Origin of the sequence: Kineococcus terrestris (assembly GCF_041020755.1) — a bacterium.
Classification (GTDB): Bacteria; Actinomycetota; Actinomycetes; order Actinomycetales; family Kineococcaceae; genus Kineococcus; species Kineococcus terrestris.
Genome location: NZ_JBEUEI010000027.1, coordinates 1 through 55,186, shown reverse-complemented (window position 1 = coordinate 55,186; position 55,186 = coordinate 1). Strand labels below are relative to the sequence as shown.

Sequence of the window (55,186 nt, the reverse complement as noted above, 5' to 3'; positions counted from 1 at the left end):
GTAATTCGTGGTCGTACTGGAGGTCGACGGCGCGGTGCGCCACCCAGTTGTTGCTATAGCGCCCGACCGCCACCCCCGGGGGCGGCGTGGGGACCGCGCGCGTTCCCGCGAGGGGTCCGAGGTTGGACATGGGCGACTTCCTCACCGGTCGGGACGTTCCCGCGGCCGCGCCGCGGGGGTGGGGCGTGCGCCCCGTGATCAGTGCAACGCCGCCGGGGCCCGGGACGTGCCCGGCCCGGTACCGCGCGCAGGACCTGCTCAGCAGGTGCGCGCGGTACCGGGCCGGCGGGTCGTGCGGGAGCGGTCCTCGGGCGGAGGCTCAGGCGGAGGCGCGGCCCTCGCCGGCGCGCTGCAGCGCCTGCTCGGTGGCCTGCACCTCGCTGGAGGCGCCGGCCGTGGCCAGGTCGCCGCCGGCGGTCTCCAGGTGGGCGCGCACGAACCAGTGGTACTGCTCCAGCTGACCGGCCTGGCCGATGAGCAGGTCCTCGGTGACCGGGTCGAGGTCGCCGGTCTCCTCGATGGCGCGGCGGTGGTCGCCGATGACGCCGGTGTAGACGAGGTCGAGGGCGCCGAGGTGCTCGATGGCCCCGGCCCGCCCGATGGAGTAGTCGTCCCAGCTGCGCGAGCGCACGAGCGCGCCGGGCGTGCCGCTGGGCGAGGAGCCGAGGGTCGCGATGCGCTCGGCGACCTGGTCGGACATCTCGCGCACGGCGTCGACCTGCGGGTCGAGCATCTCGTGCACGGCGATGAAGTGGGGGCCCACCACGTTCCAGTGGACGTGCTTGAGGGTCAGGTGCAGGTCCGTCAGCGCGAAGAGGCGGTCCTGCAGGATCGTCGCGACCCGGCCGCCGTCCTCGGTGCTCATGCCCGGGACGGTGTACTGCGGGGTGCCGGACGCGGGGGCGTTGCTCTCTCCAGCCATGGCCGCCACCGTAGGAGGGCGGGCGCCCTCCCGCCCGTCGAGCGGCCGTTAGCCTGGAGCGTGTGACCGGCACCACCCAGCGCGTCTTCGCCGCCCGCCTCGCGGGCACCTCGGTGTTCGACCCGCAGGGGGACCTGGTGGGCCGGGTGCGCGACCTGGTGGCCGTCGTGGGCGCCAAGCCGCCCGTGCGGGTCATCGGCCTGGTGGTCGAGGTCCCCGGCCGGCGGCGGGTGTTCGTGCCGATGACCCGGGTGACCAGCATCGACGTGGGGCAGGTCATCACGACGGGCCTGGTGAACATGCGCCGCTTCGAGCAGCGCGGCAGCGAGACGCTGCTGCTGGGCGAGCTGCTGGACCGCACCGTGACCCTCAAGGACGGCAGCGGGCCCGCCACCGTCGAGGACCTGGGCATGGAGGCCGTGCGCCCGCGCGACTGGCACCTGACGAAGGTGTTCCTGCGCCGCGGCCAGGCCCACCGCGGGCTGGGCGGGCGGCTGCGCCGGCGCGGGGAGACCCTCACCGTCGACGTGGACGCGGTCGCCGGGCTGGCGACCGCCGACGCCGCGCAGGGCGCCACCAACCTGCTGGCGGCCTTCGAGGAGCTGAAGGCCACCGACCTGGCGGAGGTCATCCACGAGCTGACGCCCAAGCGCCGGCACGAGGTCGCCGCGGCCCTGGACGACGAGCGGCTGGCCGACGTCCTGGAGGAGCTGCCCGAGGACGACCAGGTGGAGATCCTCTCGGGCCTGGAGGGCGACCGCGCCGCGCACGTGCTGGAGGAGATGCAGCCCGACGACGCGGCCGACCTGCTCTCGGAGCTGCCCGCCGAGCAGGCGGAGCGGCTGCTGGCGCTCATGGAGCCGGACGAGGCGGACCCGGTGCGCCGGCTGCTGGCCTACGACGAGCGCACCGCGGGCGGGCTGATGACCTCGGACCCGGTCGTGCTGGCCCCCGACGCGACGGTCGCGCAGGCGCTGGCGCACGTGCGCCGGGTGGAGCTGACCCCTCCCCTGGCCTCGGCCGTGTACGTGTGCCGGCCGCCGCTGGAGACGCCCACGGGCCGCTACCTGGGCACCGCGCACCTGCAGCGGCTGCTGCGCGAGCCGCCGTCGACGCCCCTGGGTCAGGTCGTCGACACGGACGTGGACGCCCTGGCGCCGGAGGAGACGCTGCAGGCGGTGACGCGCCGGCTGGCGGCCTACAACCTCGTCTCGCTGCCGGTCGTGGACGAGGACGGGCACCTGCTGGGCGCGGTGACGGCCGACGACGTCCTGGACCACCTGCTGCCGCAGGACTGGCGCGACCAGGACGAGGAGATCTTCGGGGTGGGACGTGGCTGAGCGCCGGCACCGCAACCCGTTCGCCCGCTCGCCGCGCCGCCAGCGGCACGAGCGGGTGAGCCTGGACGTCCCGCGCGAGAACCGCCGGCAGCTGCTGAGCCGGCCCGACGTGGACCCGGACGCCTTCGGCCGCGCCTCCGAGGGCTTCGCCCGGTTCATGGGCACGGGGCGCTTCCTCGTCTACATGACGGCGTTCGTCACGGTGTGGCTGGCGTGGAACACCTTCGCGCCCGCGTCGCTGCAGTACGACCCGCGCGCCCTGAACTACACGCTGCTGACGCTGATCCTGTCGCTGCAGGCCTCCTACGCGGCGCCGCTGATCCTGCTGGCGCAGAACCGCCAGGACGACCGCGACCGCGTCCTCAACGAGCAGGACCGCGCGCGCGACGAGCGCGCGCTGGCGGACACCGAGTACCTGACCCGCGAGGTGGCGGCGCTGCGCACCGCGCTGGGCGACGTGGCGACCCGCGACTTCGTGCGCTCGGAGCTGCGCAGCCTGCTGGAGGAGCTGGTCGCCGACGAGGAGCGCCCGGCGGCCAAGCGCAAGGGCGGCAAGAAGCGCAAGCGCGCCGAGGACGTCCCCGCCGACAGCACCGACAGCACCGACAGCACCGACACCGCCGACACCGCCGACGCGCCGGAGCCGGACGCGCTCGACGTCCCCGCGGTGCACGCCCCGCGCGGCTGAGGGGCCCGCCCGGCCGGCCCGGCTCAACCCCGCGCCCGGTGCTGCCGATGCTCTGCGGGTGACCACCCTCGACGACGTGCCCGCGACCCCGAGCACCCCGCCCGCCCAGGTGCGCCGGCGGCTGGGCGACGTCCTCGTCGAGAAGGGCCTGCTGCTGCCGGAGGACCTGGACGTCGCCCTGGCGCAGCAGCGCGAGGTGGACGGCCCGCGCCGGCGGCTGGGCCAGATCCTCGTCGAGCTCGGCATGGTCACCGAGGGCGAGCTGGCCCAGTGCCTGGCGGAGCTGCTGAACCTCGAGCACGTGGACCTCTCGCGCCTCGTGCTGGCCCCGGACGTGGTGCGCCTGCTGCCGCGGGCGGTGGCCGAGCGCTGCCGAGTGCTGGTGCTGGACAAGACGCCGGAGTACCTGCTCGTGGCCGCCGCGGACCCGACGAACGTCCTCGCGCTGGACGACGTGAAGCTCTACACGCGCACGCCCGAGCTGCACGTCGTCGTGGCCACCGACTCCCAGATCCGCGACCACCTGGCCCGCGCGTGGTCGCTGACCGAGGACACCTCGCAGGTCTCGCGGATGGTGGAGGCCGCCACCGACGACGACGAGGACGAGCCCGCCGCCCAGCTGAGCGGGTCGGTCGACGACGACGCCCCCATCGTCAAGCTCGTCAACCGGATCCTGTCCGACGCGGTGCGGCTGCGCTGCTCGGACATCCACCTGGAGTCCCAGCGCGACGGCCTGCGGGTGCGCTTCCGCGTGGACGGCCTGCTGCGCGACGTGATGAGCGCCCCCAAGCGGGTCGCGCCGTCCGTCATCAGCCGCATCAAGATCATCTCCGGGCTGGACATCTCCGAGCGGCGCGTGCCTCAGGACGGCCGCACCCGCGTCACCGTGGACGGCGCCGCCATCGACTGCCGCGTCTCGACGCTGCCGGCCCTGCACGGGGAGAAGGTCGTCATCCGCCTGCTCACGCGCGGCGACGACGTGCCGGCGCTGGAGTCGCTGGGCTTCGAGCCCGACCAGCTGGAGGTCTTCACGCGGGCGCTGAGCGTGCCGCAGGGCCTGGTCCTCATCACGGGTCCCACCGGCTCGGGCAAGACGAACACCCTGTACGCGGCCATCCACGCGACGATGTCGCCGGAGAAGAACATCATCACGCTGGAGGACCCGGTCGAGGTCCAGCTGCCCGGCATCACGCAGGTGCAGGTCAACGCCAAGGTCGGGATGACGTTCTCGGCGGGGCTGCGCTCGGTGCTGCGCCAGGACCCCGACATCGTCCTGATCGGCGAGGTCCGCGACGCCGAGACCGCCGAGCTGGCGCTCAAGGCGTCGATGACGGGTCACCTGGTGCTGACGACGCTGCACACCAACTCGGCGGTCGGCGCGCTGACCCGCCTGGTGGACATGGGCGCCGCGCCGTTCCTCGTGGCCAGCTCCCTGACGGCCGCGGTGGCCCAGCGCCTGGTCCGCCGCCCGTGCGAGTCGTGCGCGGACGGCTACATCCCGGACGAGGACACGCTGGCGCTGCTGGGCCTGAGCATCGAGGACATCCTCGACGCCACCCCGCTGCGCGGCACCGGCTGCCCGGAGTGCGGCGGCACCGGCTACCGCGGCCGCACGGCCGTGTACGAGGTCCTGGACGTCGTGCCGAGCGTGCGCAAGGTCCTCATGACCACGCCGACGGAGTCGGCGCTGGGCGAGGAGGCCGCGCGCATCGGCATGTCGACGCTGCGGCAGTCGGCGCTGGCCAAGGCGATCCGCGGCGAGACGACCTTCGAGGAGGTCGTGCGCGTCACGGCCGGCTGAGCCCCTCCCCGGCAGCGGGCGGGACCGGGCGCGGCACGTACGCTGGCGCCATGCCTGTGACGCCCGACGACGTCCGCGCCCAGCTGGCGACGGTCGAGGACCCGGAGCTGCACCGGCCCATCACCGACCTGGGGATGGTCGACCGCGTCGAGGTCGGCGCCGACGGCGTGGTGGACGTGCGCGTGCTGCTGACGACGGCGGCGTGCCCGATGCGCGAGCGCCTGAGCACCGACGTCACGGCCGCCGTGCGCCGGTCCGGGGCCGCCGGGGTGCGGCTGACGTTCGGGGAGATGGACGCCGAGCAGCGCCGGGCGCTGACGACCTCGCTGCGCGGCACCACGGGCGCCGCGCCGACGATCCCCTTCAACGACCCGGGCAACCTGACCCGCGTGTACGCGGTGGCCTCCGGCAAGGGCGGGGTCGGCAAGTCCAGCGTCACGGTCAACCTGGCCGCGGCGATGGCCGCCGACGGCCTGACCGTGGGGGTGCTGGACGCCGACGTGCACGGCTTCTCGGTCCCCAAGCTGCTCGGCGTGACCGGCCGTCCCACGCGCGTGGACGACATGATGATCCCGCCCGTCTCGCACGGGGTGCGGGTCATCTCCATCGGCATGTTCGTGCCCGGCAACCAGCCGGTGGCCTGGCGCGGGCCGATGCTGCACCGGGCGCTGCAGCAGTTCGCCAGCGAGGTGTTCTGGGGCGACCTGGACGTGCTGCTGCTGGACCTGCCCCCCGGCACGGGCGACATCGCCATCAGCGTGGGGCAGCTGCTGCCGCGCGCGGAGGTGCTGGTGGTGACCACCCCGCAGGCCGCGGCCTCCGAGGTGGCCGAGCGCGCCGGCGCGGTGGCCGTCCAGACGGAGCAGCGGGTGGCCGGCGTGGTGGAGAACATGAGTTGGCTGCCGCTGCCGGACGGCTCGCGGCTGGAGGTGTTCGGCTCCGGCGGCGGCGAGGTCGTGGCCCGCAACCTCACGCAGCGGCTGGGCCAGGACGTGCCGCTGCTGGCGCAGGTGCCGATGGACGTGGCGCTGCGCGAGGGCGGCGACGAGGGCCTGCCGGTGGTGCTGCGCGACCCGGACAGCCCGGCGGCGCTGGTGCTGCGGGACCTGGCGCGCTCGCTGGCGCGGCGCCCGCGCGGCCTGGCCGGGCGCCGGCTGGGCGTCAGCGTCGCCTGAGGGCGCGCGCCCCGGCCGGGGCGCGGCGCCCGGGGGCGGGGCTCAGGTGGCGTCCTCGTCGAAGGGGACCGAGGCGCGCTCGCCGGTGCCCTCCTTGCGCAGGGACAGCCCGGAGCCGTTCGCGGCCGCGCCGTTCGTCGCGGCGCCGTTCGTCCCGGTGCTGGCCGCGCGGGCGGCCGTGGCGCCGTTGGTCTTCTTCTTCGGCGCCGGCTCGTCCTCCCAGACGTCCGCCAGCGCGTCGCGCACGATGCGGCGGGGGTCGTACTGGCGCGGGTCCAGCTTCTGCCAGTCGATGTCGTCGAACTCGGGGCCGAGCTCCTCGCGCATCTGCGCCTGCGCGCCCTTGGCGAACCGGCGCACGGACTTCACGAGCTGCGCCAGCTGCTCGGCGTACTGGGGCAGGCGCTCCGGTCCCAGGACCAGGAGCGCCACGACGAGCAGGACGACGAGCTCGCCGCCGTTGATGCCGAACACGCCGCGAGTCTAGCTGTCCGCCTGCAGGGTCACCTCGACCTCGTCCGTGGACCCGCCCCGGCGCACGGTCAGGGTGACCGTGTCGCCGACCTGGCGGGCGCGGACGTCGACGATGAGCTCCTCGGGCGTGGTGACGGGGCGGCCCTGGACGGCGAGGATGACGTCGCCCGGCTGCAGGCCGGCCTGCTCGCCGGCACCGCCCGGCGTCACGGGCGGGGTGCCGTCGGGCGCCGGGCCGGTGGCGATCTGCACGCCCTCGCCGTCGTAGGCGTTGCTGAGGCTGATGCCGATGACCGGGTGCACGGCGCGGCCGGTGCGGATGAGCTGCTCGGCGGTGCGCCGGGCCTGCTCGGAGGGGATGGAGAAGCCCAGGCCGATGCTGCCGCCGGCGCTGGTCTGCCCCGGCAGGGCGGCGATGGCGGAGTTGACGCCGACCACCTCCCCCGCGCTGTTGAGCAGCGGGCCGCCGGAGTTGCCCGGGTTGATGGCCGCGTCGGTCTGGATGGCCTGGATGTAGGAGGGCGCCTGCGTCGGGTCGCCCGCCGAGACGGGGCGGTTGAGGGCCGAGACGATGCCCTCGGTCACCGTGCCCTGCAGCCCCAGCGGGGCGCCGACGGCGACCACGCGGTCCCCGACGACGACGGCGGAGGAGTCCCCCAGCGGCAGGGGCCGCAGGCCCTCGCGCTCGACGCGGACGACGGCCAGGTCGTAGGAGGCGTCGGCGCCGACGACCTCGCCGGGCGCCTGCACGCCGTCCTCGAAGGCGATGGTCACCCCACCGGGCACCGCGCCGGCCACGACGTGGTTGTTGGTGAGGATGAACGCGGCGTCGCCCTCGGAGGCGTCCAGGACGAAGCCGGACCCCGTGCCGGAGCCCTGCTGGGTCTGCACCTGCAGCGCCACCACGCTGGGCAGGGCGGCGGCCGCGATGGCCGCCGTGGTGCCCGCGGGACGCTCCGTGGTGCCCGGGGAGGGCTGCGGGATGTCGACCGCGGGGTAGACGGCCGCGGGCGCGGCGGTGTCCAGGCGGTCCCACAGCGCACCGCCGGCGAGGCCGCCGACGAGGCCGAGGGCCAGGACCCCGGTGGCCACGGCGAGCTGCTGGGCGCCGCGGCTGCGGCGGCGGCGGTCCGGCCCGCCCCACTGCTGCTGCTGCCACTGCTGCTCCCAGTAGTCGCGGCCCGCGGGCACGGGCTGCGACCAGGGCGAGCCGTGGGCGGGCGGCGGGCCGTCGGGCCCCCCCGGCCCGGCGTCCGGGCCGCGCTCGGCGCCGTGCTCGGGACCGGTGCGCCAGGGGTCGCCGGCGGGCCAGCGGTCGTCCCGGTCCGGCCCCTCGGGCGCGCTCACGGCGCGGCGGGGGCCGCGGGCGGCGCCGTGGTTGACCCGGGCGTGGCCGCCGGCGGCACGGGCTGCGGGGACACCGACGGGCGGGTGCGCAGCTCGGCCACCGGGGAGGGCGCGTCGCCGCCCACGCCGAGGACGACGGCGCCCACGAGCCCCGCGCCGAGCAGGGAGAACGTGCCCACCAGGGCCGCGGCCAGGGGCCGGCGGCGCAGCCCGCGCCGGCGCGCCGGGGGGCTGGAGGACCCGGCGCCGCGGCCGGGCCGGACGGCGTCGGCGCGCGAGGGCGGCGCCACGCCCACGACGGGGCGCGCCGGCTGGGCGATGGCGCCGTCGCGCGGCGGCAGCGGGCCGGCCGGCCCGCCGATGTCGAGCAGGCGGGTCAGGAGGTCCTGGGACAGCGGCGGGGCGGGCAGGGAGGCGAGCCGGTCGCGCACGAGGCGCTCGGCGTCCACCGCCTCCGCGCACTCGCAGCAGCCGCGCAGGTGCTCCTGCGCGCGGGCGTGCGCGTCGGGGGCGAGCCGCCCGTCGACGAGGGTGCTCACCCGGGCGCCGAGGTGCGGTCCGCTCACGCGCCCTCCCCGCCGAGGGCGGTCGTGGGGGCGGTGCCCGGGACGCCCGGGACGCGCGGCGCGGCCGGCGGGCGCGGCGCGCGGTGGGACAGCGCCTCGCGCAACTGGGCGCGACCGCGGTGGATGCGGCTGCGCACGGTGCCCAGCTTCACCCCCAGCGTGGCCGCGATCTCCTCGTAGCTGAGGCCCTCGATGTCGCACAGGACGACCACGGCGCGGAAGTCCGGCGGCAGGGCGTCCAGGGCGGTCTGCACGTCGTCGTCGAGGTTGCGGTGCTCGAAGGCGCGCTCGGGGCCGACGTCGGTGCTGGGCAGGCGGTCCCCGGCGTCCTCGGCGAGGGCGTCGAAGCGGATGCGCTGCTTGCGGCGCACCTGGTCGAGGAACAGGTTCGTGGTGATGCGGTGCAGCCAGCCCTCGAAGGTGCCCGGCTGGTAGTTGGACAGCGAGCGGAAGACCCGCACGAAGACCTCCTGCGTGAGGTCCTCGGCGTCGTGGCGGTTGCCGGTGAGGCGGTAGGCCAGCCGGTACACGCGCGCGGAGTGGTCGCGCACCACCTCGTCCCACGTCGGCGGCACCCAGGCGGACGACGGCAGCGCCGCCGTCACGGGGGCGGCGTCGGGCCGGGTCGGGGCGGGGTCACCGGACGGGCCGGTGGTGTCACGCACGCTGGTCCTCCTGGAACGGGCCGGGACCGGTGCCGTCCACGGCACCGCTGCAGCTCCCATGCTCCCCCACTCCTCCTCGCTCAGCCAGCCGCGGGGCCCCGGACGGGCCCGTGGTCGGCGTGGGTTCCAACGCAGGTCGGAGGAGGGCGGTTCCCGGGTCCCCCGACCGGAGGACCCGGGGGACCCCGCGCCCGCGGGCCCGTCGCGCAGCGCGGCGGGACCGTCGCGCTGCGTCCCGCACCGCCCGGGCGGGGACGGGCCGCCGCGCTAGGCTCCCGGGCGTGTCGCCGACCCCCGCCAAGCAGCCGGCCAGCTGGGCCTACGCCGAGCAGTTCGTCCCCGAGGACGAGGTGCTGCAGGCCGCCCGCGCCCGCGCGGCCGACCTCGACGCGGACCCGGTGACGCCCGGGGTGGCGGCGGCGCTGACGGTGCTGGCCGCCGCGGTGCGCGCCCGCACGGCCGTCGAGGTCGGCACCGGCGCCGGGGTCTCGACGCTGGCGCTGCTGCGCGGCATGCCCGAGGACGGGGTCCTCACGAGCATCGACACCGACGGCGAGCGCCAGCGCGCGGCCCGCGAGGCGCTGGCCGACGAGGGCGTGCGCAGCAACCGCGCGCGGCTGATCCCCGGCCGCGCGCTGGAGGTGCTCCCCCGCCTGTCCGACGCCGCCTACGACCTGGTGCTCCTGGACGGCGACGAGCGCGAGTACTCCGCCTACCTGGAGCAGGCGCTGCGGCTGCTGCGCCCCGGCGGCCTGCTCGCCGTCGACGACGCCCTGTGGAACGGCCGGGTGGCCGACCCGGCGGCCCGCGACGCCGCCACGGCCGCGATGCGCGGGGTGGGCGACGCCGTGCGCGAGGACGAGCGCTGGACGCCGGCGCTGCTGCCGTGCGGCGACGGCCTGCTGCTGGCGGTCAAGCGCCCCTGAGCCTGAGGCGGGCCCCCGGCGGGTCCGCCGCGGGTCCGCCGCGGGCCCTCAGCGCCCCGCCAGCTGCTCCAGCCACGTCAGCAGCAGGCGCGCGCCGAAGCCGGTCGCCCCGCGGGGGACCTCGTGCTCGGGCCCGTCGGCGCGCGCGGGCCCGGCGATGTCCAGGTGCGCCCAGCGGCGCCCGCCCGCGAAGGGCCGCAGGAACAGGGCGGCGACGATCGCGCCCGCCCCCGCGCCGGGCACGCCGGCGACCTGCCGGGCGTCGGCGACGTGGGACTCCACCAGCTCGGCGTACTCCTCCACCAGGGGCATGCGCCACAGCCGCTCCCCCGAGGCCTCGCCGGCGGCCAGCAGACCGGCGGCCAGCTCCTCGTCGCCGGTGAACAGGGCCCCGTGCCGCTTGCCCAGGCCCTGGGTGGCCGCGCCGGTGAGGGTCGCGACGTCCACCACGAGGTCCGGCGCCAGCCGGGCGTCGGCGTAGGCGAGGGCGTCGGCCAGGACCAGGCGGCCCTCGGCGTCGGTGTTGGCCACCTCGGTGGTGCGCCCGCCGTAGTGGGTGACGACGTCCCCGGGGCGGTACGAGGAGGCGCCGAGGGCGTTCTCGGCCAGCGGCAGCAGCCCCGTCACGCGCACCGGCAGGTCGCGGCGGGCGGCGCCGGCGACGGCGGCCAGGACCGCGGCGGCCCCGCTCATGTCGGTCTTCATCGACACCATCGACTCGCGCGGCTTCAGCGACAGCCCGCCGGTGTCGAACGTGATGCCCTTGCCGACGAGGACGACGTGCGGGGCGCTGCGGGCACCGCGCCCGCGCGGGACGTGGGTGACCTCGACGAGGACCGGCGGGGAGGCGGAGGCCCCGCCGACGGCGACGAGCCCGCCGAACCCCTCGCGCTCCAGCCGCGCCGCGTCGCGCACGTCGACGCGCAGCCGCCCGGCGGCGGCGACCTCGCGGGCGCGCTGCGCCGTCCACGCGGGGTCCTTGAGGTTGGAGGGGGTGGCGGCCAGGTCGCGGGCCAGGACGGTCGCGGCGGCGGCGGCCAGCCCGGCCTCCACGTCGGCGGCGGCCACGTCGCCCACGAGCAGCAGGCGGCGCGCGCCGTCCCCGCGGGTGGTCCCGCCCGTGCTCTCCCCGGCGGGCTCCCCGGCGGGCTCGTCGCCGCGGGTGCGGTGACCGGCCGCCGGCGGTGTCCACGAGGCCAGCAGGAAGCCCTCGACGACGGCGCGCGTCCCGGCCGGGCCGGTGCCGTCGGCCAGGGTCGTCACGACGTCCTCGCGGGGGCCGGCGGCGCGGGCCAGCGCGGCGCCCGCGCGGCGCAGGTCGGCCGGGGTGGACTCCCCGGCGCCGAGGACGTGCAGGGCGCGCGGCCAGCCGGCGGGGGCGCGCACGGGCAGGCGCACGGCCGTGCCGGCGCGGCCGCTGACGCGCTCGGCGGCGCACTCCGCGGCCAGGTCCAGGTCGTAGCGCACGGCCGCGTCGGCGGCTCCGGGGCGCGGCAGGACCGCGGGCGGCGCGTCGCCAGCGCCCCCGTCGCCGGGAGTCGCGCCCGGGGCCACGGGCACCGCGAGGACGCCGTAGCCGGCGAGGTCGTCGGCGGACAGGGCGGCCAGCGGGCCGGCGGCGGTCAGGACGCGCGGGGCGCGCCAGGGGCGCAGCTCGGGGGCGGGGGCCTTCGCGGGGGGCTCAACGGGCACAGCGGCGTCCTGTCCTGCCCGGGGCGGGCGTGTCGGCGGGTGCGGTCGGGCCGGGGGCGGGGACGCCGCGGGGCGGGCACCCGGGAGTGTCCGCCCCGCGACGACGACCTCAGCCCACGACCGAGGTGATGGCCTCCCCGAGGGCGCTCGCCTCGTCCGGCGTCATCTCGACGACGAGACGACCACCGCCTTCCAGCGGCATGCGCAGGACGATGCCGCGCCCCTCCTTGGTGACCTCCAGCGGACCGTCCCCGGTCCTCGGCTTCATGGCCGCCATCGGTGTGCGTCCTCTCTCGTCGTCGCGTCCGCGCGCCCACCCGCAGCCGGGTGCCGCGGTCGGCGTGGGTGACCATCATCCCCCACCGGGCGGGCCGCCGTGGTGCGGGGCGCACCGGGAGCACCCGGGCGGGTGGTCCCGGCGCGCGCCGGGGTGCGTGTCACGGCGGCCAGTCCGCCGGCGGGGAGAAGCGCCACAGCCACGCCACCCAGACCACGTGCAGCGCCAGCGAGGCCGCCACCAGCGCCCACAGGGTGCCGCGGCGGCCGGGCCGCAGGGCCACGAGGCCGCCGAGCGGGAAGAGCAGCACGAGGTAGCGGAACAGGCTGGTGAACGGGTCGAGCACCAGCAGCAGGTAGCCGGGGTAGGCCAGGCACCACGCGCGCAGCTCCGGGCCCAGCACCGCGGCGCGGCGCGAGAGCAGCAGCGCGGCGTACCCGGCCACCAGCGCCACCAGCGCCAGCGGCCCGGCGACGTCGCCCAGCAGGTACTGCGACACGTCCCACCACGGCCGCAGCCACTCCACCCGGCCGTCCGCGCGCCAGGCGCCCATCGTCGCGGTGTACGCGTCGCGCTCGCCCGTCAGCCACCACGCCGTCAGCGGCCACAACCCGGCCGCGGCGGCCGAGGAGGCCAGCAGGACCCCCGCGCGCAGCAGGTCCCGGCCCGCCGGGCGCGCGGGGGCGCCTCCCGGGGCCGCGCGCCGGGCGGCGCGCACCCGCACCAGCAGGTGCACGACGACGACCGCGGACAGCGGGACGGCCACCGGCCGCGTCAGCCCCAGCAGCAGCGCCAGCGCGGAGGCGGTCAGCCAGCGGCCGTCCAGCAGCGCCAGCAGGAAGCCCGTCAGCAGCGCCAGCGCCAGGCCCTCGGTGTACGGCACCTGGTAGACGAGGGAGGGCGGGGACACGCACAGCAGCACGGCGCCGCTCCACGCGGCCCGCCGGGCGACGGCCGCGCCCGCGCCCGCCGCCCGGGCGGCCCGCTCCAGGACGAGGTGGGCGCCCACGGCCGCCGCCGCGCCCGCCAGCAGGGCGACGGCCGCGCCCGCGGTCTCGAAGGGGACGCCCGCGGCGCCGAGGGCCCGCACGAGCAGCGGGAGGACCGGGTAGAACGCCAGCTCGGACTGCTGCGCGGCGCCGGCGCCGTCGCGGGGGACGGCGCCGGGGTAGCCGTCCTCGGCGATGCGCCGGTACCAGGTGGCGTCCCACAGGCCGAGCATGTCGCGGTAGCCGGCGCCCTCCGGCGTCCAGTCGCTCGGCTCCTGGAAGCGGGCGACGGCGGCCAGCACGGCGGCCGAGACCAGGCGGGCGGCGGCGTAGACGAGCAGGACCCGCACGAGCACGGGCGTGCGCGCCCACCGCAGCAGCAGCCCGAGCACGAGCGGCGCGCCGGGCCCGTCCGCGGGCACCGCGCGGGCCGGGCGTCCCCCGGCGGGCGGCGGACCGGCGGTCATCAGGCGCGGGGCGGGACCGCGCCGCCTCCGCCGCCCACGACGTCCCCGGCGTCCCCGGCGTCCCCGGCGTCCCCGGCGTCCTCGGCGTCCTCGACGTCGGCGCGCGCGGCCCGCAGGACCAGCTCGAAGCCCCAGCGCCCGGCGAGCGCGCCGAGCGGCCCGGCGGCCGCCGCCGCCCACGCCAGGAGCGCGGGCCGGGGCACGACGTGCTCGGTCCAGTCGACCTGCGTCCAGCCGTCGCCGACGTCGCGGACCCCGATCGAGACGCTGCCGCCCAGGAGGCGGCCCGTCTTGACGATCTCCACGCGCCCGGCGCGCCCCGCAGCGGGCGCTCGCCGGCCGGTGACGAGCATGTCGTCGTCGAAGGCCAGCGGCCCGAGGCCCGTGCGGCCGACGAACCGCTCGCCGGGGGCGGCCACCGGGCCGGGCAGCCGGTGCACGACGGTGGCGGGCACCCAGCCGCTCTGGCGCGGCCAGTCGGTGAGGACGTCGAAGACGCGCGCGGCGGGCGCCCGGTACAGGGCGGTGGCGGTGAAGCGGACGACGGTCACCGGGCCACCTCGCCGGTCGCGGGTCGCCCGCTCACAGGTCGTCCGCGCTGCGCCAGGCGGCCAGCTCCTCGTCGCGCTCGCGGATCTCCTCGCGCAGGCGGTCCAGGACGGCGTCCACCTCGTCCATGCGGTAGCCGCGCAGGCCCAGGGAGAAGCGCACGGCGTCCACGTCGGCGGCCGCGACGGGCCCCTCGGGCAGGCCCCGGTGGGGGCGGCTGGACGTGACCGGGCCCAGCCCGCCGGTGACGCGGCCGGCGGCGACGGCAGCCACGAGGCCGGCCACGACGACGACGAGGGCCACCAGCACGACGGTCACGGCTGCGGCTCCCCCCGCCCGCCGGGCAGCTCCTCGCCGGGGAAGTCGACGAAGGTGCCGACGATCTCCGAGGACGGCAGGCTCACGCGCTCGCGGGAGGCGCTCTCGAGGTGGTCCAGCGCGTCGACGGGGTCGTCGGTCCAGTGCACGACGTCCAGCACGAGGGGCCGGGCGAAGCCCCGGTCCACCAGCGAGGTCAGCCACGTGCGCAGCCCCGCGTAGTGGCCGCCGGAGTCCAGGACGGCCAGCGGCTTGGTGTGCAGGCCGATGGTGCGCGCCACCCAGATCTCGAACAGCTCCTCCAGGGTGCCCAGGCCGCCGGGCAGCACCACGAAGGCGTCGGCGCGCGCCTCCATCTCGGCCTTGCGCTCGCGCATGTCGCCGGTGACGACCAGCTCGTGCAGCTCGCCCGGCGGCAGCTCCAGCTCCACGAGCGCCTTGGGGATGACCCCGGTCGTGCGGGCGCCGGCGGCGCGCGCGGCGGCCTCGGCGGCGCCCATCACGGACGTCCCGCCGCCGCCGTAGACGAGGTCGTGCCCGCGCTCGGCGATCAGCCGGCCCACGCGGGCGGCGAGCTCGACGTGGGCGGGGTCGATGCCGCCGCTGGCGCTGCCGTACAGGCAGATCGTGCTCACGCGGCGCCCCCCTCGGGCAGCAACCACGACCGCAGGGCGGCCAGGCAGCGGTGCAGGTCGGCCACGGGGCAGCGCTCGTCGTCGGCGTGGGCGGTGGAGGGGTCGCCCGGGCCGAAGTTGACGGCGGGCACGCCGAGGGCGGAGAAGCGCGCCACGTCGGTCCAGCCGTACTTGGGGCGCGCGTCCCGCCCCGTGCGGGCGACGAACGCGGCGGCGGCGGGCAGGTCCAGGCCGGGCCGCGCCCCCTCGGCGGCGTCGGTGACGCGCACGTCGTGGCCGGCGAACACCTCGCGCACGTGCTGCTCGGCCTCGGCGGCGCTCCACGCGGGCGCGAAGCGGTAGTTGACCGTGACGGTGCAGCGGTCGGGCACGACGTTGCCGGCGATCCCGCCGGTGACGGCGACCGCGTTGAGCCCCTCGCGGTAGGCCAGGCCGTCGACGTCGACGGTGCGCGGCTCGTACCGCGCGAGCCGGGCCAGCACGTCGGCGGCGGCGTGGATCGCGTTGACGCCCCGCCAGGAGCGGGCCGAGTGCGCGGCGACACCGGTGGTCGTCACCTCCGCGCGCAGGGTGCCGTTGCAGCCGCCCTCCACCGCGGCGGAGGTCGGCTCCAGCAGGACGGCGAAGTCCGCGGTCAGCAGGTCCGGCGCGGTGCGCGCCAGGCGGCCCAGGCCGTTGCGGTCGGCCTCGACCTCCTCGTGGTCGTAGAACACGAACGTCAGGTCGCGGGTCAGCGCCTCCGGGTCGGCCGCGACCGCGGCGGCGGCCTCGCGGGCCAGCGCGAGCTGCACGGCGACACCGCCCTTCATGTCGCACGTGCCGCGGCCGACGAGGACGTCGCCGTCGGCGGGGTGCTCCTCGCGGCGCACGGGCAGGTTCGGCGGGTCGGTCAGCGGCACGGTGTCCAGGTGCCCGGCCAGCAGGACCCGCTCGGCGCGGCCGAGCGCGGTGCGGGCCACGACGGCGTCGCCGTCGCGGACGACCTCCAGCGCTCCGCCCGGCCCGCTCCAGGCGCGCAGCGCGGCCTCCACGGCGTCCGCGAGGGCCCGCTCGTCGCCGCTGACGGAGGGCACGTCGCACAGGCGGCGGGTCAGCTCCACGACGTCGGGCGCGCCCGCGGTGAGGTCGGCCGGGGCGCGCGGCGGGGTCGGGGAGGTCGCGACGGGGCTCACGCCCAGCACAGTAACGAGAGCGGCGGGCCGGCGAGCGGCGGCGAGCAGGAGGGCCGGACGGCCGCGGGCGACGGGGTGCCCGCCCCGTAGGGTGAGCGCCGTGAGCACGGCGGCGGGAGAGCAGCGGGTGGACGAGCGGCGCGCGTGGGGCCACGGCCTGGCGACGACCACGATGGACGGCACGGTGCTGGACGTCTGGTACCCCTTCCCCGCCCTGGGGCGCTCCCCCGGCACCGGCTCGTACTCCGTCCCGGCCGAGCTGGCCGCGCTGGAGGACACCGACACCCACCGCCGGGTGCGCAAGCACGTGGTCACCACGGAGGTCGACCTGGACGCGCCGCCGGCCGACGCCGCGGACGCCTACCTGCGCCTGCACCTGCTCTCGCACCGCCTGGTGCGCCCGCACGGGGTGGACGTGTCGGGCATCTTCGGCGTGCTGGCCAACGTGGTGTGGACCAACCACGGCCCCTGCGCCGTCGCCGACTTCGAGCGCACCCGCCTGGCGCTGCGCGCCAACGTCGGCCCCGTCACCGTGTTCGGCATCGACAAGTTCCCGCGGATGACCGACTACGTGGCGCCGGCGGGCGTGCGGATCGCCGACGCCGACCGCGTGCGCCTGGGCGCCCACCTGGCCCCGGGCACCACGGTGATGCACGAGGGCTTCGTCAACTACAACGCCGGGACGCTGGGAACCTCGATGGTGGAGGGTCGCATCTCGGCCGGTGTCGTCGTGGGCGACGGCTCCGACGTGGGCGGCGGCGCGTCGATCATGGGGACGCTCTCGGGCGGCGGCAAGGAGGTCGTCTCCATCGGCGAGCGCACCCTGCTGGGCGCGAACTCCGGGACGGGCATCTCGCTGGGCGACGACTGCGTCGTGGAGGCCGGCACCTACGTCACGGCGGGCACGAAGGTCGGCGTCCTGGACGAGGCGGGGGCCGTGCGGGCCACCGTCGCGGCGCGGGAGCTGTCCGGCTCCGACGGGCTGCTGTTCCGCCGCAACTCCGTCAGCGGCGCCGTGGAGGCCCTGCCGCGCAGGGGCGTGCGCGTGGAGCTCAACGCCGCGCTGCACGCCAACTGAGCGCGCGGCCGCCGCACCCGCCCGTCGCGGGTGCGGCCAACCGGCGCGCCCGGCGGCTGCGCCCCCTCGTGGTGGGCCTGGGCGCCGCGACGGCGACCGTCGTGGCGCTGGCCGCGGCGGGCGTGTGGCTGACCCGCGACGACGACGCGCCCGTGCTGCGCGAGCGCTGCCGGGCCACCGTCGCCGGGGAGTCGACGTCGATGTCGCCGGAGCAGGCGGGCAACGCCGCCACCGTCGTGGGGATCTCGGTGCTGCGCGGGCTGCCGGCGCGCGCGGCGACGATCGGGATCGCGACCGTGGTGCAGGAGTCCGGCCTGCGCAACCTCGACCACGGCGACCGCGACTCCCTCGGGCTGTTCCAGCAGCGGCCCTCGCAGGACTGGGGGACGCCCGAGCAGGTGCAGGACCCGGTGTACGCGACGAACGCCTTCTACGACGCGCTGGTCGAGGTCGACGGCTACCGGGACCTGGAGGTCACCGTGGCCGCCCAGCGCGTGCAGCGCAGCGCCTTCCCCGAGGCGTACGGCGACCACGAGGCCGAGGCGCGGCTGGTGGCCTCGGCGCTGACGGGCTGGACGCCGGCGGGCTTCACGTGCCGGCTGCGCGAACCGGAGGCGCTGGGCGCGCTGGGTGACGACGCGACCCCCTCGCTGCGGGCGCAGCGCGTGCGCGAGGCCGTGGCGCAGCAGGTCAGCGCCGTGGAGCCGCAGCTGGTCGCCGGCGAGAACGGCCTGGTGCTGGAGTACGCGCTGGGCGACGGCGAGGAGGCGGTGCGCCTGGCGTGGGCGCTGGGCGGCTGGGCGGTCGCCTCGGCCGAGGGGTACGGGGTGACCGAGGTGGTCGTCGGCTCCTCGGCGTGGGTGCGCGCCGACGGCGGCGCCTGGGCCGACGCGGTCGAGCCGCTGCCCGCGGGCACCGTGCGGGTGCGCGTCTCGGCCTGAGGACCCGCCCGCCGGTGCGGCGGGCGGGCGGGGCGCCGGTCAGCGCTGGGCGACGTCCACGTACTCGCGCTCGGTCGCGCCCACGTACACCTGGCGGGGACGGCCGATCTTCGTGGCCGGGTCGTTGATCATCTCGCGCCACTGGGCGATCCAGCCGGGCAGGCGGCCCAGGGCGAACAGGACGGTGAACATCCGCGTGGGGAAGCCCATCGCCTTGTAGATGATGCCGGTGTAGAAGTCGACGTTCGGGTACAGCTTGCGCTCGACGAAGTAGTCGTCGTTGAGGGCGATCTCCTCCAGGCGCATCGCGATGTCCAGCAGCTCGTCGCGCTTGCCCAGCTTCGACAGGACCTCGTCGGCGGTCTTCTTCACGATGGCCGCGCGCGGGTCGTAGTTCTTGTACACCCGGTGGCCGAAGCCCATCAGGCGCACGCCCTTCTCCTTGTTCTTGACCCGCGCCATGAACGTGTCGACGTCGTCGTCGGAGGTGCGGATGTGGTCGAGCATGTCCAGGACGGCGGAGTTCGCGCCGCCGTGCAGCGGCCCGGACAGCGCGTGGATGCCCGCGGAGATGGACGCGAAGAGGTTCGCCTGCCCGGAGCCGACCAGCCGCACGGTGGAGGTGGAGCAGTTCTGCTCGTGGTCGGCGTGCAGGACCAGCAGCTGGTCGAGGGCCTTGACCATCACCGGGTCCAGCTCGTAGTCCTCGGCCGGGTTGCCGAACGACATGCGGGCGAAGTTCTCGACCAGGCCCAGCCGGTTGTCCGGGTACAGCAGCGGCTGGCCCTGGCTCTTGCGGAACGCGTACGCCGCGATGGTCGGCAGCTTGGCCAGCAGGCGGACGGTGGACAGCTCCACCTGCTCGTCGTCGAACGGGTCGAGGCTGTTGGGGTAGAAGGTCGACAGGGCGCTGACGGCGCTGGAGAGCACGGGCATCGGGTGCGCGTCGCGGGGGAAGCCGTCGAAGAAGCGCTTGAGGTCCTCGTGCAGCAGCGTGTGCCGCTGGACGCGGGCGGTGAAGGCCTCCAGCTGCTCGGTGCTGGGCAGCTCGCCGTGGATCAGGAGGTAGGAGGTCTCCAGGAAGCTGGAGCGCTCGGCCAGCTGCTCGATCGGGTACCCGCGGTAGCGCAGGACCCCCGCGTCGCCGTCGATGTAGGTGATCGCGGACGTGCAGGACGCCGTGTTGGTGAAGCCGGCGTCGAGGGTGACGAGGCCGGTCTCCTTCATGAGGGAGCTGATGGCGAAGCCGGAGGTGCCCTCCGTCGCAGGCGTCACGGGGAGGTCGAGCTCGCCACCTGCGTGCTTCAGCGTCACGGAGTCCACCATGCGGCCGACCGTACCCGCCGGGCGGGCACGGGTGCGACACAGGTCCCTCACGCTCCGCTCGCGCCGGGCCCCGCGCGAGCGGCGGGGCCCGCGCTCAGGCGGACGGGGCGGCGAGGTCCGCGAGCCGCTCCGGCACCTGCCCGACGCGCTCGTCGGTGGCCGTCAGGGCCACCCGCACGTGCCGCGCGCCGGCCGGGCCGTAGAAGTCGCCCGGCGCCACGAGCACGCCGCGTCCGGCCAGGGCGTCGACGGTGGCGCGGCAGTCCTCGTCGCGGGTGCTCCACAGGTACAGCCCCGCGCCCGAGGCGTCGACGCGGAACCCGCTGCGGCGCAACGCGGGCAGCAGCACGTCGCGGCGGGCGCGGTAGCGCTCGCGCTGGGCCTCCACGTGGGCGTCGTCGGCCAGCGCGGCCGCCAGCGCCACCTGCACCGGCCAGGGGACGATCATCCCGGCGTGCTTGCGCACGGCCAGCAGGTCGCGCACCAGCGCCGGGTCCCCGGCCACGAACGCCGCCCGGTAGCCGGCGAGGTTGGACTGCTTCGAGGTCGAGTACACCGACAGCAGCCCGGTGTGATCACCGCCACAGACGCGGGGGTCGAGCACCGAGGGCACGAGCCCGCCGCGCGTCGTGTCGTGCGCGGCGTCCCACCCCAGCTCGGCGTAGCACTCGTCGCTGGCCACGACGACGCCGCGCTCGCGGGCCCAGCGCACCAGCGCGGCCAGCTCGGGCACGTCCAGCACGGCGCCGGTGGGGTTGGACGGGGAGTTCAGCCACAGCAGTCCCAGCCGCTCCCCCGAGGCCGTCAGGCCGGCGGCGAGCTCGTCGAGCTCGGCGACCGTGCCCGCCGCGGCCGGGCGGGCGCGCGCCAGCCGGGCCCCCACGTCGTAGGTGGGGTAGGCCACCGGCGGGTGCGCGACGACGTCGCCGGGCCCCAGGCCCAGCAGGGTCGGCAGCCACGCGACGAGCTCCTTGGAGCCGACCGTGGGCAGCACCCCGTCCGGGTCGACGCCCTCCACCCCGCGCCGGCGGGCGTACCAGGCGCTGACGGTCTCCCGCAGCGCCGGCGTGCCCCACGTCTGCGGGTAGCCGGGGGCGTCGGCCGCCGAGCGCAGCGCGTCGGCGACCACGGCGGGCGTGGCGTCCACCGGCGTGCCGACCGACAGGTCGACGATACCGCCCGGGTGGGCGCGGGCGCGCGCGGCGGCCCCGGCCAGCGAGTCCCAGGGGAAGTCCGGCAGCGCCGCCGCTCGCGCGCTCAGCTCTCCCCGCCCTGCGGCGGCAAGGACTTCACGAGCGAGTGGTCGGCGTCGATCTCCCCGAGCTTGGCGGCCCCGCCCGGGGAGCCGATCGCGTCGAAGAACTCGACGTTGGCGGCGGTGAACGCCGACCACTGCTCGGGCACGTCGTCCTCGTAGTAGATGGCCTCGACGGGGCACACGGGCTCGCAGGCCCCGCAGTCCACGCACTCGTCGGGGTGGATGTACAGCGACCGCTTGCCCTCGTAGATGCAGTCGACGGGGCACTCCTCGATGCACGCCTTGTCCTTGACGTCCACGCACGGCTGGGCGATGACGTAGGTCACGAGCGTCCCTCCTCCTCCGGCCCTGAAGACCGGGCACGACCGCCGCCTAGTATCCCCGACGGCCGCGCGGGCGGCAGGTGGAGGGGGTCGCACGGGTGAGCGGCGGGGTCGGCGGGGCGGGCGGCGAGCCGGGCGGCGGGCTGCGGGCGCGGCACGTCCTGCGCCCGCACGAGCTGGTGCCGGGCGCGCGGGTGGTGCTGCGCCACCGCACCGGCGACGGCTCGGCCGCCGACGCGCTGGGCGAGCTGCTGGCCGCCGACGCCGAGCGCCTGGTGGTGCGCACCCGCCGCGGCGAGGTCGTCGTCCGGCGCGCGGACCTGCTGGCCGGCAAGGCCGTGCCCCCGCCGCCGGCGCCGCGCGCCCCCCGCCGGCGCCGGCCGCCGCACGCGGCCGTCGGCGTGGAGGAGCTGGAGCTCGTGGCGGCCGCGCACTGGCGCCCGCACGAGGTCGAGCGCCTCGGCGGCTGGCGGCTGCGGGCCGCCGGCGGTTTCACCGGGCGGGCGAACTCGGCGCTGGCGCTCGGCTCGCCCGGCGTCCCGCTGCCCGCGGCGGTCGCCGCGGTGGAGGACTTCTACGCCCGGCGCGGCCTGCCGGCCCGGGTGGCCGTCCCGCACGCCGCGGGCACGGCGCCGGACGGGCCGGACGCCCCGGAGGTGGCGCGGGAGCTGGCCGCGCGCGGGTGGGCGGTGGACACCCCGACGCTGGTGCTGACCGCCGCCGTGGACGACCTGCCCGGCCCGGGCGAGGTGCCGCTGCCGGCCGGCTGCGCGGTCGTGTCCACCGGCGAGCCGGACGCGGCCTGGCTGGCCGGGTACCACTACCGCGGCGGACCGGCGGTGCCGCCGGCGGGGCTGCGGGTGCTCGTGTCCGCCGACGCGCAGGTGTTCGCGCGGGTCGTCGAGGACGGCGCCGTCGTGGCCGTGGCGCGCGGGTCCCTCGGCGCGGGCTGGCTGGGCGTGTCGGCCGTGGAGGTGGCGCCGTCCCACCGGCGGCGCGGGCTGGCCCGCCGGCTGCTGGCCGAGGTGGCCGGCGTCGGGCGCGCCCACGGCGCCGTCTCCGCGTTCCTGCAGGTGGCCGCCGCGAACGGCGGCGCCCGCGCCCTGTACGAGGGGGCCGGGTTCGGGGTGCACCACGCGTACCACTACCGGGTGCGCCCGCAGCGCTGAGACCGCGGCGGCGCGCCGCGGGAACACCGGGCCGCCGCGGCGCCTTGCACGAGCCGTGAGCGAGATCGGGATCATCGGCAGCGGCAACATCGGCAGCACCGTCGCGCGACTGGCGGTCGACGCCGGCCACGACGTCGTCGTGGCGAACTCGCGCGGCCCGGCGTCGCTGGCGGACCTCGTCGGGCGGCTGGGCCCGCGGGCGCGCGCCGGCACCGTCGAGGAGGCCGCGGCGGCGCGCGACCTGGTGGTGCTGACCATCCCCCTGGGCCGCGTGCGGGACCTGCCGCCGGACCTGCTGGCCGGCAAGGTCGTCGTCGACACCTGCAACTACTACCCGGAGCGCGACGGCGACACCGCCGAGCTGGACAGCCACGAGCTGACGACCAGCGAGCTCGTGCAGCGCCACTTCCCCGGCGCCCGCGTCGTCAAGGCCTTCAACAACATCTTCGCCGCCAACCTCGGCGTCCTGCAGCGCCCGGCGGGCTCGCCGGAGCGCACGACGCTGCTGACCGCCGGGGACGACGAGGACGCCGAGCGGGTCGTCGCCGCCTTCCTGGACTCCCTGGGCTACGACGTGCTCGACACCGGTTCCCTGGCCGACAGCTGGCGCTTCCAGCGCGACCAGCCCGCCTACGCCGGCGCGTACACGGAGGACGGCGACCCCGAGCGGCCGCGCCGCACCACCGGCGAGGACCTGCTGGCGCTGCTGGAGCGCGCCGACCGCTCGGTGCGCTGACCCCGGTCACCCGCACGACGAGCAGCGCCCCCGCCGCTCCCGCGGTGGGGGCGCCGCTCGTCGCGGCCCGGCCTCAGCCGCGGGAGGCGCCCCCGGCGGCCCGCACGGCCGCCGCGTCCACGGAGGCGTGCGTGCCGACGTCCCAGACGAACGGCGGCTCGGTGCCGTTGACCGACCAGTCGCCCACGATGCGCTGCTTGTAGATGACCGGGTTGTGCGAGGCGACGGTGCGGGCGTTGCGCCAGTGCCGGTCCAGGGCCCGCGCCCGGCTGGTCGCGGAGGCGCCCAGCGTGTTGAACAGCAGGGTCGCGGCGCGCGGCACGCTCTCGGACAGGACGACCTGCGCCTGCGCCGTGCGCACCTCGGCCTCCACGTTGGCGGCGCGGTCGGCGGCCGAGCCGCGCTCGTGGGCGGTGTCGGCGGCCGCCTGCACGGCCTCGGCGGCCGAGCGCACGAGGGCGCGCGCGGTGAAGGCCGTGGCCGAGACCTCCCCGGCGACGGCGAGGACCTGCGCGTCGTGGCGCACCAGCGGCGCCAGGCCGTGCGTGTAGCTGCGGGTGCGCGAGCGCACCTGCGCGCCGGTGTCGCGCTCGACGGCCTCGGCGACGCCGGCCAGGACGGCGAGCAGCACCAGCTGGTACAGCGCCGTCTGGTAGCGGAAGCGGTCGGTGAAGGGGGCGACGTCCTCGTCCTCGACGACCGCGCCGGTCAGCACGAGGGTGCCGGTGCCGGTCAGCTGCTGGCCGAAGCCGTCCCAGTCGTCGCTGACCCGCACGCCCGGCTGGTCGGTGCGCACGAGGACGGTGACGACCTCCTCGCTCCCGTCCGCGTCGACGCGTCGCGCGGTCGCGTCCGTCCAGTCGGCGAAGATCGTGCCGGTCGTGTAGTACTTGCGGCCGTCGACGACCCAGCGCCCCTCGCGCCGGGTCACCACCGTCTGCTGCTTCCCGGTCGTGGCGTCGCCCGTCTCGCTCCAGGCGTTGCCGACCAGCTCGCCGGCCACGACGCGCCCGATCCAGCGGGTGCGGTACTCCCCCGCCGGCAGGGACAGCAGGTGCTCGACCCAAGCCAGGTGCCCGCGGAAGACCTGCGGCAGGTTCGGGTCGGCGGCGGCCACGTCGACCAGCACCTCGGCCAGCCCGCGCACGTCCAGGCCCTCCCCGCCCTCCTCGACGGGCACCCGCAGGCGGCCGAAGCCGGCCGCCAGCAGCTCGCGCACCTGCTCGCGCGGCAGGACGTGCCCCCGCTCGCGCTGCACGGTGCCCTCGGCGATCCGCTCCAGCAGGGGCCGCAGCCGCTCCCGCACGGCGGTGAGCCGCTGCGCGGGGCTCGTCCCGGCGCTCGCGCGCTCAACGGTCTGGTCGTCGGTGGCGGTGCTCACCCGTCGCTCCTCACGGTCGTGGACGCTGAGGTGCGTCGGCCCGGGAGGCGCACGTGCGAACGCTCGTCCTTACCCGTGCGTCAGCACCAGGTCAGGTCATCACCCGGGGCACCCCACGACGTGGAGGGTTGCCGGCCAGCGAGCCGGGGCTTGACGCTGGCGCTCATGACCTGCGCGGAGCGTGCCACGAGCGCACCGGCGCTGTCGAGCGCCGGTGCGCCTGCGGCGGCGGGTCAGGCCGGCGGGCGCGGGCCGCTGGGCAGGACCGCCCCGTCACGCAGGTCCAGGACCCGGTCGGGCTCACCCGGCCCGCCGGCCCCGTGCTCGCGCGCGGCGGCCGCCAGCACGTCGGTGATCTCGTGGCCGATGAGCTCGTGGCGCTCCAGCAGCGCGTCGCGCAGGGCGGCCACCAGGTGGCGGTGGCGGCCCAGCAGCTCGCGCACGGCCTCCTTCTGCTCGGCCAGCAGGCCCTCGACCAGGCGCCGGCCCTCGGCGTCGCCCAGGACCCGGGAGACGAGGTTGCCGTCGGCGAAGGCGCCGTTCTGCACCGCGGCGAAGGAGACCAGCGTGCCGGCCATCCCGGCGGCGCCGACCATCTGCGCGGCCGTCGTCGTGGCGGCCTGCAGGTCGCCGGAGGGGCCGGTGGACACGTCGCCGAAGAACAGCTCCTCGGCCACCTGCCCGCCGAAGGCGATGCGGATCAGCCCGGCCAGCTCCGAGCGCGAGCGGGTGTAGACGTCCTCGACGTCGCCGTGGGCGAGCAGGCCGAGGGCGCTGGCGCGCTTGACGATCGTCAGCACGTCCAGGCGCCGGTGCGGGGCCACGAGGTGCGCGACGACGGCGTGCCCGGCCTCGTGGGTGGCGATGAGCCGCGCCTCGTGCGCGGTGTACCCGACGGGCTGGCCCAGGCCCACCTCGGTGACCAGGCGCGCGTGCTCCAGGTCCGCCCAGGACATGCCGTCGCCGCCGCGGCGCACGGCGTTGACGAGGGCCTCGTCGAGCAGGTTCTCGATCATCACGGGGCTGTAGCCGGAGGTGACACCGGCCAGCGCGTCGCGGCGCTCGGACTCGTCCAGGGCCGGCTCGTGGGCCTTGCGGGCCAGGAAGTGGTCCACCAGCTCGCGCCGGGCCGCCTTGTCGGGCAGGCCGAACACCAGGCGGCGGTCGAAGCGGCCGGGACGCAGCAGCGCGGGGTCGAGGGCGTCGGCGCGGTTGGTCGCGGCCACGACGAGGACCTCGGCGGGCTCGGTGCGCGGGCGGCGCAGCCGGCGCCCCTCGGGCAGGAAGCGGTTGGCCAGGTCGACCAGCGCGCCGCGCACCCGCTCCCCGGCCGTCGGCTCGTCGAAGGACTGCATCTGCACGAGCAGCTCGTTGACGACGCCGCTGGCGCCCTCGCTGCTGGCCAGGCGCTCCACGCGCACCGGCGCGGGCGCGCCCCCCGCGCCGGCCACCAGGCGCTCCAGCCCGCTCAGGCCGCCGCAGGAGAGCACCCCGGCGCTCGCGGGAGCGGTCTGGAGGGGGGTCGCGGACGACATGCCGCCGCGCGCGCCGGCGATGGCGTCGATCTCCTCGATGAAGGCGACGGCGGCGCCCTCGGCGCGGGCCGCGCGGCGCACGGCCTTGAAGTAGGAGCGGACCTTGCGGGCCGTCGCGCCGTACCACATGGACTGGAAGCTGGTCGCGGAGACGAAGAGGAACGGCACGCCCGCCTCGCGGGCCATCGCCTTGGCCATGTGCGTCTTGCCGGTGCCGGGCGGGCCCTCGAACAGCAGGCCGCGGCGGGGGCGGCCGCCCATGTCGCGGCGGAAGCTGCGCGCGCCGAGGAACAGGTCGAGGCTGCGCTCGACGTCCTCCTTGACCGGGCCCAGGCCCTTGACGTCGTCCAGGGTCACGTCGATCTGCTCGGGCCGGTACAGCACGTGCGGGGAGCGCCCGGCGACGAGCGTCTGTCCCAGCAGCAGCACGATGAGCAGGGCGAAGAAGAGCCCCGCCATGACGTAGAGCGGGTCCACGGCCGGCAGCGCCGGGACGAGCGGCAGGCCCAGCGCCAGGCGCACGTCGACGACGAGGACGAGCGCGAGGACGCCCAGCAGCGCCAGCGTGGTGCGGCGGCGGCGGTGGGCCTCGCGCACCCGCCCGACGTCGCCGGCGTCGCGCCCGCGCCGCGCACCCCCGTCCCGTCCCCCCGGTCCGGGCGGTCCACCGCGTGCGGGTCCGGTCTTCGGCGCCACCGGCTGCTCCTCTCCTCCGCCCGGTCGGAGCACCGGGCCGCGCAGCCAGCCAACCCGCCGCGCTGCGGGTCGGCCACCGTCCGTGACCGGTTCGGAGGACCGGGTTCACCCGTCCGGAGCAGTCGGGCCCGTCCGCGCCACCGGGCGGGCACCGGGCGGGCAGCGGCGGGCACGGGGCGGGCACCGCACGCACCGGGTCAGCGGCTCAGACGGCGACACCCGCGAACAGGTCGGTCTCGCGGCCGGCGTCGTCGAACGGGCCGCCCGCCACGCCGTGCACGAGCCGGAAGTGCTCCACGGGCAGGACCGGCTGCGGCACCCGGTTGGACAGGCGCATCACCGGCTCGCGGCCCTCCAGCTCGACCGTCACCTGCGAGGCGTGCGCGCGCAGCGCAGCCAGCTTGGCGGCCACGTGCTCGGCGCCCTCCACGGCCGTGGTCACCTCCTCGTCGGGCACGACCACCGACGGCAGCGGGCCGTCCGGGTCGGGCACGTCGGCCAGCCCGGCCGCGGCCAGGGCGCGCAGGGCCGCGCGGGTCAGCGACTCCGGCTGGACCGTCTCGTACACCTTGGCCACCTGCCAGGGCACGGACCCGTCGTGGCGGTCGCCGGCGGCCAGGACGAGGGCCCGGCGGACCGCCTCGGCCACGCGCACGTGGTCGGGGTGGCCGTACCCGCCGCCCGGCTCGTACGTGACGACGACCTGCGGGCGCACCTCGCGCACCACCTCGGCGACGCGCTCGGCGACCTCCTCCAGGTCGGCGACGGCCAGGGCGCGCGGGTCGGCGTCCTCGGCGGCGCCCGCGACGCCCGGGGCCAGCCAGACCATCCCGGAGTCGCGGTAGCCGGAGCCGTCGGGGCGGGTGAGGAAGCGGTGGTCGTCCACGCCGAGGGCCTCGGCGGCGGCGGCCAGCTCGTGCGTGCGGTGCTCGGCCAGCTCGTCGGGGCCCAGCCCGGCCAGCTCCGCGGGGATGATCTCCCCGCGCTCGCCGCGCGTGGCGGTCAGCAGGGTCACCCCGGCGCCGGCGGCGGCGTAGCGGGCGATCGTCAGGCCGTTGCCGATGCTCTCGTCGTCGGGGTGGGCGTGCACGAACAGCACGCGCCGCGGCTGGTCGAGGCGCTCCATGGCGGCCAGCTCCTCCGGCTGCAGCGCGCCGGCGGCGTCGTCGACCGCGTCGGCGGCGACCTCCAGCGGGTCGCGCCCGAGGGTCCCGGCTCCCGCCGCGCCCTCGGGCGTGCGGTCCGGCTCCCCGGGCGGCTGCGGCGGCTGAGGCGTCGTCGTCATGCCCCCATCCTCCCGCGGACGCCGATCACCGCAGCCCGGGAGCCCGGGCCGCGGCGACCCGGCTCAGGCGCGGCGGGCGCGGGAGGCGGACTTGGCGCGCTGGGAGGCGTCGAGCTCCACCTTGCGGATGCGCACGGCCTCCGGGGTGACCTCGACGCACTCGTCCTCGCGGCAGAACTCCAGGCACTGCTCCAGCGACAGGTGGCGCGGCGGCACCAGGCGCTCGAACTCGTCCGAGGTGGACGAGCGCATGTTGGTGAGCTTCTTCTCCTTGGTGATGTTGACGTCCATGTCGTCGGCGCGGGAGTTCTCCCCGACGATCATGCCCTCGTACACCTCGGCGGTGGGCTCGACGAACAGCTGCCCGCGCTCCTGCAGGTTGGTCATCGCGAAGGCGGTGGCCGCGCCGGCGCGGTCGGCGACCAGCGAACCCGACTGGCGGGTGCGGATGTCACCGGCCCAGTGGTCGTACTTGGCGAACAGCGCGTGCGCGATGCCGGTGCCGCGGGTGTCGGTGAGGAACTCGGTGCGGAAGCCGATGAGGCCGCGGGAGGGGACGTAGAACTCCATGCGCACCCAGCCGGTGCCGTGGTTGGTCATCGTCTCCATGCGGCCCTTGCGGGCGGCGAGCAGCTGGGTGATCGGGCCGAGGTACTCCTCGGGGCAGTCGATCGTCAGGTTCTCGAACGGCTCGAGGACCTTGCCGTCCTCGTCCCGGCGCAGGACGACCTGCGGCTTGCCCACGGTCAGCTCGTAGCCCTCGCGGCGCATCTGCTCCACGAGGATCGCCAGCGCCAGCTCGCCGCGGCCCTGCACCTCCCACGCGTCGGGGCGCTCGGTCGGCAGGACGCGGATGGAGACGTTGCCGACGAGCTCCTTCTCCAGGCGGTCCTTGACCAGGCGCGCGGTGACCTTGGCGCCCTTGACGCGCCCGGCCATGGGCGAGGTGTTGATGCCGATGACCATCGAGATGGCGGGCTCGTCGACCGTGATGAGCGGCAGCGGGCGCGGGTCGTCGGCGTCGGCGAGGGTCTCGCCGATGGTGATGCCCTCGATGCCGGCGACGGCCACGATGTCGCCCGGGCCGGCCTTCTCCCCGGGCACGCGGGTGACGGCCTCGGTGACCAGCAGCTCGGTGACCTTGACCCGCTCGATGGTGCCGTCGTGCTTGCACCAGGCGACCTGCTGACCCTTGACGAGCTCGCCGGAGTGCACGCGCAGCAGCGCCAGGCGGCCCAGGAACGGGGAGGCGTCGAGGTTGGTGACGTGCGCCTGCAGCGGCGTCTCGGGGTCGTAGGTCGGCGCCGGGACCGTCTCGAGGATGGTCTGGAACAGCGGGACGAGGTCCTCGGAGTCCGGCAGCCCGCCGTCGGCCGGCTGGTTCAGCGAGGCGCGCCCGTTCTTCGCCGAGGCGTAGACGACGGGGACCTCGAGCAGCTTGTCGGCGTCGACGCCCTCGGCGTCGGCGGCGAGGTCCAGCAGCAGGTCGTAGCTCTCCTCCACGACGGCGGCGATGCGCGCGTCGGGGCGGTCGACCTTGTTGACGACGATGACGACGGGCATGCCGGCCGCCAGCGCCTTGCGCAGCACGAAGCGCGTCTGCGGCAGGGGGCCCTCGGAAGCGTCCACGAGCAGGACGACGCCGTCGACCATCGACAGGCCGCGCTCGACCTCGCCGCCGAAGTCGGCGTGGCCGGGGGTGTCGATGATGTTGATGGTCATGCCGCCCTCGGGGGCACCGGGGCCCGCGTAGCGGACCGAGGTGTTCTTCGCGAGGATCGTGATGCCCTTCTCGCGCTCGAGGTCGCCGGAGTCCATGACCCGGTCGGCGACGTCGGAGCCCACGCGGAAGGCACCGGACTGCCACAGCATCGCGTCGACGAGCGTCGTCTTGCCGTGGTCGACGTGGGCGACGATCGCGACGTTGCGCAGGTCGTGGCGGGTGCTCAGGGGCATGGGGGGACTCTCGCTCGCTGCAGAGGGGTGAGGACGCCCCAGTCTAGCGGCGCCCGGCGCGGGCCCCGACCCGCTCAGTCACGCACAGGCTCCTGACCTGCACGGACGGTGCCGAAGCGGTGCGCGGCGGCCCGTCGGCGTGGAGGCGCCGCGCCGATCCCGTGCCACTCTTGACCACATGTCAGCACCACCGGAGCACCGTGACCAGACCCCTCACGCACCCTCGGAGCAGACCCCGGCGACCCCCTCCCGCCACCCGCTGGACCGGGTCGTCTTCGGCGTCAGCGCGGCCGCCGTGGCCGTGTTCCTCGCCGTCGCCCTGCTGTTCACCGAGCGCTTCGCCGACGTCACCGGCGGCGTCCTCAGCTGGCTGACCACCAACTTCGGCTGGGCGTTCGTCCTGGGCGCCACCGGCTTCGTCGGCTTCTCCTTCTGGCTCATGCTCTCGCGCCACGGCAAGATCCGCCTCGGCCGCGACGACGAGCGCCCGGAGTTCTCGACCGTCTCCTGGTTCGCGATGATGTTCAGCGCCGGCATGGGCATCGGCCTGCTCTTCTACGGCGTCAGCGAGCCGATCTCCCACCTGGCGACCGTGCCGGAGGCCGGCATCGAGCCGCTCACCCAGGAGGCCGAGCGGTACTCGATGGTCTACAGCCTGTTCCACTGGGCCCTGCACCCGTGGTCCATCTACGCCGTCGTCGGCCTCGCGCTGGCCTACGCCTGGTACCGCAAGGGCCGCACGGGCGGCTTCTCCGCCCCCTTCGCGCCGCTGCTGCGCGGTCGCACGGGCCCGGCGAAGGTCATCGACGTCCTGGCGATCTTCGCCACCCTGTTCGGCACCGCCACCTCGCTCGGGCTCGGTGCGGCGCAGATCAACGGCGGCCTGGACGCCGTCTTCGGCGTCCCGATCAGCGCCACGACGCAGGTCCTCCTCGTCGTCGTCCTGACCGCCTGCTTCACGCTGTCGGCCTTCAGCGGCATCCAGCGCGGCATCAAGTGGCTGTCCAACACCAACATGGTGCTGTCGATCGTCCTGCTGTTCTTCCTTTTCGTGGTCGGCCCGACGGTCTTCATCCTCAACCTCGCGCCCACCGCCACCGGCAACTACCTCACGCAGCTGCCGCGGATCTCCTTCCGCACCGGCGCCTACGGCGGCACCGAGTGGCTGACCGGCTGGACGATCTTCTACTGGGCGTGGTGGATGTCGTGGGCGCCCTTCGTCGGCACCTTCCTGGCGCGCATCTCCCGCGGCCGCACCATCCGCCAGTTCGTCCTGGGCGTCGTCGCGGCCCCCAGCGTCATCGCGGTCCTGTGGTTCTCCGTGCTCGGCGGCACGGCCCTGCACGCGCAGATGGTCGACGGACTGGACCTGGCGGGGATCACCGCCCAGGAGAGCCAGTTCTTCGCCCTGCTGGACTCGCTGCCGCTGTCGTCGGTCAGCTCGCTGCTCGTCATGGCCATGATCGTCATCTACTTCGTGACCAGCGCCGACTCCGCCAGCCTCGTCATGAGCTCGCTCAGCTCCCAGGGCGCCGACGAGCCGAACCGCCTCGTCACGGTCGTGTGGGCGCTGCTGATCGGCGCGACCGCGGCCATCCTGCTGTGGGTCGGCGGTGCGACGGGCGACGACTCGTCCATCACCGCCCTGCAGAACATCGCGATCATCGTGGCGGCGCCGTTCCTGGTGGTCATGGTGGCGCTGTGCGTGGCGCTGGCCAAGGACCTGCGCAGCGACCCCGCCTCGCCGCCCGCGGGCTTCCTGCGCGACACCACCCCGACGGGCGGGGGCGCCACCGCGGCGACCGCCGCGACCAGCGCGGCCGCGGCCCCGCGCGACGGCGGCACGCCCGCGGCGCGGGACTGACCGGTCCCCGACCCGCCGTGCGCAGCAGCGTCGCTGCGCACGGCGTCAGCGGGCCGAGACGGCCAGCTCCTGCATCGCCGCCACGAGCGGCACGTCCCCGGGCAGCCAGTCCACCCCGCCCCAGGAGCCCAGCTCCAGGCGCAGCAGCCGGTCGTGGTCGGCCAGGCACGCCGGCTCCCCCTCGGTGACGAGCGCCCACCACACGCGCATCACCAGGTCCCCGCCCAGCGGCCAGCCGCCCGGCTGCGGCGCGAGGACCTCCTCCCCCAGCCGCACCGCGACCCCCAGCTCCTCGCGCAGCTCGCGGTGCAGGGCCGCGCGCGGCTCCTCCCCCGGCTCGACCTTCCCGCCGGGCAGCTCCCAGCGCCCGGCGAGGGCCGGCGGTGCGCTGCGGCGGGCCGCGAGCAGGACGCGCGGGCGCTCCAGGTCGTCCACGAGCGCCGCCCCCACCACCAGGCGCGTCACCCGGCAGCCCCCACGGCGGGGTCGGCCACGGGGTCGGGCAGCGGCTGCGCGCCGCGCTCGGCCAGGTAGCGCTCCAGCAGCTGCGACTCCCCGGCCTGGCTGGTGGCGATGGCACCGGCCAGGCGGCGCACCTGCTCCGTCGTCGCGCGCTCGGCGCCCACCTGCGCCATCTCCAGCCCTCCCCGGTGGTGGCGCAGCACCAGCTGCAGGAACCGCACCTCGTACTCCGCGCCCTCCAGCTCCCCCAGCTGCGCCAGCTCGGCCGCCGTGGCCATGCCCGGCATGGTGCGGCCCTCCTCCAGCTGCTCCAGGTGGCGGGCGTGGGTGTCGGTGCCCGCCATCCACGCCATGACGGGCGCGCCGGAGGTCAGCGGCTGGTCCCACACCAACAGCAGCTGCTGCATCCGCCCCACCTGGTTGGTCTGGGTCGAGGCGATGTCGACCGCGAGCTGGCGCACCTCCGCGCTCGGCGCGCGCTGCACCGCGTCGAGCGCCATGCCCACGGCCTGCTGGTGGTGGGTGGACATGTCGTGGGCGAAGCCGACGTCGACCGACTGCCCGCCGGGCGCGGTGGGCAGCGCCCGCCCCAGCAGGACGCCGGCGAGCAGCGCGGTCAGCAGGCCGACGACGGCCACGAGGACGGTGCGGGCATTCACGAGGGGTGCGTCAGGCCGCCGGGGTACCCACGCCGTTGGTGCACAGCGCGCCCGGCTCGGGGGTCTGCGCGCCCTGCACGAAGCGGGCCAGGAAGGCGTTGAGGCGCGGATCGTCCGCGCTGTCCAGCGTCAGCTGGTTGTTCCAGGCCGACAGCACGACCGGCGAGGGCAGGTCCTCGCGCGGCGAGAGCAGCGTGTACGGGCGGCCGGAGACGGCCTCGCGCAGCTGCTCGACCTGCTCGGCGGGCAGGTCCGGGCGGTAGGTGATCCACACGGCGCCGTGCTCCAGGCTGTGCACCGCGTGCTCGTCCGGCACCGGCTCCTCGTACACGCCGCAGTTCTGCCAGACGGGGTGGTGCGGCCCGCCGACCGGCGGGCTCTCGGCGTAGTCCTGCGGCTCCTCGGTGTGCTGCTCGGCGTTGCTGTAGGTGAACGTGCTCACCGCCTCCAGGGACGGCGGGTCCGGCTGGCGCACGATCACCGCGGTGACCGCGGCCGCGATCCCGAGGACCAGCACGGTGGGCACGGCCACGACGAGCAGGGTGCGCCGGCGCGCTCGCGCGCGCTCCTCGCGCTGCATGGCCGCCACGCGCGCCGCGCGCGCCTCGCGGCCGCCCCCGGTGCCCGCCGACCCGGTCCCCGCGGTCCGCCCGGTGCGCTCGTCCTGCCTGTCGGCCATCGTCTCCCTCTCGCACGGCCGCCGGAGGTGGCGGCTCCCCAGTCTGCAACGACGGGAGCGGCCGCGGCGTTCACCGGCGCGGTGTGGCGAGGGCCACCCCCGGCGGGCCGGGAGCGGGTGCGCCCGTCAGGGGCGGCGGCGGCGCAGCTGCTCCTCGCGGCGCGCCCACTCCCGCTGGGCCGGGCGCGGGTGCGCGAGCGCCGCGTCCACCCGGTGGCGGGGGCTGGTGCGCCACGCCACGACGACGATGCCGACCACGACCGCGGCGGCGACGGTGCCGAGGACCACGAGCATCCCGACACCATAGGCGCTCGGGCCCCGCGCGGTCTCGCCGGGCGGGGTGCGCGCCCCGCCCGGCGCAGCGCCCCGGCGGCCCGCGACCTCAGCGGCCCAGCTCGATCCTCCCGCCGGGGATGGCGTCCAGCAGCGCCCGCGTGTACGCCTGCTCGGGGGCGGCGAACACCCGCTCGGTGCTGGCCGCCTCCACCAGGCGCCCCTTCTCCATGACGACGACGTCGTCGGCGATCTGCCGGACGACGGCCAGGTCGTGGGTGATGAACAGGTACGTCAGCCCCAGCTCGGCCTGCAGGTCGTTGAGCAGGGTGAGGATCTGCCCCTGCACGAGGACGTCCAGGGCGCTGACGGCCTCGTCGCAGACGACGACCTCCGGCTGCAGGGCCAGCGCGCGGGCGATGGCCACGCGCTGGCGCTGCCCGCCGGACAGCTCGTTGGGGTAGCGCCGGATCGTCGCCGCCGGCAGCGCCACCTTGTCGAGCAGGTCGCGCACGCGCGCCTCGCGCGAGGCGGCGTCGCCGATGCCGTGCACGCGCAGCGGCTCCTCGACCGTGCGGTAGATGCTGAAGGAGGGGTCCAGCGAGCCGTACGGGTTCTGGAAGATCGGCTGCACGCGGCGGCGGAAGTCGAACTGCTGGCGCCGGTCCAGCGTGGTGATGTCCACGCCGTCGAAGCGGACGGTGCCGGAGGTGGCGGGCAGCAGGTTGAGGACCATCTGCGCCACCGTCGACTTGCCCGAGCCCGACTCCCCCACGACGGCCGTCGTGGTCCCGCGCCGCACGGCGAAGCTGACGTCGTCGACGGCCGTGAGCTTCTCCCCGCGCGGGCCGGCGCCGCGCAGCGTGAAGACCTTCGTGAGGTTCTCGACCTCGATGACGTCCGGGGTCTCCTCGACGCCCACGGAGCTGCCGGCCACGGCCGCCTCGTGCGCCCGGTGGGCGTGCTCGGCGACCTGCGCGCGCGGCGCCGAGGACTCCAGGCGGCGCGAGGCCAGCGAGGGGGCGGCGCTGACCAGGCGCTGCGTGTACGGGTGCTGCGGGTCCTGCAGGATCTGCAGCGCCGGGCCGGACTCGACGACCTGCCCCTTGTACATGACGACCAGGTGCTCGGCGCGCTCGGCGGCCAGCCCCAGGTCGTGGGTGATGAGCAGGACGGCCGTGCCCAGCTTCTCGGTCAGCCCGTCGAGGTGGTCGAGGATCTGCCGCTGCACGGTGACGTCGAGCGCCGAGGTGGGCTCGTCGGCGATGAGCAGCCGCGGCCGCGAGGCCAGGCCGATGGCGATGAGGGCGCGCTGGCGCATGCCGCCGGAGAACTCGTGCGGGTACTGCTTCAGGCGGCGGTCGGCGTCCGACAGGCCCGCCTCGGCCAGCAGCTCCGCGGCGCGCTGCTTGGCGGCGCGGCCCGTGGCGAGCCCGTTGGCGGCCAGCGCCTCGCGCACCTGGAACCCGATGGTCCACACCGGGTTGAGGTTGGACATCGGGTCCTGCGGCACGAGGCCGATGTGCTTGCCGCGCAGTCCGACGAACTCGCGCTTGGAGGCGTGCGCGATGTCCTTGCCGTCGAAGAGGACCTCGCCGCGCACGACCTTCCCGTTGCCGGGCAGCAGGCCGATGACGGCCTGCGCGGTGGTCGACTTGCCGGAGCCGGACTCGCCGACGATCGCGACGGTCTGCCCGGGGTAGACGGTCAGGTCCGCCCCGCGCACGGCGTGCACGGACCGGCCGCCGGAGGAGAAGTCGACGTGCAGGTCGCGCACCTGCAGCAGGGGCGCGGTCGCGCCGCCGGTGGTGGGCGCGCTCATCAGCGGGTCCGCCCCTTCGGGTCGAGGGCGTCGCGCAGGGCGTCGCCGAGCATGAGGAAGCTGAGGACGGTCAGCGACAGCCCCGCCGCCGGCCACAGCAGCACCCAGGGGTCGGTGCGCAGCGTGGCCTGGGCGCGGCTGATGTCCCCGCCCCAGGAGACGATGTTCGGCGGCAGGCCGATGCTGAGGAACGACAGCGTCGCCTCGGCCGCGATGAACGTGCCCAGCGAGATCGTCGCGACGACGATGACGGGCCCGAGCGCGTTGGGCACCACGTGCCGCACGAGGGTCTTGGCGCGCGAGAGGCCCAGGGACTTCGCGGCCGTGACGTACTCCTGCGTCTTCACCTGCAGCACCGAGCCGCGCATGATGCGCGCCACCTGCGGCCAGCCGAAGACGGACAGCGTGAGCGCCACCGTGAGGCTGTTCCGGGTGTCGAGCATCTGCATGAGGATGATGCCGCCGAGCAGCAGCGGGATGGCGAAGAAGACGTCCGCCAGGCGCGAGAGCACCGCGTCCAGCCAGCCGCCGAAGAACCCTGCCAGGGCGCCGATCGTGCCGCCCACGACGAGGACCAGCAGCGTGGCGACGATCCCCACGCTCACCGAGGCGCGCGCGCCGTGGACCAGGCGCGCGTACACGTCGGTGCCCTGCTGGGTGAACCCGAGGGGGTGCCCGTCGGCCGGGCCCTCCAGCGAGCGGGACAGGTCGGCGAAGCGGGGGTCCACCGAGGTGAACCAGGAGGGGAACAGCGAGACCACCACGAGCAGCAGGATGATCAGGCTGGAGACGATGAACAGCGGCCGGCGGCGCAGCTGGCGCCAGGCGTCGGCCCACTGGCTGGTGGGCGGGGCCTGCTCGTCGACCGCGTCGACCGCGGCCAGCGGCGTCTCCTCCAGCGGGGCGACGAAGCGCTCCTGCCCCGGGCGCACGGCGGTGGGGCGGCGGTCAGACATAGCGGATCCTCGGGTCCAGGACGGCGTAGAGCAGGTCCACGACGAGGTTGGCGAGCAGGTAGACCATGACGAGGATCGTGACGACCGACACGACGGTCGGGCCCTCGCCGCGGATGACCGACTGGTAGACGAGGTTGCCCACGCCCGGCACGTTGAAGATGCCCTCGGTGACGATCGCGCCGCCCATGAGGGCGCCCAGGTCCGCGCCGAGGAACGTCACGACGGGGATGAGGGAGTTGCGCAGCACGTGCACCGTGACCACCCGCGGGCGCGACAGGCCCTTGGCCGTGGCCGTGCGCACGTGGTCGGCGGACAGCCCCTCGGCCACGGAGTTGCGCGTCAGCCGCAGCACGTACGCGAAGCTCAGCGCTCCCAGCACGAAGCCCGGCAGCAGCAGGTCGGTGAGACCCGGGTCACCACCCACGGTGGGGCTGACGATCCCCCACTTGACCCCGAAGAGGAACTGGGCGACGAACCCGAGGACGAACACGGGGACGCCGATGACGACGAGGCTGACGAACAGGACCGTGGAGTCGAACCAGCCGCCGCGGCGCAGGCCGGCCAGCAGGCCGAACGCGATGCCGAACACGGCCTCCACCGCGAGCGCGACCAGCGCCAGCTTCACCGTCACCGGGAAGGCGTCGGCGATGAGGTCGATGACGGGGCGGCCGGTGAACGACTGCCCGAAGTCCAGGGTCAGCACGCCCTTGATGAAGAGCAGGTACTGCACGAGGAAGGGCTGGTCGAGGTTGTACTGCTCGCGCAGGCGCGCGGCCGTGGCCTCGTTGACGCCGCGGTCGCCGAACAGGGCGGCGATCGGGTCGCCGGGGAGCAGGAAGACCAGCGCGTAGATGAGCAGCGTCGCGCCGAAGAAGACGGGCACCATCTGCAGCAGACGGCGCCCCACGTACCAAGCCATGGCGGGGGCCTCCTCGGGGCGGTGCGCTCAGGGCTGGGCGCCGTCCCGGTCGAGCGGTCGGGTGGCCCGGCCGCCGGACGCCGGCCGGGGGGTCCGGGAGCCGCGACGCTGCGGCTCCCGGACCGGGTGCGTCGTCAGGCCTTGGTGACCTCGTAGTACAGCGGCTGGCTGTCCCACCCGAACTCGACGTTCTCCACGGTGTCGGCCGAACCGGCGCTGACGTTCTGGTACCACAGCGCGATCGCCGGCAGGTCCTGGAAGAGGATCGTCTGGGCCTGGTTCCAGGTCGCGGCGGCCTCGTCGACGTCGGTGGTCGACCCGCCCTGCACGAGCAGCGCGTCGAACTCCGGGTTGCTGTAGTCGCCGTCGTTGGAGCTGCCGCCGGTGCCGTAGTTCGGCCCGAGGAAGTTGTACAGCGACGGGTAGTCCGCCTGCCAGCCCGAGCGGAACGCGGTCTGGATGCTGCGGGCGTTGACCTCCGAGCGCAGCTGGGCGAACGTCGCGTACGGGCGGCCCTCGGACTGGATGCCCAGCGTCTGGCGCAGGCCCGCGGTCACCGCGTCGACCCAGCCCTGGTGGGGGCCGTCGGCGTTGTAGGCGATGTCGAAGCTGCCCGTGTAGGGCTCGATGGCCTCGGCCTGCTGCCACAGCTGGGCGGCCTGGTCGGGGTCGTAGTCCAGGACCTCGTTGCCCTCGATGGCGTCGCTGTAGCCGTTGATGACCGGGGAGGTGTACTCGCGGGCCGGGGTGCGGGTGCCGGAGAACAGCTGCTCGCAGATCGTCTCGCGGTCGATGGCCAGGGAGATGGCGCGGCGGCGCAGCTGGCCGGCCTCGCCGGTCATGCCCGGCATGTACTGCGGGATGGTGAAGGCCTGGAAGATGGCGGCCGGCTGGTTCACGGCGCGGTCGCCCAGGTCGGACTCGAAGACCGTCAGCGCCGAGTCGGGCATCTGGTCGAGGATGTCCAGGTTGCCGGAGTTCAGGTCCGCGTAGGCGGCGTCCTGGCTCTCGTAGAAGACGAACGCCAGGCCGCTGTTCTGCGCGGCGCGCGGGCCGTCGTAGGTGTCGTTGGGCACCAGGTCGATGCGCACGTTGTGCTGCCAGGCGCCCTCCTGGGCCAGCTTGTACGGGCCGTTGCCGACGGGATTCTCCCCGAAGGCGGCCATGTCGTCGTACGCCGACGGGGGCAGCGGGTAGTAGGCCGAGTAGCCCAGCCGCAGCGGGAAGTCGCCCTCGGGCTCGCTCAGCGCGACGGTGAAGGTGGTCTCGTCCACGACGGCCAGGCCGGACATCGTCTCGGCCGTCGGCGGGTCCGCCTGGACCTCGTCGTAGCCCTGGATGGGCGAGAAGAAGTAGGCCTGCAGCTGGTCGTTGGTCAGCAGCGCGGTGTAGTTCCAGGCGTCGACGAAGTCCTGCGCCGTGACCGGCGTGCCGTCGGACCAGGTCTGGCCGGAGCGGATGCGGATCGTGTAGTTCTGCGCGTCCGTGGTCTCGATGGACTCGGCGAGGTCGTTCTGCACCGAGCCGTCGGCCTCGTAGTAGCACAGGCCCGCGTAGACGTTCTGGATGATCCGGCCGCCGCCGACCTCGTTGGTGTTCGAGGGGAGCAGCGGGTTCTCCGGCTCGGTGCCGTTCGCGGTGATCGCCTCGCCGGCCGCGCCGCCGCCGTTCTCGCCGCCCTCGCCGGTGCCGCCGTCGTCGTCGGAGCCGCAGGCCGCGAGCGCCGCGACGGAGGCGACGCCCAGGCCGCCGAGCAGGCCCTGGCGGCGGGAGAAGACGGGTCCGCCGGCGACGATCCCGATGCGGGTGGGCTTGTCGTCCTGGTCGTTGCTGCTCACGGTGCAGCTCCTCCTCGTCGGCACGTCACGTGGGCAGGTTGCCCAGGGGGTAGCCCTCCCGACGGTCACGTTGCCCACCAGGAGGTGAGCAGAACGCTAACACCCCGGTTCGCGGCCCCTGCGCACCACGCGGCTGCCGGCCGGGCGCCCTCGCCCGCTCGGGCACCAGGGTGCCCCGCCCGCACCCCGCGCGGCAAATCCGCGGCGGCCCCGCGGCGGATCCGCCTCCGGGCCCGCGTCCGGCTGCGGTGCAGCGCTTCCGCGGCGGCCGGGCGCACCGGCGCCGGCCTGGCGCCGGCCCGGTCCTGGACACCGGCTGGGAGCCGGCGGGGAACGCGTCAGACGTTGAAGCGGAACTCCACGACGTCGCCGTCGGCCATGACGTACTCCTTGCCCTCCACGCGCACCCTGCCCTGCGCCTTGGCCTCGGCCGTCGACCCCGCGGCCACGAGGTCGTCGAAGGCGACGACCTCGGCCTTGATGAAGCCGCGCTGGAAGTCGGTGTGGATGACGCCGGCGGCCTCCGGCGCGGTGGCCCCGCGGCGGATCGTCCAGGCGCGCGCCTCCTTGGGCCCGGCGGTCAGGTACGTCTGCAGCCCCAGCGTCGCGAAGCCCACGCGCGCCAGCTGGTCCAGGCCCGACTCGGTCTGCCCGACGCTGGCCAGCAGCTCGGCGGCCTCCTCGGCGTCCAGCTCGGCCAGCTCGCTCTCCAGCTTGGCGTCCAGGAAGACGGCCTCGGCGGGGGCGACGACGGCGCGCAGCTCGTCCTTGCGGGCCTCGTCGGCCAGGACGGTCTCGTCGACGTTGAAGACGTACAGGAAGGGCTTGGTGGTCAGCAGCCCCAGCTCGCGCAGCAGCGGCAGGTCCACGTCGTCGGCGGCCGTGGCCGAGTGCAGGGTGCGCCCGGAGTCCAGGACGGCCTGGGCGCGCTGGGCCGCGGCCAGGACGGCCGGGTCGGTCTTCTTGCCCTTGACCTCCTTGTCCAGGCGCGGCAGGGCCCGCTCGAGGGTCTGCAGGTCGGCCAGCACGAGCTCGGTGTGCACCGTCTCGATGTCGTCGGCGGGGTCGACCCGGCCGGCGACGTGCACGACGTCGGGGTCGGCGAAGGCGCGCGTGACCTGGCAGATCGCGTCCGCCTCGCGGATGTTGGCCAGGAACTTGTTGCCCAGGCCCTCGCCCTCGCTGGCGCCCTTGACGATGCCGGCGATGTCGACGAACGACACGGTGGCGGGCACGACGCGCTGGCTGGAGAAGAGCCCGGCGAGCACGCCGAGGCGCGGGTCGGGCAGCGGCACGACGCCGACGTTCGGCTCGATCGTGGCGAAGGGGTAGTTGGCGGCGAGCGCGTCGTTCTTCGTCAGCGCGTTGAACAGCGTCGACTTGCCGACGTTGGGGAGACCGACGATGCCGATGGTGAGAGCCACGGGGACGGGAGTCTACCGGCGCGGGCGCGCCCGCCGGGCGGGCGGTCGGACGGGGCTGTCGGGTCCGGCTGGCACAGTGCGCCCATGAGCACCGGCACCACGGGCACCGCCCTCCTGCTGCTCGCGGCCCTGCTGCTCGGCGCGCTCGCCGGCGCGCTGGTGACGCGGTGGGCGCTGCGCGCGGCGCAGGCGGCCGCCTCGGCGGCCCTGGTCGCCGAGCGGGACCTGCTGCGCGAGCGGGTCGCCGAGCTGCGGACGCGCGCCGACGGCGACCGGGAGGTCACCGCGGCGCTGTCCCCCGTGGCCGACACGCTGGAGCGGGTCGAGCGGCAGGTCGCCGTCCTCGAGCGCGACCGCGTCGACCAGTTCGCCCGGCTGGCCGAGCAGCTGGCCGCGGTGCAGGCCGGCGCGGAGGCGCTGCGCGGCGAGACGGCCTCGCTGGCCGGGGCGCTGCGCGCCTCCAGCTCGCGCGGGTCCTGGGGCGAGGTGCAGCTGCGCCGCGTCGTCGAGCACGCCGGGATGCTCGAGCGCGTCGACTTCGCCGAGCAGTCCTCCCTGACCACCCGCGAGGGCCGCGCCGTGCGCCCCGACCTCGTGGTGCACCTGCCGGGCGGCAAGCACGTCGTCGTGGACGCCAAGGCGCCGCTGGCGGCGTTCCTGCGCGCCGGGGAGGCCGACGGCGAGGACGAGCGGCGGGAGCGGATGCGCGCGCACGCGCGGGCGCTGCGCGGCCACGTGGACGCCCTGGCCGCCAAGGAGTACCCGAGCGCCGTGGAGGACTCCCCCGACGTGGTGGTCTGCTTCATCCCCGGCGAGGCGTTCCTGGCGGCGGCCTGCCGGGCGGACCCGGAGCTGCTGGAGCACGCCATGGCCCGCCGCGTGGTGCTGGCGACCCCGACGAGCCTGCTGGCGCTGCTGCGCACCGTGGCGCTGACCTGGCAGCAGGACGCCGTGGCCGGCGGGGCGCGCGAGCTGTACGAGGCGGGGCGGCAGCTGTACGAGCGGCTGGGCACCCTGGGCGGGCACACGGCCTCCCTGGGCCGCACGCTGCACCGGGCGGTGGAGGACTACAACCGCCTCGTGGGCACGCTCGAGCGGCGCGTGCTGGTCTCCGCCCGCCGGCTGCGCGAGCTGGACTTGGCCGACGAGGACCTGCCGCGCGCCGAGCCGCTGGAGGACGCGGTGCGCCCGCTGACCGCGCCCGAGCTGCTCGACGACGCGGCCGGCGCGGCTCCCGGCGCGGAGGCCGGGACGCCCCTCAGACGGGCGTGACGGGCAGCTGGCGGCGCTTGAGGTCGCGGCGCAGGTCGGTGGGCAGCGAGAAGACGAGGTCCTCCTGCGCGGTGGTGACCTCCTCCACCTGCGCGTAGCCGCGCTCGGCCAGGTGCGCCAGCACGTCGCGGACCAGGACCTCGGGCACGGAGGCGCCCGAGGTGACCCCGACCGTGGTGACGCCCTCGAACCAGGCCTCCTGCACCTCGTGGGCGCCGTCGACGCGGTGGGCGGCGCGGGCACCGCCGTCGAGGGCCACCTCGACCAGGCGCACCGAGTTGGAGGAGTTCGCCGAGCCGACGACGACGACGAGGTCGGCCTCGGGGGCGATCTTCTTCACCGCCACCTGCCGGTTCTGGGTGGCGTAGCAGATGTCGTCGCTGGGCGGGTCCTGCAGGTGCGGGAAGCGCTCGCGCAGCCGGCGCACCGTCTCCATCGTCTCGTCGACGCTCAGCGTCGTCTGCGACAGCCACACCAGCTTCTCGGGGTCGCGCACCTGCACGGCGTCCGCGGCCTCGGGGCCGTCGACGAGGGTGATGTGGTCGGGCGCCTCGCCCGCGGTGCCCTCGACCTCCTCGTGGCCCTCGTGGCCGATGAGGAGGATCTCGTAGTCCTGCTTGGCGAAGCGGGTGGCCTCGCGGTGCACCTTGGTCACCAGCGGGCAGGTGGCGTCGATGGCCTTCAGCGAGCGGGCGTCGGCCTCCGCGCGCACCGCGGGGCTGACCCCGTGGGCGCTGAAGACGACCGTCTCGCCCTCGGGCACCTGGTCGGTCTCGGCCACGAAGACGGCGCCGCGGGCCTCCAGCGTCCGCACGACGTGCTTGTTGTGGACGATCTCCTTGCGCACGTACACGGGCGCGCCGTACAGGTCCAGCGCCTTCTCCACGGCCTCGACGGCCCGGTCCACGCCGGCGCAGTAGCCGCGCGGGGCGGCCAGCAGGACGCGCTTGCCGCCGTCCCACGCCGCGCGCTCGCGCGCGGCGGCCAGGGTCGCGGTGTCGCCGCAGTCGTCGGCCGGCGGGACGGCCGCACCGGGGATCGCGTCGGGGGTCGCGTCGAGGGTCGTCGGCTGGGTCACCTCCCCATGGTAGGTCGCGGGCGCGGCGCGGCGGGTCGCGAGCGGGTGGGCCAGGATGGTGCGCCGTGCCCGCCAGCGACCCCGCACCGCCGCCGCGCCGCCGGCCCGCGACCGCGGCCGAGACGACCGCGGAGGACCCGTGGCCCGTGCGGCTGCTCGCCGCGAAGATGGACGCCTACATCGCGAAGATGCCCTGGACGTGGGTGGAGGGGCAGGTCGTGCAGGTCAGCGACCGGCCCGGCTCCTCCGTGGTCTTCCTCACGCTGCGCGACGCCGACACCGACATGTCGCTGCCCGTCACGCTGGCCCGCCGGGTCGTGGCGCGGCTGCGGGCGGCGATGCCCGACGGCCTGGCGCACGGCACCCGGGTCGTCGTGCACGCCAAGCCCGAGTTCTTCACCCGCCGCGGCACGCTGAGCCTGGCCGCCGACGACGTGCGCCCCGTCGGCGTCGGGGAGCTGCTGGCCCGCCTGGAGCACCTCAAGCGCGTCCTGACCGCCGAGGGCGTCTTCGACGCCGACCGCAAGCGGCCGCTGCCGTTCCTGCCGCGCACCGTCGGCCTGGTCTGCGGCCGGGCCAGCGCCGCCGAGCGCGACGTGGTGGAGAACGCCCGCGCGCGCTGGCCCGCGGTGCGCTTCGAGGTGCGCGAGGTGGCCGTGCAGGGCCCGTCGGCGGTGAGCGAGGTGGTCGCCGCCGTGCGCGAGCTGGACGCGCTGGCCGCGGTCGACGTCATCGTCGTGGCCCGCGGCGGCGGCAGCGTGGAGGACCTGCTGCCCTTCAGCAACGAGACGCTCGTGCGGGCCGTGGCCGCGGTGCGCACGCCCGTCGTCTCGGCCATCGGGCACGAGGTGGACTCCCCCCTGCTCGACCTGGTCGCCGACGTGCGCGCCTCCACGCCCACCGACGCCGCCCGCCGCGTCGTGCCCGACGTCGTCGGCGAGCTGGACGGCCTGCGGCTGCTGCGCGCCCGCGCCCGCCGTGGCGTCGAGCAGCGGATCGCCCGCGAGGAGGCCGGGCTGGCGGCGCTGCGCAGCCGCCCGGTGCTGGCCCGGCCGGTGACGCTCGTGGAGGTCCGCGAGGCGGAGGTGGCGGCCGTGCGCGCCCGGGCCCGCTCGGCGCTGGCGGCGCGGCTGGACCGGGCCGGGGTGGAGGTGCGCCACCTGCGCGCCACGGTCACCGCGCTGTCGCCGGCGTCCACGCTGGCCCGCGGCTACGCCGTCGCCCAGCGCCGCGACGGCGCGCTCGTGCGCGAGCCCGCCGACGCCCCGGCGGGCACGCCGCTGCGGCTGCGGGTGGCCGGCGGCGAGCTGGCGGTGACCGTCGACGGCGCCCCGGGGCCCGCGGGCGCGGGCGGTTAGGGTCGCGGCGTGCCGGACCAGCAGCAGCCCCCCGCCAGCCCGGGCAGCCCCGCCACCGCGGGCGTGGAGGACCTCGGGTACGAGCAGGCCCGCGACGAGCTCGTCGACGTCGTGCGCCGGCTGGAGGCCGGCGGCACGGGGCTGGAGGAGGCGCTGGCCCTGTGGGAGCGCGGGGAGGCGCTGGCCGACCGGTGCACCCGCTGGCTGGAGGGCGCCCGCGCCCGCCTGGACGCCGGGACCGCGGCCGCGGGCGGGAGCGACGAGGACGACGAGCCGGAGGACGACGCGCGGGGCTGAGCGTCCCGGGCGGGCCGGGATCAGCCGGCGGGCTCGCCCCACTCGACGCCGGCGGCGGCCCAGCCGTCCAGGGTCGCGGTCACCAGCTCGGCCAGCTCGTCGAAGTCCGCGTCCCCGGTGACGAGGACCGTCAGGCCGTCCTGCTCGCGCACGAGGCTGTAGCGGCTGCGGTCGTCCTGCCGGAAGCGCTGCCACTGCAGGCCGCCGACCTCCTGCGTGCCGTCGTCGACGCCGTTGGAGGTGTAGGCGCCCTGCCAGCGCGGGGTGGCGTCGCGCGCCACCTCCAGCGCCAGCGGGCTGCCCTGCGCGCTGCGGTAGCCCACGTGCCAGGTCGTCACGTCGTCCGTGGAGCGGGTGACCTCCGCGGACGTGGCCGTCCAGTCGTCCAGGCCCTGCGGCACCGGCGGCGCGAACGACAGCCGCGGGGCCGCGCCCTCGGCGGCGTTGGCGACGTCGGCGGCCGGCTGCTCGATCGCGTTGGGCCGCGGGACGACCCACACGACGGCCACGACGATGCCGAGGATGACGGCCATCGAGATCACCATCGAGCGGATGTCGCCGCCGCCGCGGCGGCGCGGCACGCCCTGCCGGGGGTCGGTGGCTCCCGCGGGGGTCCCGGTCGTGCTCACCGCCCCATGGTCGCACCCGCGGCGCGGGCCGGCCGCCCGCGGGGGCCGCGCGGGGGCTCGAGGGCCCGGAGGGGCCGCGGGGCCCGCCGCTACAGTGCGGGACCAGTCGAGCCCGGAGGTCAGCGATGTCCCAGTCCCCCACTCTGCCCGCGGCGCTCGCCGTCGGCCAGGAGGCCCCCGACCGCAACCTGGCGATGGAGCTGGTGCGGGTCACCGAGGCCGCCGCCATGGCCGCCGGCCGCTGGGTCGGCCGCGGTGACAAGAACAAGGCCGACGGCGCGGCCGTCAACGCCATGCGGGTGCTCATCAGCACGGTGAGCATGGACGGGACCGTGGTCATCGGCGAGGGCGAGAAGGACGACGCGCCCATGCTCTTCAACGGTGAGCGCGTCGGGGACGGCACGGGCGCCGAGTGCGACGTCGCGGTGGACCCCATCGACGGCACGACGCTGACGGCGCGCGGCATGCCGAACGCGGTGGCGGTCCTCGCCGTCGCCGAGCGCGGCACGATGTACGACCCGAGCGCCGTCTTCTACATGGACAAGCTCGTCGCCGGCCCGGAGGCCGCCGACGTCGTCGACATCCGCCTGCCGGTGCGCGAGAACGTGCGCCGCCTGGCCAAGGCCAAGGGCCGCGGCGTGGAGGACGTCACCGTCTGCATCCTGGACCGCCCGCGGCACGAGCGGCTGGCGCAGGAGGTGCGCGACGCGGGTGCGCGCATCAAGTTCATCTCCGACGGCGACGTGGCCGGCGCGGTGATGGCCGCGCGCGAGGGCACCGGCGTGGACCTGCTGCTGGGCATCGGCGGCACCCCGGAGGGGATCATCACCGCCTGCGCCATGCACTGCCTGGGCGGCACCATCCAGGGCCGGCTGGCCCCGCGCGACGACGCGGAGAAGCAGAAGGCGCTGGACGCCGGGCACGACCTGGACGCGGTCCTGGACACGGGACAGCTCGTGGCCTCCGGCAACGTCTACTTCGTCGTCACGGGCATCACCGACGGCGAGCTGGTCGACGGGGTGCGCTACCGCGGCGACACGATCACCACCTCCAGCATCGTCATGCGCAGCAAGTCCGGGACGATCCGCCGGGTCGAGAGCGAGCACCGGCTGTCGAAGCTGCGCGCGTACGCCTCGGTCGACTTCACGGGCGCCAGGTGACGGGCGGGGTGACGGGCGGCGCGACGGGCGGCGCGGCGGGCGGCGCGCGCGCCCGCGCCGTCGTCGTCGGCGAGGCGCTCGTCGACGTCGTGCGCACGGCCGACGGGCGCACGGGCGAGCACCCGGGCGGCAGCCCGCTGAACGTCGCGTACGGCCTGGGCCGCCTCGAGCACGAGGTGCACCTGCTGACCCGGCTGGGCGACGACGAGCGCGGCGCGCTGCTGCGCGCGCACCTGGAGGCGGCGTCGGTGCGGCTGCTGCCGGGCGCGGTCGACGCCCGGCCCACGTCCGTGGCGCGCGCCGAGGTGGACGAGCAGGGGCGGGCCTCCTACGAGTTCGAGCTGGAGTGGTCGGTGCCGGAGCCGCGGCTGCCGGCCGACGTGGACCTGCTGCACACCGGCTCGATCGGCGCGGCCGTCGCGCCGGGCGCCGACGCGGTCCTGGACCTGGTCTCCGGCCTGGCGGGCACGGTGACCACCAGCTACGACCCGAACGTGCGGCCCGCGTTCTTCGCCTCGCCGGAGGACGCGCGGCGGCGGGTGGAGCGCTTCGTGGAGGCCGCCGACGTCGTCAAGGCCTCCGACGAGGACCTGGCGTGGCTGTTCCCGGGCGTGGACCCGCTGCGGATCGCCGGGCAGTGGCAGCGGCGCGGTCCGGCCCTGGTCGTGGTCACCCGCGGCGGCGAGGGCGCGGTGGCGGTGGCCGACGCCGGCACGGTGGACGTGCCCGCCCCGCGCATCGAGGTCGTGGACACCGTCGGCGCCGGGGACGCGTTCATGTCGGGGCTGCTGGACGCGCTGGCGGCGCACGGCCTGCTGGGGGGCGCGGCGCTGCCGGCGCTGCGCGCGGTGGACGAGCCGGTCCTGCGGGCGCTGGTCGCCACGGCGGTGCGCTCGGCGGCGCTGACCTGCCGGCGGGCCGGCGCGGCCCCGCCCACGCGCGCCGAGCTGGACGCCGGGGAGCTGGACGCCCCGGCGGCGCAGCCCGCCGGCTGACGGCGGACCCGGGTCCGCCGGCCGCCGCTACCCGCGGCGCAGGGCCCGGCGCAGCGGTGCCAGCGCGCGGGCGCCGTCCCGGGCGCGCCCGCGGGCGGCGCCGGTGCCGCCGGTGCCGCCGGCGCGGCGCGCGGTGGCGCGCAGGAGGTCGCGGGCGCGGGCGGCGGCGCTCGCGGCCGCGTCCCGGGCGCTGCCCGCGGCGTCGGCGGCGGCCGCGAGGCGCTCGTGGCGGCGCAGCTCGTCGCGGTAGGTGCGCCGCAGCACCGCCGCGCGGTCGACGAGGCCGGGCACGAGGCCGCGGCTGAGGGGCACGGCCACCACGCGGACGGTGCGCCGGGTGGTGCGCTCCATGCGGCGCTTGTAGGCCTCCTCCCCGCGCAGGAGGTCCAGCTCGCGGTAGCCGGACAGGACGGCCCGGCGCCGGACCCGCAGCAGCAGCAGCGTGCCGGGGCCGTAGGGCGCCCAGCGGGCCCGGTAGGACTGCAGGTAGCCGTGCAGGGCGCGCGGGCCGGCGAAGCACAGCGTGTAGGCCGCCAGCTCGCCGTCCACGCGCAGCCCCGACAGCTGCACGACGGGGCGGGGCGCCTCGCGCAGCACGTCGGCCAGGGTCCGCCCCGACGCCCCGCGCCACGGGCGCCGCCGGGCGGCCGCCCGCGGGTGGGCGGCGTCGACGGCGGCCAGCTCCTCGACCAGGGCGGCCACGGCCGCCGCCTCGGCGGCCGGCTCCCCCGCGGCGGGGGCCAGCGCCCGGGCCAGGAGGTCGTCGACGACCTCCAGCCGGCCGGCGGCGGCCAGGCGGCGCCACTGCCGGCGCTCCTCGTGGCGCACGCGGCGGCCGAGGGCGGCGTCGTGCTCGGCGACGGTCGCGGGCAGCGGCACGGCGTGCACGACGGCCTGCGGGACCAGGCGCACGCTGTGGTCGCGGGCCCGCGCCCACAGCGCCAGCGGCTCCAGCAGGGGGTCGTCGGCGGGGACCTGCTCCAGGTCGAGCACCGCCCCGGGCACGGCGCCGGCCACGGCGTCCAGGACGGCGGCCACGAGCCGGGCGGCGGGGACCTCGGCGTCGGGGTCGGCCAGGACGGTGGTGTAGTCGCTGACCCCCGCGCCCAGCGAGGTGACGACCGGCCGCGAGGCGCCGGTCGCGGGCAGGACGGCGAAGGCGCCGAAGGCGAGCAGGCGGCCCTGGCGCCGGACGGAGACCAGCAGGGGGTCGCCGGAGCCCAGGTGGGTGTGCACGGCGCGCAGCCAGTCGGGGCCGCAGAACGGCGGGGCGCCGGCGGCCGCCGCCAGCGCGCGCCACTCGGGCACGGGCGCGGAGGACAGCTCGCGCCGCACGGTGACCCGCAGGCCCTCGGCGGGGTCGGTGACCAGCGCCAGACCGGTCGTCCCGGTCGTCCCGGTCGTCCCGGTCGTGGTGCCGGTCGCCGCCGCGGCCGGGCGCGGGACGGGCAGGGCGCCCGCGGAGCGGGCGTCGCGCTCGCGCGCCAGGACCGGCTGCGGCGAGCAGGGGTCCGCCAGCGCGTCCGTCACCCGTCCACCCCTCACCGCGGTGGCCCGGCACGTCCCCGGACCCGTGCGCCGCACCCTAGCCCCGCGCCGGCCCGCTCCCGGTGAGGACGGCGCCGCGCCTCGCGACTATCGACGCGCGGTCACCGCTCCTCACCGAGGGTCGCGAGAGGGCGTCGTGGTCAGGCGGGCACCCGGTCGTTCTTCTGCGCCTGCGCGCGCTCCAGGGAGCGCTTGCGCAGCTTCTCCGACAGCTCGCCGATCTGGCGCGCCTTCTCCTCGTCGCGGGTGAGGTTCTGCCCCGAGGAGGGGTCGAAGACGTGCATGCGCCGCGGGTCGAACCACAGCCGGGCCGTGTCGCCGTCGCGCACGCTGCTCATGGCGTCCAGCGTCACCACCAGCTGGCTGCGCATCGACTCCCCGTCCAGCTCGCGGTCCAGCTCGGCCAGCTGCGCCTTCGTCTCCTCGGCGGCCTCGAAGGGCACGTAGGCGTACAGCTCGTTGCCCAGCCACTCGGTGACGTCGACCTGGGCGTCGAACGTGACCGCGCCCTCCGGGGCGTCGGTGACCTCGACGTCGTCGAAGTGCTCCGGGCGCACCCCGACGATGAGCAGCTCGCCGTCGTGGCCGCCGTCGCGGACCGCGGCCGGCGCCGGGACCTCGCAGAAGGGCAGCTGCAGCCGGTCGCCGGCGACCCGGGCGGGCAGGAAGTTCATCGGCGGGGACCCGATGAACCCGGCGACGAAGAGGTTGACCGGCTGCTCGTACAGCTCGCGCGGGCTGGCCACCTGCTGCAGGACGCCCTTGCGCAGGACGGCGACGCGGTCGCCCAGCGTCATCGCCTCGGTCTGGTCGTGCGTGACGTACAGGGTCGTCGTGGCCAGCGAGCGCTGCATGCGGGCGATCTCGGTGCGCATCTGCCCGCGCAGCTTGGCGTCGAGGTTGGACAGCGGCTCGTCGAACAGGAACGCCTTCGCGTCGCGCACGATGGCGCGGCCCATCGCCACGCGCTGGCGCTGGCCGCCGGACAGGTTCGCCGGCTTGCGGTCCAGGTGCTCGTCCAGCTCGAGCATCGAGGAGGCCCGCGCCACGCGCTCGCGCACCTCCTGCTCGGGCACCTTGCTGTGCCCCAGCCGCAGCGGGAAGGCGATGTTCTCCCCCACCGTCAGGTGCGGGTAGAGGGCGTAGTTCTGGAACACCATGGCCAGGTCGCGGTCGCGCGGGGCCAGGTCGTTGACGCGCTTGCCGTCGATGATGAGGTCGCCGGAGGTGATGTCCTCCAGGCCGACGACCATCCGCAGCAGCGTGGACTTCCCGCAGCCGGACGGGCCGACGAGGATGATGAACTCCCCGTCGGCGATGTCCAGGCTGACGTCGTTCACGGCGGGGAAGCCGTCCCCGTACTTCTTGACGATGTTCTTCAGCTCGATGCGGGACACGTGGTCCTCCTCAACCCTTGACGGCGCCGTTGGTGAGACCCGCGACGATCCGCCGCTGGAACACCAGCGCCAGGAGCACGACGGGGATGGTGACGACGACCGCCGCCGCGCTGATGGCGCCGGTCGGCTGGACGAAGTAGCTGGACCCGGTGAAGGACGACAGCGCGGCGGGCACCGGCTGCGCCCGCGACGTCGACGTCAGCGAGATGCCGAAGACGAAGTCGTTCCAGGCGATGAAGAACGCGATGATCGCGGTGGTGAACACGCCCGGCGCGGCCAGCGGCACGATGACCTTGCGGAACGCCTGCCAGCTGGTGGCCCCGTCGACCTGGGCGGCCTGCTCCATGTCCCACGGGATCTGCCGGAAGAACGCCGACATGGTCCAGATGGAGATCGGCAGGGTCAGCGCCAGGTAGGGGATGATGAGGCCGGGGATGGTGTCGTACAGGCCGATCCGCCGCCACAGGTTGAACAGCGGCGTCACCATCGTGATGACGGGGAACACGGCCACGGCCAGCGCGCTGGTGAGGACGACCCGCTTGCCCGGGAAGTCCAGCCGCGCGATGGCGTAGGCGGCGAACATGGCCAGCACCACGGCGATGAGCGTCGCCAGCAGGCACGTGATGATGGAGTTGCGCAGGGCCGGCAGGAACAGGTCCGAGCCGTTGCCCGCGAAGATCTCCCGGTAGTTGTCGCCGCTGAAGGCCGTCGGCAGGAAGCTGCGGTTGGCCAGGTCGGTCTCGCTCTTGAAGCTGAGCGAGACGATCCACGCGACGGGGACCAGCGCGTACAGGACGATGAGCAGGGCGCCGACGTACCACAGCACCCGTTCCCTGGTGGACAGCGCGCCCACGTCAGCCCTCCCCCCTCGCCCGCGCCAGGTCGACGCGGAAGCCCTTGATGGCGATGAAGCAGATGAGCAGCACGCAGAGGAAGAGCATCACGGACACGGCCGAGCCGAGCCCGATCTCCAGCCTGCTGATCGTCTGGTTGTAGGCGAGCGAGGACACCACCTCGGTGCCTGCCGCGCCGCCGGTCATGATGTAGACGTTGTCGAAGATCCTGAAGGCGTCCAGGGCGCGGAACAGCAGGGCGACCATGATGGACGCCTTCATGTTCGGCAGCGTCACGCGCCACAGGCGCTCCCACGCCGTGGCCCCGTCGACCTTGGCGGCCTCGTGCATGTCCTCCGGCACCTGCGCCAGGCCCGCCAGCAGCAGCAGCGAGATGAACGGCGTGGTCTTCCAGATCTCCGACAGGCAGATGACCAGCAGCGCCGTCCACTTGTTCGCGAACCAGTCGTAGTCGTCGCCCACCCACCACACGACGGAGTTCATGAACCCCGTCGTCAGGTCGAACGCGTACTGCCACGCGTAGGCGGAGACGACGGTGATGATGGCGTACGGGATGAGGATGGCGGTGCGCACGATGGGCCGCAGCCAGCCCAGCACCTTGTGCATCACCATCGCCAGCGCGAACCCGATCACGAGCTCGACGGCCACCGTCACCACGGTGATGAGGACGGTGTTGCCGAGCGAGGACCACCACAGCGGGTCGGTGAGGATGACGCCGTAGTTGCGCAGGCCGACGAACTCGCGGTCGTCGGGCGCCGTGAGGCGGTAGCTCCACAGCGAGTCGTACAGCGCCTGCAGGATCGGGTACCCCGTGACGAGCACGAGGATGACGAAGGCCGGTCCCGCCAGGTACCAGCCCAGCCGCGCCTCCTGGCGCGAGCGGTCGGTGCCGCGGCGGGCGGCGCGCTTGCGGCCGGCGGGGTCCTGGGCGACCCCGGCGGCCTGCGGTGTGGTCGTCGCGCTCACAGCAGCCTCTCCCCGCTCAGCACCTGGCCGATGAACTCGGCCGACAGCGCCGGCGTCTGCTCGGTGACCGCGGAGACGGGCTGCCAGCGGTCCTGGATGCCCTGGCTGACCTCGTTGTAGTACGCGGTCTGCGGGCGCGGCGCGGCCTCCTGCAGGGAGGTGCGGATGACGTCGTACATCGGGTAGGCCTCCTGCACCTCGGGCCGGTCGTAGACGGACTCGGCCGCGGCCGGGTTGCCGTCGGAGATCATGTACGAGGCCTGGTTGTCCTCCGAGACGATGCAGCGCACCGCCTCGTAGGCCAGGTCGGGGTTCTCGCTGAAGGCGCTGACGCCGATGTCGATGCCGCCCAGCGGCGGGGCGCTGGGCTCGTCCGGCGTCATCCGCGGGAACTGCGCCCAGCCGTAGTCCTCGAAGATCGCCGGGTCCATGCTGCCGCCCTCGGCGGCGCCCTGGGCCTGCGCGTAGACGAACGGCCAGTTCACCATGAACGCGGCCCCGTCCTGCTGGAACAGGTTGGCGGTGCCCGCCTCGTCGCGGTTGTCGATGCCGGGCCCGGCGACCCCGGCCTCGGTGATGCGCTGCATGACGGCGGCCGCGGCGCGGCCGGCGTCGGAGTCCAGCCCGAGCCGGATGTCGGGGCCGCGGGCCTCGGGGTTCTCGATGATCTGCCCGCCGGCGGACTCGACCATGGCGTTGACCCACACCGTCATGGACTCCCCGCGCTGGCCCTGCACCCCGATGGCGGTGCCCTGCTGCTCGGCCGCGTCGACGACCTGGTCCCACGTGACCGGCTGGCTCATGTCCAGCCCGGCGGCCTCGGCGACCGACTGCCGGTACCACAGCAGCTGGGTGTTGGCCCAGAACGGGGCGGCGACCAGCTCGTCGTTCCAGGTGGCGCCCTGCACGGCGCCCTGCACGACGCCCTCGGACAGCTCGGCCTGCAGCTCGGCCGGCATCGGCGCCAGGAAACCGGCCTCGGCCGTCTCCGGCACGAACACCGGGTCCAGGCTCATGAGGTCGATGGAGCTGTCGTTGCCGGCCAGGCGGCGCATCAGCTGCTCGCGCTGCTGCGCCGCGTCGCTCGGCAGGATGAGGGCCTCGATGCGGTACGCGCCGCCGGACTGCTCGCTGCAGCTCTGCGCGATCGCCTGCTGACCCCCGTTGTCCGGGTTGATGTACCAGTTCAGGGTCGTCGTCCCGGTCCCCGACGACCCGTCCCCGCACGCCGCGAGGGTGCTCGCCAGCAGGACGCCGGCGCTCACCACCCCCGTGCGGGTGAGCCACCTGCTCGCCACCGCGCCCTCCCTCGGACGTCCGCGCCTGCGTGCCACGGCTCGGCTCGCCGTGGTCGGCCCGCCATGCCTACTCCTGACGCCGCCGCAGCGCGAGCGGAGATCGCGCCCGCCGCGCGGATCGTGGCGGGACCGTGATTCAGCGCCCCCCGGCCGGGGGCCGCCGCCGCGGGCGCGCCGGGCTTGGCAGGATGACGCCATGGCCACCGACGACCAGCGCAGCGAGCGGACCGCCGAGCAGGACGGCTACCGCGTCGAGCACGACACCATGGGCGAGGTCCGCGTCCCCGCCGCCGCCAAGTACCGCGCCCAGACCCAGCGGGCGGTGGAGAACTTCCCGCTGTCCGGCACCCCCCTGGAGCGCGCCCACATCGAGGCGCTGGCGCGCGTGAAGAAGGCCGCCGCCCTGGCCAACGCCGAGCTGGGCGTCCTGGAGCAGGACGTGGCCCGCGCCGTGGCCGAGGCCGCCGAGGAGGTCGCCACGGGCCGCTGGGACGCGGAGTTCCCCGTCGACGTCTTCCAGACCGGCTCGGGCACCTCCTCGAACATGAACGCCAACGAGGTCATCGCGACCCTGGCCGCCGAGCGGCTGGGCCGCCCGGTGCACCCCAACGACGTCGTCAACGCCTCGCAGTCCTCCAACGACGTCTTCCCCACCTCGGTGCACGTGGCGGCCACCTCGGCCGTGGTCAACGACCTCGTCCCGGCGCTGGAGCACCTGGAGGCCTCGCTGCGGCGCAAGGCGGAGGAGTTCGCCGGCGTCGTCAAGAGCGGGCGCACCCACCTCATGGACGCCACGCCCGTCACGCTGGGCCAGGAGTTCGCCGGCTACGCGGCGCAGGTGCGCCGCGGGGTGCAGCGCGTGCGGGCCACCGTCGAGCGGGTCGCGGAGGTGCCCCTGGGCGGGACGGCCGTGGGCACGGGGATCAACACCCCGCCCGGCTTCCCCCAGCGCGTCATCGAGCTGCTCGCCGCCGACACGGGCCTGCCGCTGACGGAGGCGGAGGACCACTTCGAGGCGCAGGGCGCCCGCGACGCCCTCGTGGAGCTGTCCGGGGCGCTGCGCACGGTGGCCGTCAGCCTCACCAAGGTGTGCAACGACCTGCGCTGGATGGGCTCGGGGCCGCGCACCGGGCTGGCGGAGCTGCGCCTGCCGGACCTGCAGCCCGGTTCCTCGATCATGCCGGGCAAGGTCAACCCGGTGGTGCCCGAGGCCGTGCTCATGGTCTGCGCGCAGGTCGTCGGCAACGACGCGACGGTGGCGTGGGCCGGAGCCAGCGGCTCCTTCGAGCTGAACGTGCAGATCCCCGTGATGGCCCGCGGCGTGCTGGAGTCCACCCGCCTGCTGGGCAACGCCTCCCGGCTGCTGGCCGACCGCACGGTCGACGGCCTGGAGGCCGACGTCGAGCGCTGCCGCCGCTACGCGGAGAGCTCGCCCTCGATCGTCACCCCGCTCAACCGGGTCATCGGCTACGAGGCGGCCGCGAAGGTCGCCAAGCACGCCGTCGCGCAGGGCTGCACGGTGCGCGAGGCCGTCGTGGCCCTTGGCTTCGTCGAGCGCGGCGAGGTGAGCGAGGAGCAGCTGGACGCCGCGCTGGACGTCATGAGCATGACCTCGCCCCGCACCTCCTGAGAGCGGCCGGGACCGGCTGGCGCCGGCCCGGACGCGGGGGGGGGGGGGGGGGGGGGGGGGGGGGGCGGGGCGCGGGGGCCCGGCGCGCGGGCGGGGGGGGGCGGGGGGGGGGTGGGGGGTC

51 protein-coding genes and 1 riboswitch are annotated in these 55,186 nt (G+C 75.9%); of the genes, 16 read left to right on the top strand and 35 right to left on the bottom strand.

Translation table 11 applies throughout. The features are described from left to right. Positions 1-319 precede the first annotated feature (319 nt). Positions 320-922 carry a Dps family protein gene (locus tag AB8M62_RS15420; protein WP_369056579.1) on the bottom strand — a complete coding sequence of 201 codons (603 nt, stop codon included), beginning with the start codon at positions 920-922 and terminating at the stop codon, positions 320-322. Between the two features lie 62 nt (positions 923-984). On the opposite strand from AB8M62_RS15420, the gene AB8M62_RS15415 reads away from it, so the two are divergent. The 4 genes from AB8M62_RS15415 to AB8M62_RS15400 are packed head-to-tail and all read left to right on the top strand — an operon-like array spanning position 985 to position 5,926. Continuing rightward, positions 985-2,262: a magnesium transporter MgtE N-terminal domain-containing protein gene (locus AB8M62_RS15415; protein WP_369056580.1), complete on the top strand. Its 1,278-nt coding sequence runs from the start codon at positions 985-987 to the stop codon at positions 2,260-2,262. Beyond that, positions 2,255-2,950, top strand: a complete 696-nt coding sequence (locus AB8M62_RS15410) for a DUF1003 domain-containing protein (RefSeq protein WP_373694965.1) — start codon at positions 2,255-2,257, stop codon at positions 2,948-2,950. Before AB8M62_RS15415 ends, AB8M62_RS15410 begins: the two co-directional genes overlap by 8 nt. A gap of 58 nt (positions 2,951-3,008) precedes the next feature. Next, a complete protein-coding gene (locus tag AB8M62_RS15405; RefSeq protein WP_369056581.1) occupies positions 3,009-4,751 on the top strand; it encodes a GspE/PulE family protein in 1,743 nt (580 codons plus the stop codon). Between the two features lie 50 nt (positions 4,752-4,801). Further along, positions 4,802-5,926 carry an Mrp/NBP35 family ATP-binding protein gene (locus AB8M62_RS15400; protein ID WP_369070117.1) on the top strand — a complete coding sequence of 375 codons (1,125 nt, stop codon included), beginning with the start codon at positions 4,802-4,804 and terminating at the stop codon, positions 5,924-5,926. A gap of 42 nt (positions 5,927-5,968) precedes the next feature. On the opposite strand, the gene AB8M62_RS15395 is transcribed toward AB8M62_RS15400, so the two are convergent. From AB8M62_RS15395 to sigE, 4 genes are read right to left on the bottom strand one after another with little or no spacing between them, the layout of a single operon-like run. After that, the gene (locus AB8M62_RS15395; RefSeq protein WP_369056583.1) at positions 5,969-6,400 is read right to left on the bottom strand and encodes a twin-arginine translocase TatA/TatE family subunit; all 432 of its coding nucleotides are present in this window, start codon (positions 6,398-6,400) and stop codon (positions 5,969-5,971) included. Between the two features lie 9 nt (positions 6,401-6,409). Next, positions 6,410-7,747 carry a S1C family serine protease gene (locus tag AB8M62_RS15390; RefSeq protein WP_369056584.1) on the bottom strand — a complete coding sequence of 446 codons (1,338 nt, stop codon included), beginning with the start codon at positions 7,745-7,747 and terminating at the stop codon, positions 6,410-6,412. After that, complete coding sequence (locus tag AB8M62_RS15385) at positions 7,744-8,313, bottom strand: anti-sigma factor family protein (RefSeq protein ID WP_369056585.1); 570 nt, start codon at positions 8,311-8,313, stop codon at positions 7,744-7,746. The genes AB8M62_RS15390 and AB8M62_RS15385 overlap by 4 nt, the downstream gene beginning before the upstream one ends. Then, a complete protein-coding gene (sigE, locus tag AB8M62_RS15380) occupies positions 8,310-9,038 on the bottom strand; it encodes an RNA polymerase sigma factor SigE (protein ID WP_369056586.1) in 729 nt (242 codons plus the stop codon). The genes AB8M62_RS15385 and sigE overlap by 4 nt, the downstream gene beginning before the upstream one ends. Before the next feature lie 221 nt (positions 9,039-9,259). On the opposite strand from sigE, the gene AB8M62_RS15375 reads away from it, so the two are divergent. Further along, complete coding sequence (locus AB8M62_RS15375) at positions 9,260-9,904, top strand: O-methyltransferase (protein ID WP_369070116.1); 645 nt, start codon at positions 9,260-9,262, stop codon at positions 9,902-9,904. A gap of 48 nt (positions 9,905-9,952) precedes the next feature. Here the strand turns inward: AB8M62_RS15375 and AB8M62_RS15370 are convergent, their stop codons facing one another. The 7 genes from AB8M62_RS15370 to dapE all read right to left on the bottom strand — a co-directional run bounded on the left by AB8M62_RS15370 (position 9,953) and on the right by dapE (position 16,012). After that, positions 9,953-11,596: a leucyl aminopeptidase family protein gene (locus AB8M62_RS15370; RefSeq protein ID WP_369070115.1), complete on the bottom strand. Its 1,644-nt coding sequence runs from the start codon at positions 11,594-11,596 to the stop codon at positions 9,953-9,955. 109 nt (positions 11,597-11,705) lie between these two features. Continuing rightward, positions 11,706-11,873, bottom strand: coding sequence for a DUF3117 domain-containing protein (locus AB8M62_RS15365; RefSeq protein WP_166617328.1), 168 nt, complete (start codon positions 11,871-11,873; stop codon positions 11,706-11,708). 160 nt (positions 11,874-12,033) lie between these two features. Next, entirely contained in the window at positions 12,034-13,329 is a 1,296-nt protein-coding gene (locus tag AB8M62_RS15360) for a hypothetical protein (protein ID WP_369070114.1), read from the bottom strand. After that, positions 13,329-13,880 (bottom strand): SRPBCC family protein, encoded by a 552-nt coding sequence (locus AB8M62_RS15355; RefSeq protein ID WP_369070113.1) that lies wholly within the window; start codon positions 13,878-13,880, stop codon positions 13,329-13,331. Before AB8M62_RS15355 ends, AB8M62_RS15360 begins: the two co-directional genes overlap by 1 nt. A gap of 31 nt (positions 13,881-13,911) precedes the next feature. Next, positions 13,912-14,196: a DivIVA domain-containing protein gene (locus tag AB8M62_RS15350; RefSeq protein ID WP_369055917.1), complete on the bottom strand. Its 285-nt coding sequence runs from the start codon at positions 14,194-14,196 to the stop codon at positions 13,912-13,914. Continuing rightward, positions 14,193-14,831: an LOG family protein gene (locus AB8M62_RS15345; RefSeq protein WP_369055918.1), complete on the bottom strand. Its 639-nt coding sequence runs from the start codon at positions 14,829-14,831 to the stop codon at positions 14,193-14,195. Before AB8M62_RS15345 ends, AB8M62_RS15350 begins: the two co-directional genes overlap by 4 nt. Then, positions 14,828-16,012 (bottom strand): succinyl-diaminopimelate desuccinylase, encoded by a 1,185-nt coding sequence (dapE, locus tag AB8M62_RS15340; protein ID WP_373694964.1) that lies wholly within the window; start codon positions 16,010-16,012, stop codon positions 14,828-14,830. The genes AB8M62_RS15345 and dapE overlap by 4 nt, the downstream gene beginning before the upstream one ends. A gap of 91 nt (positions 16,013-16,103) precedes the next feature. Between dapE and dapD the strand changes: the two genes are divergently transcribed. Together dapD and AB8M62_RS15330 are read left to right on the top strand one after the other, a co-directional pair. Then, positions 16,104-17,081 (top strand): 2,3,4,5-tetrahydropyridine-2,6-dicarboxylate N-succinyltransferase, encoded by a 978-nt coding sequence (gene dapD, locus AB8M62_RS15335; RefSeq protein WP_373694963.1) that lies wholly within the window; start codon positions 16,104-16,106, stop codon positions 17,079-17,081. A gap of 68 nt (positions 17,082-17,149) precedes the next feature. After that, a complete protein-coding gene (locus AB8M62_RS15330; RefSeq protein ID WP_369070112.1) occupies positions 17,150-18,022 on the top strand; it encodes a hypothetical protein in 873 nt (290 codons plus the stop codon). A 39-nt stretch (positions 18,023-18,061) separates the two neighbouring features. Here AB8M62_RS15330 and AB8M62_RS15325 read toward each other — a convergent pair whose 3' ends face one another. From AB8M62_RS15325 to fdxA, 3 genes are all read right to left on the bottom strand, one after another. After that, the gene (locus AB8M62_RS15325) at positions 18,062-19,348 is read right to left on the bottom strand and encodes a citrate synthase (RefSeq protein ID WP_369055920.1); all 1,287 of its coding nucleotides are present in this window, start codon (positions 19,346-19,348) and stop codon (positions 18,062-18,064) included. A gap of 94 nt (positions 19,349-19,442) precedes the next feature. Continuing rightward, entirely contained in the window at positions 19,443-20,609 is a 1,167-nt protein-coding gene (dapC, locus tag AB8M62_RS15320) for a succinyldiaminopimelate transaminase (RefSeq protein ID WP_369070122.1), read from the bottom strand. Beyond that, positions 20,606-20,932: a ferredoxin gene (gene fdxA / locus AB8M62_RS15315; RefSeq protein ID WP_369055921.1), complete on the bottom strand. Its 327-nt coding sequence runs from the start codon at positions 20,930-20,932 to the stop codon at positions 20,606-20,608. The genes dapC and fdxA overlap by 4 nt, the downstream gene beginning before the upstream one ends. A 95-nt stretch (positions 20,933-21,027) precedes the next feature. On the opposite strand from fdxA, the gene AB8M62_RS15310 reads away from it, so the two are divergent. Continuing rightward, entirely contained in the window at positions 21,028-22,098 is a 1,071-nt protein-coding gene (locus AB8M62_RS15310; protein WP_369070111.1) for a GNAT family N-acetyltransferase, read from the top strand. Positions 22,099-22,153: 55 nt separating this feature from the next. After that, complete coding sequence (locus tag AB8M62_RS15305) at positions 22,154-22,834, top strand: NADPH-dependent F420 reductase (RefSeq protein ID WP_369070110.1); 681 nt, start codon at positions 22,154-22,156, stop codon at positions 22,832-22,834. 73 nt (positions 22,835-22,907) lie between these two features. On the opposite strand, the gene AB8M62_RS15300 is transcribed toward AB8M62_RS15305, so the two are convergent. The 4 genes from AB8M62_RS15300 to typA all read right to left on the bottom strand — a co-directional run bounded on the left by AB8M62_RS15300 (position 22,908) and on the right by typA (position 29,687). Then, positions 22,908-24,215: an acyl-CoA dehydrogenase family protein gene (locus AB8M62_RS15300; RefSeq protein WP_373694962.1), complete on the bottom strand. Its 1,308-nt coding sequence runs from the start codon at positions 24,213-24,215 to the stop codon at positions 22,908-22,910. A gap of 60 nt (positions 24,216-24,275) precedes the next feature. After that, a riboswitch (SAM riboswitch) is annotated at positions 24,276-24,386 on the bottom strand. Positions 24,387-24,448: 62 nt separating this feature from the next. Next, complete coding sequence (locus AB8M62_RS15295) at positions 24,449-26,347, bottom strand: AAA family ATPase (RefSeq protein WP_369070109.1); 1,899 nt, start codon at positions 26,345-26,347, stop codon at positions 24,449-24,451. Positions 26,348-26,651: 304 nt separating this feature from the next. Beyond that, positions 26,652-27,731 carry an N-acetyl-1-D-myo-inositol-2-amino-2-deoxy-alpha-D-glucopyranoside deacetylase gene (mshB, locus tag AB8M62_RS15290; protein ID WP_369070108.1) on the bottom strand — a complete coding sequence of 360 codons (1,080 nt, stop codon included), beginning with the start codon at positions 27,729-27,731 and terminating at the stop codon, positions 26,652-26,654. Positions 27,732-27,794: 63 nt separating this feature from the next. Continuing rightward, positions 27,795-29,687, bottom strand: coding sequence for a translational GTPase TypA (gene typA, locus AB8M62_RS15285; protein WP_369055926.1), 1,893 nt, complete (start codon positions 29,685-29,687; stop codon positions 27,795-27,797). Between the two features lie 178 nt (positions 29,688-29,865). Between typA and AB8M62_RS15280 the strand changes: the two genes are divergently transcribed. Further along, a complete protein-coding gene (locus AB8M62_RS15280; protein WP_369070106.1) occupies positions 29,866-31,551 on the top strand; it encodes a BCCT family transporter in 1,686 nt (561 codons plus the stop codon). A 45-nt stretch (positions 31,552-31,596) separates the two neighbouring features. Here AB8M62_RS15280 and AB8M62_RS15275 read toward each other — a convergent pair whose 3' ends face one another. From AB8M62_RS15275 to ychF, 9 genes are all read right to left on the bottom strand, one after another. After that, positions 31,597-32,016, bottom strand: coding sequence for an NUDIX domain-containing protein (locus AB8M62_RS15275; RefSeq protein WP_369070105.1), 420 nt, complete (start codon positions 32,014-32,016; stop codon positions 31,597-31,599). Continuing rightward, complete coding sequence (locus AB8M62_RS15270) at positions 32,013-32,672, bottom strand: DUF305 domain-containing protein (protein ID WP_369070103.1); 660 nt, start codon at positions 32,670-32,672, stop codon at positions 32,013-32,015. The genes AB8M62_RS15275 and AB8M62_RS15270 overlap by 4 nt, the downstream gene beginning before the upstream one ends. A gap of 10 nt (positions 32,673-32,682) precedes the next feature. Next, a complete protein-coding gene (locus AB8M62_RS15265; RefSeq protein ID WP_369070102.1) occupies positions 32,683-33,351 on the bottom strand; it encodes a thioredoxin-like domain-containing protein in 669 nt (222 codons plus the stop codon). A 126-nt stretch (positions 33,352-33,477) separates the two neighbouring features. Continuing rightward, positions 33,478-33,645, bottom strand: coding sequence for a hypothetical protein (locus AB8M62_RS15260; RefSeq protein ID WP_369055931.1), 168 nt, complete (start codon positions 33,643-33,645; stop codon positions 33,478-33,480). Positions 33,646-33,733: 88 nt separating this feature from the next. After that, on the bottom strand, positions 33,734-35,446 hold the full coding sequence (locus tag AB8M62_RS15255; protein ID WP_369070101.1) for a dipeptide ABC transporter ATP-binding protein: 1,713 nt from the start codon (positions 35,444-35,446) through the stop codon (positions 33,734-33,736). Further along, positions 35,446-36,402: an ABC transporter permease gene (locus AB8M62_RS15250; RefSeq protein ID WP_369055933.1), complete on the bottom strand. Its 957-nt coding sequence runs from the start codon at positions 36,400-36,402 to the stop codon at positions 35,446-35,448. The genes AB8M62_RS15255 and AB8M62_RS15250 overlap by 1 nt, the downstream gene beginning before the upstream one ends. Then, entirely contained in the window at positions 36,395-37,321 is a 927-nt protein-coding gene (locus tag AB8M62_RS15245) for an ABC transporter permease (protein WP_369055934.1), read from the bottom strand. The genes AB8M62_RS15250 and AB8M62_RS15245 overlap by 8 nt, the downstream gene beginning before the upstream one ends. Before the next feature lie 134 nt (positions 37,322-37,455). Then, positions 37,456-39,078 (bottom strand): peptide ABC transporter substrate-binding protein, encoded by a 1,623-nt coding sequence (locus tag AB8M62_RS15240; RefSeq protein WP_373694966.1) that lies wholly within the window; start codon positions 39,076-39,078, stop codon positions 37,456-37,458. 419 nt (positions 39,079-39,497) lie between these two features. Next, positions 39,498-40,583 (bottom strand): redox-regulated ATPase YchF, encoded by a 1,086-nt coding sequence (ychF, locus tag AB8M62_RS15235; RefSeq protein WP_369055949.1) that lies wholly within the window; start codon positions 40,581-40,583, stop codon positions 39,498-39,500. 84 nt (positions 40,584-40,667) lie between these two features. Here ychF and AB8M62_RS15230 point away from each other — a divergent pair, with 84 nt between their 5' ends. Next, on the top strand, positions 40,668-41,855 hold the full coding sequence (locus AB8M62_RS15230) for a DNA recombination protein RmuC (protein WP_369055950.1): 1,188 nt from the start codon (positions 40,668-40,670) through the stop codon (positions 41,853-41,855). Here the strand turns inward: AB8M62_RS15230 and AB8M62_RS15225 are convergent. Further along, positions 41,842-42,933: a 4-hydroxy-3-methylbut-2-enyl diphosphate reductase gene (locus tag AB8M62_RS15225; protein WP_373694961.1), complete on the bottom strand. Its 1,092-nt coding sequence runs from the start codon at positions 42,931-42,933 to the stop codon at positions 41,842-41,844. The two genes, AB8M62_RS15230 and AB8M62_RS15225, sit on opposite strands and share 14 nt — an antisense overlap. 65 nt (positions 42,934-42,998) lie before the next feature. Between AB8M62_RS15225 and xseA the strand changes: the two genes are divergently transcribed. Together xseA and AB8M62_RS15215 are read left to right on the top strand one after the other, a co-directional pair. Beyond that, a complete protein-coding gene (gene xseA / locus AB8M62_RS15220) occupies positions 42,999-44,291 on the top strand; it encodes an exodeoxyribonuclease VII large subunit (RefSeq protein WP_369055952.1) in 1,293 nt (430 codons plus the stop codon). Positions 44,292-44,300: 9 nt separating this feature from the next. Next, on the top strand, positions 44,301-44,588 hold the full coding sequence (locus AB8M62_RS15215; RefSeq protein WP_373694960.1) for an exodeoxyribonuclease VII small subunit: 288 nt from the start codon (positions 44,301-44,303) through the stop codon (positions 44,586-44,588). Between the two features lie 20 nt (positions 44,589-44,608). Here the strand turns inward: AB8M62_RS15215 and AB8M62_RS15210 are convergent, their stop codons facing one another. Then, positions 44,609-45,217: a DUF4245 domain-containing protein gene (locus AB8M62_RS15210; RefSeq protein ID WP_369070100.1), complete on the bottom strand. Its 609-nt coding sequence runs from the start codon at positions 45,215-45,217 to the stop codon at positions 44,609-44,611. A gap of 125 nt (positions 45,218-45,342) precedes the next feature. On the opposite strand from AB8M62_RS15210, the gene glpX reads away from it, so the two are divergent. Both glpX and AB8M62_RS15200 read left to right on the top strand, forming a co-directional pair. Next, complete coding sequence (gene glpX / locus AB8M62_RS15205; RefSeq protein ID WP_369055954.1) at positions 45,343-46,377, top strand: class II fructose-bisphosphatase; 1,035 nt, start codon at positions 45,343-45,345, stop codon at positions 46,375-46,377. Beyond that, entirely contained in the window at positions 46,374-47,372 is a 999-nt protein-coding gene (locus AB8M62_RS15200) for a carbohydrate kinase family protein (RefSeq protein WP_369070099.1), read from the top strand. Before glpX ends, AB8M62_RS15200 begins: the two co-directional genes overlap by 4 nt. A gap of 27 nt (positions 47,373-47,399) precedes the next feature. Here AB8M62_RS15200 and AB8M62_RS15195 read toward each other — a convergent pair whose 3' ends face one another. The 5 genes from AB8M62_RS15195 to AB8M62_RS15175 form a co-directional block, all read right to left on the bottom strand. Continuing rightward, on the bottom strand, positions 47,400-48,902 hold the full coding sequence (locus AB8M62_RS15195; protein WP_369070098.1) for a GNAT family N-acetyltransferase: 1,503 nt from the start codon (positions 48,900-48,902) through the stop codon (positions 47,400-47,402). Positions 48,903-49,060: 158 nt separating this feature from the next. Further along, positions 49,061-50,317 carry an ABC transporter ATP-binding protein gene (locus AB8M62_RS15190; RefSeq protein WP_369055957.1) on the bottom strand — a complete coding sequence of 419 codons (1,257 nt, stop codon included), beginning with the start codon at positions 50,315-50,317 and terminating at the stop codon, positions 49,061-49,063. Positions 50,318-50,327: 10 nt separating this feature from the next. Beyond that, positions 50,328-51,161, bottom strand: coding sequence for a carbohydrate ABC transporter permease (locus AB8M62_RS15185; protein WP_369055965.1), 834 nt, complete (start codon positions 51,159-51,161; stop codon positions 50,328-50,330). 10 nt (positions 51,162-51,171) lie between these two features. Then, positions 51,172-52,137, bottom strand: coding sequence for a carbohydrate ABC transporter permease (locus tag AB8M62_RS15180; RefSeq protein ID WP_369055958.1), 966 nt, complete (start codon positions 52,135-52,137; stop codon positions 51,172-51,174). Then, complete coding sequence (locus tag AB8M62_RS15175) at positions 52,134-53,435, bottom strand: extracellular solute-binding protein (protein ID WP_369055959.1); 1,302 nt, start codon at positions 53,433-53,435, stop codon at positions 52,134-52,136. Before AB8M62_RS15175 ends, AB8M62_RS15180 begins: the two co-directional genes overlap by 4 nt. 196 nt (positions 53,436-53,631) lie before the next feature. Between AB8M62_RS15175 and AB8M62_RS15170 the strand changes: the two genes are divergently transcribed. Next, the gene (locus tag AB8M62_RS15170; protein WP_369055960.1) at positions 53,632-55,065 is read left to right on the top strand and encodes a class II fumarate hydratase; all 1,434 of its coding nucleotides are present in this window, start codon (positions 53,632-53,634) and stop codon (positions 55,063-55,065) included. The last annotated feature ends 121 nt before the right edge of the window (positions 55,066-55,186 follow it).

Excerpts from the sequence above, each read along its gene's own strand:
- AB8M62_RS15360 (WP_369070114.1), bottom strand. The coding sequence starts at position 13,329 with ATGACCGCCGGTCCGCCGCCCGCCGGGGGACGCCCGGCCCGCGCGGTG.
- AB8M62_RS15260 (WP_369055931.1), bottom strand. The coding sequence starts at position 33,645 with ATGCTCGTGGTCCTCGGCACCGTCGCCGCCGCGGTCGTGGTCGGCATC.
- AB8M62_RS15250 (WP_369055933.1), bottom strand. The coding sequence starts at position 36,402 with ATGTCTGACCGCCGCCCCACCGCCGTGCGCCCGGGGCAGGAGCGCTTC.
- AB8M62_RS15325 (WP_369055920.1), bottom strand. The coding sequence starts at position 19,348 with ATGGTGGACTCCGTGACGCTGAAGCACGCAGGTGGCGAGCTCGACCTC.
- AB8M62_RS15255 (WP_369070101.1), bottom strand. The coding sequence starts at position 35,446 with ATGAGCGCGCCCACCACCGGCGGCGCGACCGCGCCCCTGCTGCAGGTG.
- AB8M62_RS15280 (WP_369070106.1), top strand. The coding sequence starts at position 29,866 with ATGTCAGCACCACCGGAGCACCGTGACCAGACCCCTCACGCACCCTCG.
- glpX (WP_369055954.1), top strand. The coding sequence starts at position 45,343 with ATGTCCCAGTCCCCCACTCTGCCCGCGGCGCTCGCCGTCGGCCAGGAG.
- AB8M62_RS15265 (WP_369070102.1), bottom strand. The coding sequence starts at position 33,351 with ATGGCCGACAGGCAGGACGAGCGCACCGGGCGGACCGCGGGGACCGGG.
- mshB (WP_369070108.1), bottom strand. The coding sequence starts at position 27,731 with ATGACGACGACGCCTCAGCCGCCGCAGCCGCCCGGGGAGCCGGACCGC.
- sigE (WP_369056586.1), bottom strand. The coding sequence starts at position 9,038 with ATGGGAGCTGCAGCGGTGCCGTGGACGGCACCGGTCCCGGCCCGTTCC.
- typA (WP_369055926.1), bottom strand. The coding sequence starts at position 29,687 with ATGCCCCTGAGCACCCGCCACGACCTGCGCAACGTCGCGATCGTCGCC.
- AB8M62_RS15230 (WP_369055950.1), top strand. The coding sequence starts at position 40,668 with ATGAGCACCGGCACCACGGGCACCGCCCTCCTGCTGCTCGCGGCCCTG.
- AB8M62_RS15170 (WP_369055960.1), top strand. The coding sequence starts at position 53,632 with ATGGCCACCGACGACCAGCGCAGCGAGCGGACCGCCGAGCAGGACGGC.
- AB8M62_RS15400 (WP_369070117.1), top strand. The coding sequence starts at position 4,802 with ATGCCTGTGACGCCCGACGACGTCCGCGCCCAGCTGGCGACGGTCGAG.
- AB8M62_RS15365 (WP_166617328.1), bottom strand. The coding sequence starts at position 11,873 with ATGGCGGCCATGAAGCCGAGGACCGGGGACGGTCCGCTGGAGGTCACC.
- AB8M62_RS15245 (WP_369055934.1), bottom strand. The coding sequence starts at position 37,321 with ATGGCTTGGTACGTGGGGCGCCGTCTGCTGCAGATGGTGCCCGTCTTC.
- AB8M62_RS15420 (WP_369056579.1), bottom strand. The coding sequence starts at position 922 with ATGGCTGGAGAGAGCAACGCCCCCGCGTCCGGCACCCCGCAGTACACC.